The organism is Cupriavidus sp. CP313, assembly GCF_054072015.1.
On sequence record NZ_JBSVZB010000041.1, the window covers coordinates 1 to 57,671 of the forward strand.

General features: G+C 61.8%; 49 protein-coding genes and 4 pseudogenes (1 of these 53 running past the window's edge). 31 read left to right on the forward strand and 22 right to left on the reverse strand.

Annotated features, from left to right (window positions below):
* Both ACW4E8_RS35610 and ACW4E8_RS35615 read left to right on the forward strand, forming a co-directional pair.
* Positions 1–1,030: transposase (locus ACW4E8_RS35610; protein ID WP_456808795.1), on the forward strand; the 1,030-nt coding region annotated here is incomplete at its 5' end.
* A gap of 60 nt (positions 1,031–1,090) precedes the next feature.
* Positions 1,091–1,579: pseudogene (locus ACW4E8_RS35615) on the forward strand (DUF2855 family protein); the annotation flags it as partial.
* 135 nt (positions 1,580–1,714) lie between these two features.
* On the opposite strand, the gene dbpA reads toward ACW4E8_RS35615, so the two are convergent.
* The 3 genes from dbpA to ACW4E8_RS35630 all read right to left on the reverse strand — a co-directional run bounded on the left by dbpA (position 1,715) and on the right by ACW4E8_RS35630 (position 5,406).
* Entirely contained in the window at positions 1,715–3,124 is a 1,410-nt protein-coding gene (dbpA, locus tag ACW4E8_RS35620) for an ATP-dependent RNA helicase DbpA (protein ID WP_456808796.1), read from the reverse strand.
* A gap of 33 nt (positions 3,125–3,157) precedes the next feature.
* Positions 3,158–4,063, reverse strand: coding sequence for a DUF72 domain-containing protein (locus tag ACW4E8_RS35625; RefSeq protein WP_456808797.1), 906 nt, complete (start codon positions 4,061–4,063; stop codon positions 3,158–3,160).
* A 140-nt stretch (positions 4,064–4,203) separates the two neighbouring features.
* Positions 4,204–5,406, reverse strand: a complete 1,203-nt coding sequence (locus ACW4E8_RS35630) for a DUF4382 domain-containing protein (RefSeq protein WP_456808798.1) — start codon at positions 5,404–5,406, stop codon at positions 4,204–4,206.
* A 469-nt stretch (positions 5,407–5,875) separates the two neighbouring features.
* On the opposite strand from ACW4E8_RS35630, the pseudogene ACW4E8_RS35635 reads away from it, so the two are divergent.
* The 5 genes and pseudogenes from ACW4E8_RS35635 to ACW4E8_RS35655 all read left to right on the forward strand — a co-directional run.
* Positions 5,876–6,598: pseudogene (locus ACW4E8_RS35635) on the forward strand (PDC sensor domain-containing protein); the annotation flags it as partial.
* A gap of 329 nt (positions 6,599–6,927) precedes the next feature.
* A complete protein-coding gene (locus ACW4E8_RS35640) occupies positions 6,928–8,382 on the forward strand; it encodes a DUF3375 domain-containing protein (RefSeq protein WP_456808799.1) in 1,455 nt (484 codons plus the stop codon).
* Between the two features lie 2 nt (positions 8,383–8,384).
* The gene (locus ACW4E8_RS35645) at positions 8,385–9,080 is read left to right on the forward strand and encodes a DUF4194 domain-containing protein (RefSeq protein WP_202281472.1); all 696 of its coding nucleotides are present in this window, start codon (positions 8,385–8,387) and stop codon (positions 9,078–9,080) included.
* Positions 9,073–12,447 carry an ATP-binding protein gene (locus tag ACW4E8_RS35650; RefSeq protein ID WP_456808800.1) on the forward strand — a complete coding sequence of 1,125 codons (3,375 nt, stop codon included), beginning with the start codon at positions 9,073–9,075 and terminating at the stop codon, positions 12,445–12,447. Before ACW4E8_RS35645 ends, ACW4E8_RS35650 begins: the two co-directional genes overlap by 8 nt.
* A complete protein-coding gene (locus tag ACW4E8_RS35655) occupies positions 12,444–13,622 on the forward strand; it encodes a DUF3322 domain-containing protein (RefSeq protein ID WP_456808801.1) in 1,179 nt (392 codons plus the stop codon). The genes ACW4E8_RS35650 and ACW4E8_RS35655 overlap by 4 nt, the downstream gene beginning before the upstream one ends.
* Positions 13,623–13,673: 51 nt before the next feature.
* Here the strand turns inward: ACW4E8_RS35655 and ACW4E8_RS35660 are convergent, their stop codons facing one another.
* Both ACW4E8_RS35660 and ACW4E8_RS35665 read right to left on the reverse strand, forming a co-directional pair.
* Positions 13,674–14,792, reverse strand: coding sequence for a Fic family protein (locus tag ACW4E8_RS35660; protein WP_456808802.1), 1,119 nt, complete (start codon positions 14,790–14,792; stop codon positions 13,674–13,676).
* Positions 14,793–14,900: 108 nt separating this feature from the next.
* Complete coding sequence (locus ACW4E8_RS35665) at positions 14,901–15,344, reverse strand: helix-turn-helix domain-containing protein (protein WP_456808803.1); 444 nt, start codon at positions 15,342–15,344, stop codon at positions 14,901–14,903.
* 74 nt (positions 15,345–15,418) lie between these two features.
* Between ACW4E8_RS35665 and ACW4E8_RS35670 the strand changes: the two genes are divergently transcribed.
* The 3 genes from ACW4E8_RS35670 (at position 15,419) to ACW4E8_RS35680 (ending at position 17,893) form a co-directional block, all read left to right on the forward strand.
* On the forward strand, positions 15,419–16,309 hold the full coding sequence (locus tag ACW4E8_RS35670; protein ID WP_456808804.1) for a class I SAM-dependent methyltransferase: 891 nt from the start codon (positions 15,419–15,421) through the stop codon (positions 16,307–16,309).
* Positions 16,302–16,811, forward strand: a complete 510-nt coding sequence (locus ACW4E8_RS35675; RefSeq protein WP_456808805.1) for a DUF2938 domain-containing protein — start codon at positions 16,302–16,304, stop codon at positions 16,809–16,811. The genes ACW4E8_RS35670 and ACW4E8_RS35675 overlap by 8 nt, the downstream gene beginning before the upstream one ends.
* Positions 16,812–17,035: 224 nt before the next feature.
* Entirely contained in the window at positions 17,036–17,893 is an 858-nt protein-coding gene (locus ACW4E8_RS35680) for a hypothetical protein (protein ID WP_456808806.1), read from the forward strand.
* A gap of 22 nt (positions 17,894–17,915) precedes the next feature.
* On the opposite strand, the gene ACW4E8_RS35685 is transcribed toward ACW4E8_RS35680, so the two are convergent.
* Entirely contained in the window at positions 17,916–18,239 is a 324-nt protein-coding gene (locus ACW4E8_RS35685) for a nucleotide pyrophosphohydrolase (RefSeq protein WP_013955146.1), read from the reverse strand.
* Positions 18,240–18,384: 145 nt separating this feature from the next.
* Between ACW4E8_RS35685 and ACW4E8_RS35690 the strand changes: the two genes are divergently transcribed.
* The 6 genes from ACW4E8_RS35690 (at position 18,385) to hutG (ending at position 23,201) form a co-directional block, all read left to right on the forward strand.
* Positions 18,385–19,044, forward strand: coding sequence for a methyltransferase family protein (locus tag ACW4E8_RS35690; RefSeq protein WP_456808807.1), 660 nt, complete (start codon positions 18,385–18,387; stop codon positions 19,042–19,044).
* A gap of 134 nt (positions 19,045–19,178) precedes the next feature.
* Complete coding sequence (locus ACW4E8_RS35695) at positions 19,179–19,973, forward strand: IclR family transcriptional regulator (RefSeq protein WP_456808841.1); 795 nt, start codon at positions 19,179–19,181, stop codon at positions 19,971–19,973.
* An 80-nt stretch (positions 19,974–20,053) separates the two neighbouring features.
* On the forward strand, positions 20,054–20,809 hold the full coding sequence (locus tag ACW4E8_RS35700) for a glutamine ABC transporter substrate-binding protein (RefSeq protein ID WP_456808808.1): 756 nt from the start codon (positions 20,054–20,056) through the stop codon (positions 20,807–20,809).
* 18 nt (positions 20,810–20,827) lie between these two features.
* Positions 20,828–21,496: an amino acid ABC transporter permease gene (locus tag ACW4E8_RS35705; protein WP_456808809.1), complete on the forward strand. Its 669-nt coding sequence runs from the start codon at positions 20,828–20,830 to the stop codon at positions 21,494–21,496.
* Positions 21,493–22,254: an amino acid ABC transporter ATP-binding protein gene (locus ACW4E8_RS35710; RefSeq protein WP_456808810.1), complete on the forward strand. Its 762-nt coding sequence runs from the start codon at positions 21,493–21,495 to the stop codon at positions 22,252–22,254. Before ACW4E8_RS35705 ends, ACW4E8_RS35710 begins: the two co-directional genes overlap by 4 nt.
* 2 nt (positions 22,255–22,256) lie before the next feature.
* A complete protein-coding gene (gene hutG / locus ACW4E8_RS35715; protein ID WP_456808811.1) occupies positions 22,257–23,201 on the forward strand; it encodes a formimidoylglutamase in 945 nt (314 codons plus the stop codon).
* 355 nt (positions 23,202–23,556) lie between these two features.
* On the opposite strand, the gene ACW4E8_RS35720 is transcribed toward hutG, so the two are convergent.
* The 3 genes from ACW4E8_RS35720 to ACW4E8_RS35730 all read right to left on the reverse strand — a co-directional run bounded on the left by ACW4E8_RS35720 (position 23,557) and on the right by ACW4E8_RS35730 (position 26,247).
* The gene (locus ACW4E8_RS35720; protein WP_456808812.1) at positions 23,557–24,249 is read right to left on the reverse strand and encodes a helix-turn-helix domain-containing protein; all 693 of its coding nucleotides are present in this window, start codon (positions 24,247–24,249) and stop codon (positions 23,557–23,559) included.
* A 15-nt stretch (positions 24,250–24,264) separates the two neighbouring features.
* Entirely contained in the window at positions 24,265–25,611 is a 1,347-nt protein-coding gene (locus ACW4E8_RS35725) for an MFS transporter (RefSeq protein ID WP_456808813.1), read from the reverse strand.
* A gap of 285 nt (positions 25,612–25,896) precedes the next feature.
* Positions 25,897–26,247: a DUF2958 domain-containing protein gene (locus ACW4E8_RS35730; RefSeq protein WP_456808814.1), complete on the reverse strand. Its 351-nt coding sequence runs from the start codon at positions 26,245–26,247 to the stop codon at positions 25,897–25,899.
* Between the two features lie 83 nt (positions 26,248–26,330).
* Between ACW4E8_RS35730 and ACW4E8_RS35735 the strand changes: the two genes are divergently transcribed.
* Positions 26,331–26,759 (forward strand): helix-turn-helix domain-containing protein, encoded by a 429-nt coding sequence (locus ACW4E8_RS35735; protein WP_456808815.1) that lies wholly within the window; start codon positions 26,331–26,333, stop codon positions 26,757–26,759.
* A gap of 380 nt (positions 26,760–27,139) precedes the next feature.
* On the opposite strand, the gene ACW4E8_RS35740 is transcribed toward ACW4E8_RS35735, so the two are convergent.
* On the reverse strand, positions 27,140–27,922 hold the full coding sequence (locus ACW4E8_RS35740; protein WP_456808816.1) for a GntR family transcriptional regulator: 783 nt from the start codon (positions 27,920–27,922) through the stop codon (positions 27,140–27,142).
* A 96-nt stretch (positions 27,923–28,018) separates the two neighbouring features.
* Here ACW4E8_RS35740 and ACW4E8_RS35745 point away from each other — a divergent pair, with 96 nt between their 5' ends.
* The 7 genes from ACW4E8_RS35745 to ACW4E8_RS35775 all read left to right on the forward strand — a co-directional run bounded on the left by ACW4E8_RS35745 (position 28,019) and on the right by ACW4E8_RS35775 (position 37,448).
* Positions 28,019–28,801, forward strand: a complete 783-nt coding sequence (locus ACW4E8_RS35745) for an SDR family oxidoreductase (protein ID WP_011614306.1) — start codon at positions 28,019–28,021, stop codon at positions 28,799–28,801.
* A gap of 74 nt (positions 28,802–28,875) precedes the next feature.
* A complete protein-coding gene (locus ACW4E8_RS35750) occupies positions 28,876–29,808 on the forward strand; it encodes a 3-keto-5-aminohexanoate cleavage protein (protein WP_456808817.1) in 933 nt (310 codons plus the stop codon).
* Between the two features lie 123 nt (positions 29,809–29,931).
* Positions 29,932–31,239 (forward strand): MFS transporter, encoded by a 1,308-nt coding sequence (locus ACW4E8_RS35755; protein WP_456808818.1) that lies wholly within the window; start codon positions 29,932–29,934, stop codon positions 31,237–31,239.
* 193 nt (positions 31,240–31,432) lie between these two features.
* Complete coding sequence (locus tag ACW4E8_RS35760) at positions 31,433–32,449, forward strand: ABC transporter substrate-binding protein (RefSeq protein ID WP_456808819.1); 1,017 nt, start codon at positions 31,433–31,435, stop codon at positions 32,447–32,449.
* Between the two features lie 1,656 nt (positions 32,450–34,105).
* Positions 34,106–35,671 carry a recombinase family protein gene (locus ACW4E8_RS35765; protein ID WP_456808820.1) on the forward strand — a complete coding sequence of 522 codons (1,566 nt, stop codon included), beginning with the start codon at positions 34,106–34,108 and terminating at the stop codon, positions 35,669–35,671.
* On the forward strand, positions 35,668–36,570 hold the full coding sequence (locus ACW4E8_RS35770) for a ParB/RepB/Spo0J family partition protein (protein ID WP_456808821.1): 903 nt from the start codon (positions 35,668–35,670) through the stop codon (positions 36,568–36,570). Before ACW4E8_RS35765 ends, ACW4E8_RS35770 begins: the two co-directional genes overlap by 4 nt.
* Positions 36,567–37,448, forward strand: coding sequence for a plasmid partitioning protein RepB C-terminal domain-containing protein (locus ACW4E8_RS35775; RefSeq protein WP_456808822.1), 882 nt, complete (start codon positions 36,567–36,569; stop codon positions 37,446–37,448). The genes ACW4E8_RS35770 and ACW4E8_RS35775 overlap by 4 nt, the downstream gene beginning before the upstream one ends.
* 112 nt (positions 37,449–37,560) lie before the next feature.
* On the opposite strand, the gene ACW4E8_RS35780 is transcribed toward ACW4E8_RS35775, so the two are convergent.
* Both ACW4E8_RS35780 and ACW4E8_RS35785 read right to left on the reverse strand, forming a co-directional pair.
* Positions 37,561–38,112 carry a YdcF family protein gene (locus tag ACW4E8_RS35780; RefSeq protein WP_456808842.1) on the reverse strand — a complete coding sequence of 184 codons (552 nt, stop codon included), beginning with the start codon at positions 38,110–38,112 and terminating at the stop codon, positions 37,561–37,563.
* Complete coding sequence (locus tag ACW4E8_RS35785) at positions 38,025–38,297, reverse strand: hypothetical protein (protein ID WP_456808845.1); 273 nt, start codon at positions 38,295–38,297, stop codon at positions 38,025–38,027. The genes ACW4E8_RS35780 and ACW4E8_RS35785 overlap by 88 nt, the downstream gene beginning before the upstream one ends.
* Before the next feature lie 696 nt (positions 38,298–38,993).
* Here ACW4E8_RS35785 and ACW4E8_RS35790 point away from each other — a divergent pair.
* The 3 genes from ACW4E8_RS35790 (at position 38,994) to ACW4E8_RS35800 (ending at position 43,632) form a co-directional block, all read left to right on the forward strand.
* Positions 38,994–39,782, forward strand: coding sequence for a YdcF family protein (locus ACW4E8_RS35790; protein ID WP_456808823.1), 789 nt, complete (start codon positions 38,994–38,996; stop codon positions 39,780–39,782).
* A gap of 687 nt (positions 39,783–40,469) precedes the next feature.
* Positions 40,470–43,112 carry a bifunctional diguanylate cyclase/phosphodiesterase gene (locus ACW4E8_RS35795; RefSeq protein WP_456808824.1) on the forward strand — a complete coding sequence of 881 codons (2,643 nt, stop codon included), beginning with the start codon at positions 40,470–40,472 and terminating at the stop codon, positions 43,110–43,112.
* Positions 43,113–43,392: 280 nt separating this feature from the next.
* Complete coding sequence (locus ACW4E8_RS35800; protein WP_456808843.1) at positions 43,393–43,632, forward strand: DUF1484 family protein; 240 nt, start codon at positions 43,393–43,395, stop codon at positions 43,630–43,632.
* A gap of 600 nt (positions 43,633–44,232) precedes the next feature.
* On the opposite strand, the gene ACW4E8_RS35805 is transcribed toward ACW4E8_RS35800, so the two are convergent.
* Positions 44,233–45,150, reverse strand: coding sequence for a hypothetical protein (locus ACW4E8_RS35805; protein WP_456808825.1), 918 nt, complete (start codon positions 45,148–45,150; stop codon positions 44,233–44,235).
* Between the two features lie 204 nt (positions 45,151–45,354).
* Between ACW4E8_RS35805 and ACW4E8_RS35810 the strand changes: the two genes are divergently transcribed.
* Positions 45,355–45,702, forward strand: coding sequence for a helix-turn-helix domain-containing protein (locus tag ACW4E8_RS35810; protein ID WP_456808826.1), 348 nt, complete (start codon positions 45,355–45,357; stop codon positions 45,700–45,702).
* An 8-nt stretch (positions 45,703–45,710) separates the two neighbouring features.
* Positions 45,711–46,565: an ImmA/IrrE family metallo-endopeptidase gene (locus ACW4E8_RS35815; RefSeq protein ID WP_456808827.1), complete on the forward strand. Its 855-nt coding sequence runs from the start codon at positions 45,711–45,713 to the stop codon at positions 46,563–46,565.
* An 82-nt stretch (positions 46,566–46,647) separates the two neighbouring features.
* Here ACW4E8_RS35815 and ACW4E8_RS35820 read toward each other — a convergent pair whose 3' ends face one another.
* On the reverse strand, positions 46,648–47,535 hold the full coding sequence (locus ACW4E8_RS35820) for a UPF0489 family protein (protein WP_456808828.1): 888 nt from the start codon (positions 47,533–47,535) through the stop codon (positions 46,648–46,650).
* Between the two features lie 609 nt (positions 47,536–48,144).
* Here ACW4E8_RS35820 and ACW4E8_RS35825 point away from each other — a divergent pair.
* Both ACW4E8_RS35825 and ACW4E8_RS35830 read left to right on the forward strand, forming a co-directional pair.
* Positions 48,145–48,318, forward strand: coding sequence for a hypothetical protein (locus ACW4E8_RS35825; protein WP_456808829.1), 174 nt, complete (start codon positions 48,145–48,147; stop codon positions 48,316–48,318).
* Positions 48,319–49,000: 682 nt separating this feature from the next.
* A pseudogene (locus ACW4E8_RS35830) lies at positions 49,001–49,347 on the forward strand (aminotransferase class III-fold pyridoxal phosphate-dependent enzyme); the annotation flags it as partial.
* 91 nt (positions 49,348–49,438) lie between these two features.
* Here the strand turns inward: ACW4E8_RS35830 and ACW4E8_RS35835 are convergent.
* The 8 genes and pseudogenes from ACW4E8_RS35835 to ACW4E8_RS35870 all read right to left on the reverse strand — a co-directional run.
* Positions 49,439–50,239, reverse strand: coding sequence for a hypothetical protein (locus tag ACW4E8_RS35835; RefSeq protein WP_456808830.1), 801 nt, complete (start codon positions 50,237–50,239; stop codon positions 49,439–49,441).
* Positions 50,240–50,393: 154 nt separating this feature from the next.
* The gene (locus ACW4E8_RS35840; protein ID WP_456808831.1) at positions 50,394–51,329 is read right to left on the reverse strand and encodes a hypothetical protein; all 936 of its coding nucleotides are present in this window, start codon (positions 51,327–51,329) and stop codon (positions 50,394–50,396) included.
* A gap of 38 nt (positions 51,330–51,367) precedes the next feature.
* The gene (locus tag ACW4E8_RS35845) at positions 51,368–52,762 is read right to left on the reverse strand and encodes a hypothetical protein (RefSeq protein WP_456808846.1); all 1,395 of its coding nucleotides are present in this window, start codon (positions 52,760–52,762) and stop codon (positions 51,368–51,370) included.
* Between the two features lie 102 nt (positions 52,763–52,864).
* Positions 52,865–53,242: pseudogene (locus tag ACW4E8_RS35850) on the reverse strand (TniQ family protein); the annotation flags it as partial.
* Positions 53,218–54,216 (reverse strand): TniQ family protein, encoded by a 999-nt coding sequence (locus ACW4E8_RS35855; protein ID WP_456808832.1) that lies wholly within the window; start codon positions 54,214–54,216, stop codon positions 53,218–53,220. The pseudogene ACW4E8_RS35850 and the gene ACW4E8_RS35855, both read right to left, overlap by 25 nt.
* 65 nt (positions 54,217–54,281) lie before the next feature.
* Positions 54,282–55,214: a TniB family NTP-binding protein gene (locus ACW4E8_RS35860; protein WP_456808833.1), complete on the reverse strand. Its 933-nt coding sequence runs from the start codon at positions 55,212–55,214 to the stop codon at positions 54,282–54,284.
* Positions 55,211–57,178 carry an integrase gene (locus ACW4E8_RS35865; protein WP_456808834.1) on the reverse strand — a complete coding sequence of 656 codons (1,968 nt, stop codon included), beginning with the start codon at positions 57,176–57,178 and terminating at the stop codon, positions 55,211–55,213. The genes ACW4E8_RS35860 and ACW4E8_RS35865 overlap by 4 nt, the downstream gene beginning before the upstream one ends.
* Positions 57,159–57,671 carry the 3' portion of a TnsA endonuclease N-terminal domain-containing protein gene (locus tag ACW4E8_RS35870; RefSeq protein ID WP_456808835.1) on the reverse strand. It continues 30 nt past the right edge of the window, so only the last 513 of its 543 coding nucleotides appear in the window; its start codon lies off the right edge, out of view; the stop codon is at positions 57,159–57,161. Before ACW4E8_RS35870 ends, ACW4E8_RS35865 begins: the two co-directional genes overlap by 20 nt.

Genomic DNA, 57,671 nt, shown 5'->3' on the forward strand with positions numbered 1-57,671 from the left:
ATACCTGCACCGGATGATGCGCAAGTACTTTCGGCACGGCGTTTCGAGTTGCGACAATCAGTTCATCGTCCGCTCGGACAAGCATCAGAGCCGCGTCAGAGACGGGCACCTGGTCATCACCATACACATCGCCAGGCAATATGGCCCTCCGATCGAACTCCTGACGAACAGCAACGGCAAGAACGTGGACCTCACGGGTTGCAACCTGCGTGTGATCGTCAAGGGTGACGCGGTCGAAATCCACTACGCTACTGCGAAGGCCCACGGGCGCCCCTGCGGTTCGGGGGAAATTGGTGTCGACAAAGGCTACACCGAGGCCTTCGCCGATTCAGATGGCGAGCATCATGGGCAGACCTTCGGCGCCGTGCTGAGCGCTTTCAGCGACCAGGTTTCGAAGACCGGCAAAGCACGAAACCGGCTGCATGCCCTTGAAAAAGCCCATCGCAAAGCCGGTCGCATCGCCAAGGCCGAGCGCATCAGGAAGTGCAACCTCGGACGCGTGAAACTGCAGGCGCGCAGGGACCGCACGAAGCAGCGGTTGCGCACGATTGCCTACCAGTCCGCCCATACCATCGTGGACAAGGCGGCAATGGTCGGTTCGGAAGATCTGACGTCCCCCATCAAGGGGAAGAGTCAGTGGCGGAACTACAACCGCCGCATGAGCGCATGGGCCAAGGGTGTACTGGCTCAAGCGCTCGATGAAGTTTGCACGCAGCGTGGGGCGACGCACGTCGTCGTCAACGCCGCCTACACGTCGCAAATGGACTCGTTCTCGGGCTTGCTGGAAGGCAAGCGCGAGGGCGACAAATTTTACCGTGCCAACGGGGACGTTCTTCAGGCGGACACCAATGCTGCGCGGAACGTGCGGAACAGGATTCATGACCGGGAAATCACCCGGTACATGCCTCACCTCCAGGTGAAGCAGATTCTGCTCGCGCGCTCCTCCGGCGCAACTGAGCGTCAGGTGGCTTCAGTTGGGCGGCGCAAGCCGCGTCAACGAAGTGCGGATAAATCCAATGCTCAACTTTGAGCAGATTTTATGGAACAGCACTACCAGATGCTGTACCGGCCGCTGTTCATCACCTCGTTCATGCTGGCAAACTTCCTGGAAGACAACCGCTTCTTCGGCGCACGGCGGCTGGTGGTGTCCAGTGCCTCCAGCAAGACGGCCTATGGCACCGCCTTCTGCCTGCGCGACATCGACGGCATCGCGCTGACCGGGCTGACCTCGGCCCGCAATCGCGCCTTTGTCGAAGACCTTGGCTGCTACGACAGCACCGTCACCTATGACGAACTGGCATCGATGCCGGTGGACGAGCCCACGCTCTACGTCGACTTCTCCGGCGATGAATCGCTGCGCGCGCGCGTGCATGCGCATTTCGGCGACAGCCTGGTGTATGACTGCTTTGCCGGCTCGGCGCAGAACATCGGCTTCCTGCGCGACCTGAGCCTGCCCGGGCCCAAGCCCGAGTTCTATTTCGCGCCGGTGCAGATTCGCAAGCGCAATGCCGACTGGGGACCGCAGGAAATGAATCGGCGCTTCAACACCGCCCAGCGCCGCTTTATCGACCATGCGCGCGATCCGGCCAATGGCTGGCTGGCACTGGTGGAGGAACGGGGATTTGAAGCCGCGCAGGCGCGGCTGGCGGCGGGGAGCGGGGTGCCGCAGGGTCGTGGGGTAAAAGCAGAACGGGCCCCGCATGGGGCCCGTCTTTCACTCCGTCAGCATCCGCACCTTCACCTTCTTGCCCTTGACCTTGCCGGCATTGAGCCGCTTCACTGCCTCGCGCCCGATGCTGCGCTCCACCGCGATATAGGTCGACATCTCCAGCACATTGATCTTGCCGATCTGCTCCTTGGTGAAGCCCGCATCGCCGGTCAGCGCGCCCAGGATATCGCCGGGGCGGATCTTCTCCTTGCGCCCGCCCAGCATCTGCAGGGTCACCATCGGCGGCAGCAGCCGCTCCGTGCTGGCGGCCCGCAGTTCGGCCAGCGGTTGCCATTCGAACTCGCCGCCGTGGTGCTGTTCCAGGTTGCCCACGCGGCCCATCTCGTCCATGCTGACCAGACTGAAGGCCCAGCCTTCCTGATCGGCGCGGCCGGTGCGGCCGATCCGGTGCACGTGCACCTCGGGGTCGGGTGTGATCTCGACATTGATCACGGCCTCGAGCTGCGCGATATCCAGCCCGCGCGCGGCCACGTCGGTGGCCACCAGCACCGAGCAGCTGCGGTTGGCAAACTGCACCAGCACCTGGTCGCGCTCACGCTGCTCCAGCTCGCCGTGCAGCGCCAGGGCCTGGTAGCCCTGCGCGTGCAGCAGCTCCACCAGCTCGCGGCAGCGCGCCTTGGTATTGCAGAACGCCAGCGTGCTGACCGGCCGGAAGTGGTCCAGCAGGCGCCCCACCGCGTTCAGGCGCTCGCCTTCCTCGACCTCATAGAAGCGCTGGCGGATGGTGGTGTTGTCGTGCGTAGCCTCCAGCTTGACCGACTGCGGGTTGCGCAGGAAACGGTGGCTGAGCTTGTCGATGCCGGGCGGGTAGGTGGCGGAGAACAGCAGCGTCTGCCGTTCCTTCGGGCAGCGGCTGGCCACATAGACGATGTCGTCGAAGAAGCCCATGTCGAGCATGCGGTCGGCCTCGTCCAGCACCAGCGTGTTGATGCCGGACAGGTCCAGGCTGCCGCGGTCGATGTGATCCAGGATGCGGCCGGGCGTGCCCACCACGATATGTGCGCCATGGATCAGGCTGTCGACCTGCGGCCGCATCGGCGAGCCGCCGCACAGCGTCAGCACCTTGATGTTCTCTTCCGCGCGCGCCAGGCGGCGGATTTCCTGCGTGACCTGGTCGGCCAGTTCGCGCGTGGGGCACAGCACCATCGCCTGCACGTCGAAGCGGCGCGGATCGAGCCGGTGCAGCAGCGCCAGCCCGAAGGCGGCGGTCTTGCCGCTGCCGGTCTTGGCCTGCGCCACCAGGTCCTGGCCCGCCAATGTGATCGGCAGGCTGGCCGCCTGGATCGGCGTCATTTCGTCATAGCCAAGCTGCGCCAGCGTGGCGAGCATGGTGGGCGACAGCGGCAGGGCGGAAAAAGCGGTGCCGGCTTGCGGCTGGGCGGGGGTCGAGTTCATGCGCAATTATAGCGATCCAGGGATGTCGATCCGTCAGTCATCGGCCGGCGGCGTCCAGTCCAGCCGCTCCAGCAGCGCCTGCGCCGCGGCCGGCGCGCGTTCCTTGGCGCCGTTGATAAAGAAGACAAAGACTTCGCGCTTGCGCGCGGCGGGCTTGCGGTCTTCCACCGTCGGCAGGTCGTCTGGCTGGTGGCCCTGCGCCCACGTGCGCACCCGTTCAGCCCACGCATCCAGCTCCCTGGGCGCGTAGCCGGTCTTCAGCTTCTCGCTGCTGGCCATCAGCCGTGCATAGACAAAGTCTGCAGTGAGATCCGCCATCGACGGAAATTTTGGCGAATCGGTAAAGACCGTGGCGGCCTTGTACTTGCGCGCGAGCTTGAGGTAGTCCGGCGCCTGGAAGCTGTCGTGCCGCACCTCCAGCACGTGGCGCAGCTTCACGCCTTCCACCGAAGCCGGCAGCAGCTGCAGGAAGGCCTCGAAGTCTTCCGCATCGAACTGCTTGGTGGGCGCGAACTGCCACACCACCGGACCCAGCTTGCGGCCAAGCTCGGCAATGCCGCTGTCGATGAAGCGTTCGATCGATTCGCCGGACTCGGCCAGCACGCGCCGGTTGGTGGCAAAGCGCGAGGCCTTCACCGCGAACACAAAATCATCCGGCGTCTCGTCGCGCCATTTGGCGAACGAGGTGCGCTTCTGCGTGCCGTGGTAGGTGCTGTTGATTTCGATCGCGCTGAGGTGGCGGCTGGCGTAGGCCAGCTCACGTGCCTGTGCCAGGCCGGCGGGATAGAAGTTGTCGCGCCACGGGGCGAAATTCCAGCCACCGATGCCAACCCGCACCGGCTCGGCGGACGTGGAGGCCTCGCGTGACTTGGCCCTGGGTGTGGCCTCTGACGTTGCTGCAGGCCTGGATGCGGCCTTCGCCGCGGTGCGTGCTGCCATGGCGCGATCTCCCGAAACGCGAGACTGGCAGTCTAGCGGGAAACTGCGCCAGGCGGTGGCGGCGCAGCCAGGCCCCTGGCCAACAAAAAAACCGGAAGAGGGCCAGGCCCCCTTCCGGCTCCGTTCCCGGTCCCCCGGAATCAGAACGAGAAATTCACCACGGCGTCGGCGACGTTCACGTCCGCCGGCTGGGTCTGCACCGTACCCGTGGCGCTGGTGGCCTGCACGCTGTACTTGCCCGCGGCAGCGCCGTCCGGCTGCAGCGGAATCGGCAGCGCGGCCTGGTAGGTGCCGATCACCGGCGCGGCTACCGGCAGCGCCGGTTGGGCTGCAAACATGCTGTAGGCGCCGGTATCGCTGGCGGCAGCCGTCGCCGCAATCTCGAAATTGCCGCCATTGACCAGTTGCAGCGCGCGCAGGGTCGCTTCCGCCGAAGCCGGCGTGACCGTACCCGAAACCCGGCGATAGGTCGACGCCGGCAGCGACATCGGCGCCGCCGCGGTCGAGATCGCCGTGGGCGTGCCCACCACCACCGGCACACCGCGCACGATGCCCGTCGCCTTGCCATTGGCAGAACCCGGCACCACCACCACGTCAACCGGGCCGGCCGTGCTGCTCTGCTCGATCGGCGACAGCTTGAAGTTGCCGTTGGCGTCCGCCACCGTCGCCTTCACCACCACGCCGTTGCGCTCGGCATACACGCGCGCACCCGGCGCCCCGCTGACCACGCCGTTCACTTCACCGCTGACGATCGTCGGGATCGCCGTCACCACCGGCTTCAGGCCAAAGGTGCCATTGCCGCGCGTGACCACCGACTTGCAGGCGTCAAAGTCCAGCACCAAGTCGGTCAGCGTACCCTTTGCCACGGTGAACGGCCGGTTGATCTTGATGCCCGACTGCACCGCGCTGGGCGTGTCCAGCGCCTGCTCAGTGCCGCCGATGGGCACCACCGAGTTGGCCAACGCACCGGCGCCGCCGCCACGGTTGGCATCGAGCACCAGGCGCACCTGCTGGTAATTGCCGGCAGGCAGTGCGGTCTGGCCCAGTACCGTCAGCACGCCGTTGGTCAGCGACAGCAGGTCGATCTTGCGCGCGGGCACGACGTCGATATCGACCCAGCCCCCGGCGCTCGCCTCGGCGCTGGCGCTACTGTGCACGCGCACCTTGTTGACGGTCACGAAGACATTGTTGAAGCCACAGGCCGGCGCATCGGTCATCGAGACCTTGAGCGTGCCCTGCCCGCCGCCATCATCGCCGCCACCACCACCGCAGGCAGCCAGCGCCAGGGCACCGCTCACGGCAAGCACGCGCAGCGGCGCGGAAGTCAAAGAAAGGACTGACACGGTAGGCTCTCCGTTTGGTTTATTTGTGAGGTGATCGGAGGATATGTTGCCGATCGTATAACGGCTGTAAGTCTTTGTAATACGTTGTGAAAAAGTCGTTAGCCGTCTGCATGACTGATCAGCAAGGCTTGACGACAGATGTGCTCTAGCCCAAGCCGCCGTCGGATGCACTGCGGCAAGCGTTCTGCTGCGGCTGCCATCATGGCCATGAACGCCCGTATCGATATCACCGCTGCATTGCAACGCCGCTTGTATTGCAATGCATCCGATCTAGCGTTTGATCACGCCGAAACGCTCTCCCACCCGCTCCTGCGTGTGTTCGCGTTACGAATGGAGATTCACCAGCGCGCATTCCCGAGCCGCGCAAGCGCACTATCGTGCACCAAACTGGCGCGTTGTGTCGTCAACCTGATCACATTCGACCGGCTTTCGCCTGCCTGCCTCAAGTCGGGCGCAGCCGTTCCGTATATGGGTGGCCTCGCACAGCCAGATGATCCAGTCGCTGCAGGATACCGTGCTGCAGCCCGAACCCGATGCTGCGCTGAAGCAGGTGGCCGACGCTGGCCTCTTCACCAAGGTCTACGTCGGCTATGCCGACAAGACCTCCAAATTCTCCGACCCGAAAGGCGTCCCGCCCGGCTACGACCCGACCGCCCGACCCTGGTACAAGCAGGCCGCAGCAGCCGGCAAGCCGGTGGTTACGCCGCCCTATGTCGCTGCCAGCACCGGCAAGCTAGTGGTGACATTTGCCACGCCCGTGGTCCGCGATGGCGAGGTCAAGGCCGTGGTGTCCGGCGATGTGGCGATGGACACCGTGATCGCCAACGTCAAGGCGATTCACCCCACGCCGGCAAGCTTCGGCATGCTGGTGGCAAAGTCCGGCGAGATCGTCGCGCACACCGACGACAAGCTCACGCTCAAGCCCGTCACCGAACTCGTGCCGGCGCTCGGCACCGACAAACTCGCCGCGCTGATCGACGCCAAGTCGCCGATGGAAGTCGATGTCGCCGGCAGCGCCAAGCTGCTCGGCGCACGCCCGATCCCCGGCACCGACTGGATGGTAATCGTCGCACTGGACAAGAGCGAAGCCACCGCCGGCATGCGTTCGGTGCTGATCGCCTCGGTGATCGCGCTGGTCCTGATCGCCGGCATGAGCGAGATCGTCAGCAACGTCTCCAAGGTGACCGGCATTATTTCCGAGATCACTCACGCAGCCATGGAACAGACCCGCGGTATTCAACAGGTGAATATGGCAATGAGCCAGCTGGATCAGATGGTGCAGCAGAATGCGGCGCTGGTTGAGCAATCCACGGCTGCCGCGGCGGCGCTGCAGACGCAGGCCGGGAGCTTGGCGGGGGCGGTGAGGCAGTTCAGGTTGGGGTAACGCGGGTATAGAGGAAGCCCCTTCCCCATCCCTTTGCAAGTGCCCATAACATCACTTGCTGCGATCCGGGCTGGCGTACAATCTGGCATCCGCACCCAACACCGCAGCGCGGCATCCAGCACGCCCGCCGACCTCCCGTGAGCTTCGATTTCGAAACCCTCGAGCGCCTGCGCCAGGGCCATCCTGCCTGGCGGTTGCTGCGTTCCGACCACGCCAGCCTGGTTGCAGCCTTCCTTCAACGTGTCTTTGTTGAACCCAATCAGCGTTCGGTCGGGCAGGCCGACCTGGCTGAAGCCCTGGAAGACGAGCTTTTTGCCTTGCGCGAACGCCTCGGACAGGAAGCATTTCCCCGGCCCGCGCTCGACTACCTGAATGAGTGGGCAGCCAATGAGAAAGGTTGGCTGCGCAAGTTCTATCGCCAGGGATCCGACGAACCGCAATTCGACCTGACCCCTGCAACGGAGCGGGCCATTGCCTGGCTCGGCACTCTGGCCGAGCGTAGCTTCGTCGGCACGGAGTCACGCCTGCTGACGCTCTTCGACCTGCTCAAGCAAATGCACGAAGGCACGCAGACGGACCCGCAGGCGCGCATTGCCGAACTGCACCGGCGACGGGACGAGCTTGACGCCGAAATCGCACGCGTGGCTGGAGGCGACCTGGCGCTACTGGATGACACCGCGCTGAAGGACCGCTTCCAGCAGTTTGTTTCGCTGGCACGCGAGCTGCTGACCGACTTCCGCGAAGTGGAAGACAACTTCCGTGCACTGGATCGCCGCGTGCGCGAACGCATTGCATTGTGGGACGGCTCGAAGGGAGCGCTACTCGAAGAAGTCATGGGAGAGCGGGACGCCATCGCCGATTCGGATCAGGGCCGCAGCTTCCGTGCATTCTGGGACTTGCTGATGAGCAGCAGTCGACAGGAAGAGCTTTCCACGCTGCTCGAACATGTGCTGGCGCTGCCGCCGGTCTCCGCGCTCAATCCCGATACGCGCCTGCGCCGCGTGCACTACGACTGGCTGGAGGCCGGCGAGCATACGCAACGCACCGTGGCACAGCTGTCGCAGCAACTGCGCCGCTTTCTCGACGATAAGGCGTGGCTGGAGAACCGCCGCATCATGGATATCCTGCGCGGCATCGAGACCAGCGCACTTGCTGTGCGCGACTTGCCGCCACCAGGCTATGTGATGGCGGTGGACGATATCGCGGCCGAGATCGAATTGCCGATGGAACGGCCCTTGTTTGTACCGGCCCTCAAACCGCGCATTGCCGAGAGCAACATTGAAACCGGCGACGCCGATGTTGACGCCCACGCCCTGTTTACGCAGGTCGTGATCGACAAGGCCGAACTTGCCGCACATGTCCGGCAGGCACTGCAGAACCGCGCGCAGGTCACGCTGCAGGAGTTGTGCGACCTGCGGCCGCTGCAGCACGGCCTTGCCGAGCTGGTCGCCTACCTGCAGCTGGCGGGCGATACGTTCCGCACCGATGTGGATGAAAGCGCGACCGATTCCGTCAGCTGGACAGTGCAGGTGCCGGATGGCGGCACACTGGTAAGACAGGCCCGGCTGCCCCGGGTCATTTTCGTCCGATGAGCATGACCCAAGACCAAGACTTTGATGAAGCTTCGCCGCCGGCAAATGGCGCGCTTCCAGACCTCGCCTTGTCCGCGCTGGTCGTGCCCCTGCTGAAGGGCGTGCTCTACCGGGATGCCGATGCGCCCCTCTGGCACGCACTGCTCAACCTGCAGCCAACCGTACGCGACTATGTTGCCGTGCTGGGGCTGGAGTTGGTCCTCGATGACGCCGAAGGCTATGCCTTCCTGCGCTCGCTGCCGGAAAGCGAGGACGACAGCGCCGATCGGCCGCCACGCCTGATCGCGCGGCGCCAGCTTTCATTCCCGGTCAGCCTGACGCTGGCCTTGCTGCGCAAGAAGCTGGCCGAGTTCGACGCCACCGGCGGTGACACGCGGCTGGTGCTGACACTTGACGAGATCGCGGAGTTGCTGCGCGTGTTCCTGCCGGCCGGCACCAATGAGGCCAAGCTGATCGACCAGATCGAACTGCATGTGAACAAGATCGTCGAACTTGGCTTCCTGCGTCGACTCAGGCCGGATACCAGCGCCCGTGCGGGGGTCCAGTCCGGGTTCGAGGTGCGTCGCATCCTGAAGGCATTTGTGGATGCGCAATGGCTTGCGGAGTTCGATACCCGGCTTGCTGCCTACCAGATTCAATTGAGTGGGCAGCCAGGAAGACCTGCAGGCCTGGCGCACGGAGGGCCGGCCGATGCATGAAGCACAGAACCTGAGCCTTGACTTCACCGATGACGACACCCTGTCCGGGTTTCGCTTGTCCCGCCTGGAAGTCTTCAACTGGGGCACCTTCGACAAGCGTGTCTGGGTTATCCGGCCCGATGGCCGAAACGGCCTGTTGACCGGCGACATCGGCTCCGGCAAGTCGACGCTGGTTGATGCCGTGACCACGCTGCTCGTTCCTGCCCAACGCATCGCCTACAATAAGGCCGCCGGCGCAGAAAGCCGCGAGCGGACGTTGCGCAGCTATGTGCTGGGACACTACAAGTCCGAGCGCAACGAAGTCACCGGCTCGGCGCGGCCAGTCGCGCTGCGCGATCAGAACAGCTATTCCGTCATTCTTGGCGTCTTTCACAACGCCGGCTACGACCAGACCGTGACGCTGGCACAGGTGTTCTGGATGAAGGAATCACATGGCCAGCCCGCGCGCTTCTATGTCGGCGCGGAGCAGGACCTGTCGATTGCCACCGACTTTGCCCACTTCGGCACGGACATCGGCGCGCTGCGCAAGAAGCTGCGCGGCCTGAAGGCCGAAATGTTTGACGCATTCAACGCTTACGGTGCCTGGTTCCGCCGCCGCTTCGGCATTGAGAACGATCAGGCATTGGAACTCTTCCACCAGACTGTCTCGATGAAGTCAGTCGGTAACCTGACTGACTTTGTACGCAGCCACATGCTGGAGCCGTTCGACGTGGCGCCCCGCATCGCCGCGCTGCTCGGGCATTTTGATGACCTGGACCGCGCACATGAAGCGGTGCTGAAAGCCAAGCGCCAGGAGGAGATGCTGGTGCCACTGGTGGCCGATTGCGAGCGCCACGCCGAGCTGGTTGCCGCTTCGGAGCAGCTACGCGCGTGCCGCGAAGCGCTGCGCCCGTATTTTGCCGGGCTCAAGCTGGGCCTGCTCGATGAACGGATCGCGAGGCTTACCGAAGAGTGGGAGCGCGAGGACACCCATGTGCGCCGCCTGCAGGAGCGTCGTGACACGCTGCGCAACGACGAAGCTGAGCTGCGCCGGAGCATTGCCGAGAACGGCGGCGACCGTATCGGCCGGCTCACGGAAGAGATCCGCCTGCAAAACGAGGAGTCCGCCAAGCGCCGGCAGAGATCGGACCGGTACGCGGAGCTCGTGCGCGGTATCGGGGAATCTCCACCCGACGAGGAAGACGCCTTTGTCACGCTGAGATCGCGCTTTGCCGAGCTTGCTGAAAGCTCCACGTCGCGTGAGACCGACGTGGGCAACGCCTTGACCGAACACGGCGTCACGATGCACCAGGGCAAGGCCGAGCATGCCGCGCTCAGCGAGGAAATCCGCAGCCTGAAGGCACGACGCAGCAATATCCCGGCGGCGCAGATCGCCATGCGCAGCGCGATGTGCGAAGCGCTCTCGCTACATGAAGACGACATGCCCTTCGCCGGCGAACTGTTACAGGTCCGAGAGCATGAGCGCGACTGGGAAGGGGCTGCCGAGCGCTTGCTGCACAACTTTGGCTTGTCGCTTCTGGTCCCGGATTCGCTTTACTCACAGGTGACGGCGTGGGTGGACAGCACGCACTTGAAAGGCCGGCTGGTCTACTTCCGGGTACGCGAAGGCGCCAGGACGGACCTGCCGGCCCTGCATCGCGATTCGCTTGCACGCAAGCTGGCTGTCAAGCCCGATTCACCATTCTATGGCTGGCTCGAGCGCGAAGTCGCCGCGCGCTTTGACGTGGCATGTTGTGCGACACATGAACAATTCCGGCGCGAGACGCGCGCCGTCACCCGGGCCGGCCAGATCAAGATGCCGGGTGAGCGGCATGAGAAGGATGACCGCCACCGGCTCGACGACCGCAGCCGCTACGTGCTCGGCTGGAGCAATGCCGCCAAGATCGCGGCACTGGAAGGAGAGATGCGCGCGCTGGAAACCAGGCTAGCCGACCTGGGTAAGCTCGTGGCCGGCCTGATAACGGAGCGTGACGCACTCAGGCAAAGAATCACAACGCTGTCGCAGCTCGACATGTTCATCGATTTCGAGGAACTGGACTGGCAAACGCCGGCGCGGGAAGCAGCGCGCCTCGCCGAGGAAAAGCGTCAGCTCGAATCGGCCTCCGATGTGCTGCGGCAACTGACGGTCCGGCTCAGCGAAGTGGAAGCCGCACAGCAAGCGAATGAGAAGCAGCTGGAGGAACACCGCGACAAGCGCTCCAAGGCCGAGGGCAGGAAGAGCGATGCACTGGAACAGCGCGCCGACACCCAGGCGGCACTGGACGAATCCAGCAGCCTCGCCCACGCGGTGCCGGCCGAGACCATCGATGCATTGCGTGCCGAAATCCTGGGCCAGCATACGCTGACCGTCGAAGCGTGCAGTGGCCGGGAGACCGACATGCGCAATGCGCTACAGGCTCGCCTTGATGCCGAGACGAAGCGGCTGGGGCGGCTCAGCGAAAGCATCGTCAAGGCGATGTCTGCCTACAAGGAAGCCTTCAAGCTGGAGACCAGCGAAGTCGACGCCAGCGTCTCCGCAGGATTCGAGTACCGCAACATGCTGGAGAAGCTGCGTGCCGACGATTTGCCGCGCTTCGAGACACGCTTCAAGGAATTGCTCAACGTCAACACGATCAACGAGATCGCCAATTTCAACGCTCAGCTCGGCAAGGAGCAGCAGACGATCCGCGAACGCGTGGCGCGCATCAACGAATCACTGACGCAGATCGACTACAACACCGGCCGATATATCCGCCTGGAAGCACAGGTCACGCCTGACGCGGAGATCCGCGACTTCCAGTCCGAGTTGCGCGCGTGCACGGAGGGCGCATTGACTGGTTCGGAGGACAGCCAGTATTCCGAAGCCAAGTTCCTGCAGGTCAAGCACATCATCGAGCGCTTCCGCGGGCGCACCGGGCAGGCCGATCAGGACCGGCGCTGGACCGCCAAGGTCACCGACGTGCGCAACTGGTTCGTCTTCGGTGCCAGCGAGCGCTGGCGCGAGGATGACACGGAGTACGAGCACTACTCGGATTCCGGCGGCAAGTCGGGAGGACAGAAGGAGAAGCTGGCCTACACCATCCTGGCTGCCAGCCTGGCCTATCAGTTCGGGCTGGAATGGGGCGCGGTGCGCTCCCGTTCGTTCCGCTTCGTGGTAATTGACGAAGCCTTCGGACGCGGCTCCGATGAGTCGGCACAATACGGCCTGCAGCTGTTTGCCAAGCTCAACCTGCAACTGTTGATCGTCACGCCACTGCAGAAGATCCACATCATCGAGCCCTACGTATCCAGCGTTGCGTTCGTGCAGAACGACGACGGGCGTGCGTCCAAGGTGCGCAACCTGTCGATCGACGAGTACCGGGCCGAGAAGGCAAGGTTGATGGCATGAACTGGAGCCATCCCGCCGACCTGCGCGCGCAGGTACAGAGGCTTTGGGACCGCGGCGACATCCTCGGCGCGCTGGTCAGGGGCGATTCGCTATTCCCCAGGCGGCTCACGCTGCGCGTGCCCACCTCCGGCGAGCTCACGGAAAGCTTCGAGGCAGTTCGCAACTGGCTCGCTGAGTTAAGGCAGATGAGCCATTGCCGCCTGGAGATGCGCGAGTTCCGCCACCGCACCTTCGGCGCCAATATGCTGCCCTGCGCGGCCTGGATCGATACACTGGACGATGCCGCCGCACTGCTGAGCAAACGCCGCGAGGTCGAACGCTTTACAGCGCTGCTCGCCGGCACCCGGAATGCGCAGCCGCTGCTAGTCCCATGGCTGGGACAGCGTCCGCTGCGGGCGCTGGAGTTGTACGACTCCTGGCCCCGGCTGCTGGAAATCGTGGGCTGGCTCCAACGCCATCCGCGCCCAGGGGTCTATCTGCGGCAGGTGGATCTGCCTGGCGTGCACACCAAGTTCATCGAGGCCCACCGCGGCGTCCTTGCCGAGCTGCTGGACCTGGCGCTGGCGCCTGAAGCCATTGATCGACAGCATGCTGGCATGAGCCAGTTCGCCTCACGCTACGGCTTTCGCGACAAGCCCGAACGCATCCGTTTTCGGATGCTTGACCGCGCTAACCGCGCGCTGCCTGGCCAGGCCCCGACACACGACGTGACGCTCGATGCGGACAGTTTTGCCGCCCTGCGCCCGGGAGTCTCGCGTGTCTTCATGACAGAGAACGAAACCAACTTCCTTGCCTTTCCCGAGGCCGCTGACAGCCTGGTGATATTCGGGGCGGGCTATGGTTTCAGCTTGCTCGCAAAGGCGACATGGCTGTCGCAATGCAAACTGCATTACTGGGGCGACATCGACACACACGGGTTCGCGATTCTCGACCAGCTGCGCAGCCTGTTCGGGCATGCCGAGTCTTTGCTGACGGATCGCGCTACGCTGATGGCATTCGAGGCCCAATGGGGTGTCGAGGACAACCAGACGCTGCGCGACCTGTCGCGGTTGCGACCCGAAGAGCAAGCCGTCTATGACGATCTGCGGGACAACCGCATCCGCGCAAAGCTGCGGCTGGAACAGGAGCGCGTCGGATTCGAGTGGGTGCGAGAGGCAGTGGCGCGGTTGGGATAGACATAGGCGAACCGCGTCACATCGCGGTAGATGCTCGCTGATTGTCGGCCGCTACCCTTCGACCACCTCATATGACGTGCTACGCCCGCCAGCGCCAGACTTCCGCAGCACCCCCAGCGCCACCAACTCATTGATATCGCGCAGCGCCGTGTCCGGCGAGCACTTGGCAATCGCAGCCCACTTGCTGGACGTGAGCTTGCCATCGAAGCCATCGAGCAGCCGGTTCAGCAGCTTCGTCTGTCGCTCGTTCATTGGCGTCGCGCCCCAGCGCTGCCAGAAGCGCGCTTTCGCCAGGACCGCATCGAGCGTGTGCTGTGCATTCTGTACAGCCCGCAACAGTGCATCAAGGAACCAGGCGAGCCATTCGGTGACGTCCAGCGAGCCCTTCTGCGTACGCTCCAGGATGTCGTAGTAGTCCTTGCGTTCGCGTTGGATCTGCGCGGACAGGCTATAGAACCGCTGAGGGCTACCGTCTGCCCGGGACAACAGCAAGTCACCGATCGCCCGTGCGATACGGCCATTGCCGTCATCGAACGGATGCAGCGTGACGAACCACAGATGCGCCAGGCCGGCCTTCAGTACTGGCGCATCTGCCTGGTCCGTGTTGGCCCAATCGAGAAATCGCGTGACCTCCGGCTCAAGCCTGTCTGCCGGCGGCGCTTCAAAATGGACGCGCTGGCGCCCGTAGGGGCCGGACACGACCTGCATCGCCCCCTTGGCATCGTCGCGCCATGCAGCGACACGTAACTGCGACATGCCGCTATACCCGGTAGGGAATAGCGCCCCGTGCCAACCGAACAACCTTTCCTTGCTAAGTGGCTCGTTGCAGCGGCCGGTTGCATCCAGCACCATCTCCACGACGCCTTCCACATGCCGGTCCACCGGTGCCAGCGCGCCGATGTCCACGCCCAGCCGGCGCGCGAGCGAAGACCGAACTGAATCGGCATTGAGCCGTTCGCCCTCGATCTCGCTGGTCTTGACCACGTCCTCGGTCAGTGCGGTCAGGCTGGCCTCATCCCGCAAGGCCATGCCTACGTCGGCAAGGCGCCCAAGGAGCATGCCCTGGGCGCGTGTCACATCAGCCAGCGGCCGAGCCAACGCTGCCAGGTCGTAGTGGAATTGTGGCCAGTCAGGCGACTGCCAGATGTAGAGCCATTCTCCGCGTTTCATGCGGAGATTATGGCAGCTCTCTCCGCATGCGCCAATTATTCACCGCAATTTTTGCGGTGAATATCACTGCAATCTCCGCACTCGCCCACCAAGAGGATCTTTCGACACCTAATGGGGACCGCCAGGAGGCCCCGAGGCGTGATCCCGCCGCCCACCAATCGCCCCCGACGCCGCCGCCCGCAGAATCCGCTTGAACGTCGGGCACTCCATATGGCTTGGCGCCGGACAAACCGCCGCATGCCGCAGTCCGTCGCGCATCGCAGTCAGCTTGCGGATGGTCCGGTCCAGCTCATCCGCCTTGGCCGCCAGCACCTGCCGGTCGATTTTCGGCTGGCCCTGTGGCGAGAACATCTGCGCGATGTCATCCAGCGAGAAACCGGCGGCACGCCCCAGTGCGATCAGCGCCAGCCGCTCCAGCACGCCGGCATCGAACACGCGCCGCATCCCGCGCCGGCCGATGGACGCGATCAGCCCCTTTTCCTCGTAGTACCGCAGCGTCGAGGCCGGCACGCCAGCCTGCCGGGCCACTTCCGCAATATCCAGGCTTGTCACCGCTTGACCTCAAGTCGACTTGAACTGGCACAGTGTAGCTTCCATGCCAAGACGGCGTGCAAGGGGATACGACCATGGGTGAGCAACAACAGACCAGCAGCAACGGCGGCGACCAGGCCGCACTGTGGAACGGCCCGTCCGGCGATGCCTGGGTCGCGGAGCAGGCGGTGCTCGACGACATGCTCCGGCCGCTGGAAGGCCTGCTTGTCGATGCGGTCGGCAAGAGCTCTGCACAGCATGTGCTCGATGTCGGCTGCGGCACCGGCAGCTCTACGATCGCGCTGGCGCGTAAGCTCGGCACGCAGGGCAGGTGCACCGGCATCGATATTTCCGAGCCTATGCTCGCCGTTGCACGGGCACGCGCGCAGCAGGACGGCTCGACCGCCAGCTTTATTCGCGCCGACGCGCAGGACTACGCCTTCGCGCCAGCAAGCTTCGACAGCATCGTGTCGCGCCTGGGCGTGATGTTCTTCAGCGATCCGGTCCGGGCCTTTGCCAACCTGCGCCAGTCCGCAACACCGGATGCCACGCTCCACTGCATCGCCTGGCGCAGCGCCGCAGAGAATCCGTTCATGACCACCGCCGAGCGAGCGGCCGCACCGCTGCTGTCCAACCTGCCGCCGCGGCAGCCGGGTGCGCCGGGGCAGTTCGCCTTCGGCGACCGCCAGCGCGTGCATGCCATCCTGAAAGAGGGCGGCTGGACCGGGATCGATATCCAGCCGATCGACATCGCCTGCACACTGCCAGAGCCTGCGCTGGTGGACTACCTATCCCGCCTGGGTCCCGTCGGCCTGGCCCTGCGCGAGGCTGATGCAAGCACACGCGCCAGCGTCATCGAAACCGTCCGCGCAGCATTCGAGCCTTACGTTCATGGCGCAACTGTGCGCTACACCGCTGCTTGCTGGATGATCACCGCCAGGGCTTCGGCTTCATCACAGACGGCCGGGGGGACTGCCCATGCCTGATACAGCGATGGCGCTCCTGTTCAATGCAATCGTGATCGGCACCGGCGCAACGCTGGTGATGGACGCCTGGGCCATCCTCCGCAAGCGGTTCATGGGCGTCCCTGCGCTGGACTATGGACTGGCAGGCCGTTGGCTCGCGTGGCTGCCGCGAGGACGCCTTTGCCACCATCCCATCGCTGCATCGCCACCGGTGCGCGGCGAGCGCGGGATCGGCTGGATCGCGCATTACCTGACCGGCATCGTGTTCGCGGCCATCCTGCTGGGGCTATGGGGACTCGACTGGGCGCGTCATCCGACGCTGGCACCCGCGTTGATCGTCGGCATCGGCAGTGTGGCGGCACCGTTCCTGCTGATGCAGCCGGCGATGGGGGCCGGCATCGCTGCGAGCCGCACGCCACGGCCAAACGTGGCACGGGCGCATAGCCTGGTGACGCATGCGGTGTTCGGGCTGGGGCTCTATGTGGCTGGTTGGGTTGTGAGTCTGGTAGCAGGATCGATCTGACAAGCGGGTACAGCGGCAGGCAGCCGTTGTCCGATCCAAGGTAGAGAGGAATCTCCACGGCTTTCCGGATTTGTGGCCTCAGCCACGCATCCGAGACCGCCCACAAAGTTTGCTGCGCAGTTCTGTGGGATATCGAACCGTAGATTGCTGGCGCCGTACCAGAATAGAAGTCCATCGGCGCGCGCTTCAGCGCCGGACGATCCCCACTATCACGGGGAGACAGGATGACAAGGCTCTCGGGCCGTCTGGCCGCGTGCATCGCGTTCAGTCTTCTGCTGACTGCCAGTGCGCAGGCGTCGGATATCGCCTGCAAGACCACGCTGCGTCCTTCCCGCTGCGACGATCCGCTCGCCGCCGGCACGTCCTGCCTGCAGTCAGTGCCGCACGCCGCCGACCTGATCTGCGATCACGCGATGCTCCAGCGCGAACACGAGCGCATCCATGCGGACCAGCAGCGCCGGCTGCGCGCCGGCGCGATCCATAGGAGCGACATCGCCGCCTGGCGAGAGCGCCGGGACGCCTGCACGTCGGTGACATGCCTGGACAGGGTCTTTGCCAGCTGGCGCCGGCAGCCAGGCATGAAGCCACCCCCGCAGGCTGCCGCGCCGCAACCAACGCCGCCAGCGGCGCGGGCGCGGGAGGCGTCGAGGAACAAGCAAGCTGCGATCAGAATCGAGGCCTCGCGACCAGCCGTCGCGCCATCTCCAGCGGCTCAACCAGCAGCGGAGCAGCTTCCAGCTCCGCCACCGTCAGAGCCGTTGGCAGAACCGGGGATGCAAGTGCCCCCTGTAGTGATCCAAAGAGCCTCCGGCCCGACGCCCCAACAGGCTTCCATCCGTCCGACGCTGGCGCCGCAACCACGCGGCTGGGCATCGCTGGGCACGCTGGCGTGGCTGGGCATGTGCAGCGCGGGCATCGCCTGCTGGTCCCGGCGTACGCGCGGCGAGTGGCTGCCGGGGGTCACCCGCCTGCGCGAGCGGACACGGGATGCGCCGCCCATCGTGCTGTTGGTGAGCGGACTGCTCGCTTTGAACGGGGTGCTGCTGTTGTGCGTCCTGACGGGGAGCCGGCCATTGTCGTGAGCTCACTCCGTCGCCGGGCGGCTCATTCCGGCAGCGGGTACTTCCTGGCGTTCATCTCCATCTTGGCCCGGATCGCCGCATCCAGGTCCACGCCCAGCGCCGTCACCAGTTGCGCCAGGTAGATGGTGATATCGGCAAGCTCCTGCTCCACATGGTCGCGCTCGTCGGTGGACATGATGGCGCGCGATTCCGCGTCGGTCTGCCACTGGAAGATCTCGACCAGCTCAGACACCTCCACGCTCAGCGCCATCGCGAGGTTCTTGGGGCTGTGGTACTTGCCCCAGTTGCGGGCTTTGCCAAAGTCTTGGGCGGCTTGCTGGAGGTTCTTGATGTCGATCAGGGGCATGGTGGTGTGGCGAAAGCGGTTCACTGCGCCCCGGCATGCGCCGGCGCAAAACGCAGATTTAAGCACGACTCGGCCGCCCTCGACACCCGGGCCGCCTGAGGCTTACCCTTCGCTTGTGCATCCACCGTCTCAACGGAGGTTCCCCATGCGCCCGACTCCCGGCCTGGCGATTGCCACCCTGGCCGGCACGCTCGCCTACCTGGCCATCGCCATCGCAGGTTGGGGCGGCATCGCCCCCTTCTTCGCGCACCCCGCGCGCGTGGCCCTGACCCTGGTCCTGTTCGCCCTGTCCATCGCGGCACTCTTCTCCGGCGGCAACATCAGCAGCGGCATGCGCGAGGACCGCGGCAACCGCTGGGTGCTGGCAGTGTTTGGCGTGCTTGGGCTGCTGGCGGCGTACCTGCCGCCCTTTACCGACCGTATCGGCTTCTGGACCCTCGATGGCGACACCATGCGCTGGATCGGCGTGGCGCTGTTTGCCGGCGGCGGCGTGCTGCGGCTGTGGCCGGTGTTTGTGCTGGGGCGGCGCTTCAGCGGGCTGGTGGCGATCCAGCCGGGGCATACGCTGGTGACCACCGGGATCTATGGCGTGATCCGGCATCCGAGCTACCTCGGCTTCCTGGTCAGTTCGCTGGGATGGGTACTGGCGTTCCGCTCCGGCGTGGGCGTGGTGCTGACGCTGCTGATGGTGCCGGTGCTGCTGGCGCGCATCCAGGCGGAAGAAGCGCTGCTGCGCGACCAGTTTGGCGACGAGTACGCGTCGTACTGCGACCGGACCTGGCGGATGCTGCCGGGCATCTACTGATCGCGGCGCAGCGGCGCCCCACGCACTTGGCAGATCAAATTGCCAGTCATCAAGGGTTATCCCTAGTCATTCATTCCCATTTTCCGGGACTAGCGGTTTTGATTTATGGGAATCAGGTCCTATTCTTGGGCCCTATGTTGAATGCCGTCGACAACCCCACCGCCGTGAAGCCCGCGACACCCACGCCTGCCGAACCCGGCCAGCCCGCGGGCGGTGCCGATCGCGTGCTGTTCGTGCTGGCGGCGCTGGCGCAACACGGCGCGCCGATCACGGTGCGCGAGCTGGTTGCCAAGACCGGCCTGCCCAAGAGCACGCTCTACCGGCAACTGATGATGCTCAAGCGCTGGGGCTTTGTGCTGGAGTCCGACGGTGAATACGCGCCGGGCCCGATCAGCCTGCAACTGGCGCTCGGCTTTGACATGGCCTCGCACCTGGCGCGCGAAGCCTTGCCCGACATGCAGCTGCTGGCGCAACAGTCCGATGAAAGCGTAGGCCTGGTCGTCGCCGTCAAGGATCACGCGGTGTGCCTGGAGATGGTGGAGAGCCGCCAGTCGCTGCGCTGCTCGTTCGAGAAGGGCCGCGGTGTGCCGCTGCGCGCCGGTGCCTCGGCCAAGTCGCTGCTGGCGTTCATGCGCGATGAAGCGCGCGAGCGCCTGGTCCGGGCCCAGTGCGAGCCAAGCGAAGCCGAACGGCTGCTGGCCGAGCTCGCCGCCATTCGCGAGACCGGCTACGCCGTCAGCGAGGGCGAGGTGGATCCGGGCGTGTGGGGCGTGAGCGCGCCGCTCTTCTCGCGGCGCAGCAAGGCCGATGCGCTGGGTTCCATCACGCTGATGGTGCCGGCCACACGGCGGCAAGGGCGCGAAACCGCGCTGATCGACATGACCGTGGCAGCGGCGATGCGGATTTCCGCCCGGCTGCAGTCTTACTGAATACCAAGTAATTCATTACCGCCGCCGTCGGCAGAACCATGCGACGGCAGATCCCTCGTTCCCGAGAATAGGAGACTTCCATGAACCTTCGTCGCAAATGCCTGATGGCCGGCCTGGCAACCCTGACCACCCTGACCCTCGGCACCGCCGCGCACGCGCAGGACAATGCCGTGCTGCGCGTGGCCACCGACGCCACCTTCCCGCCGATGGAATTTATCGAGAACGGCAAGCGCACCGGCTTTGACGTGGAGCTGGTGGAGGCCATGGCCAAGACGATGGGCAAGCGGGTCGAATGGACCGACATCGACTTCAAGGGCCTGATCCCCGGGCTGGTCTCGCGCCGCTTCGACATGGCGGTGTCCGGCATCTACATCACCCCCGAGCGCCGCAAGGTGGTGGACTTCACCGAGCCGTACTACGTCGGCGGCCTGGTGGCGCTGGTCAAGAGCGGCAACACCACCGTCCACGCCCCGGCTGACCTGAACGGCAAGAAGGTCAGCGTGCAGGTGGGCACCAAGTCAGTCAGCTTCCTGCGCGACACGTATCCGCAGGTGCAGCGTGTGGAAGTGGAAAAGAACCAGGAAATGTTCAACCTCGTCGAGATCGGCCGCGCCGATGCCGCCGTGACCGGCAAGCCGGCCGCGATGCAGTACGTCAAGACCCGCGGCGGCCTGCGCATGGTGGAACAGCCGCTGACCACCGAGGAATACGGCATGGCCGTGCGCAAGGACACGCCCGAGCTGACCCGCGCCCTCAATGCGGCGCTCGCCAAAGTGAAGGCCGATGGCACCTACGCCAGGCTGACCCAGAAATGGTTCGGCACGGCCGCCAAGTAAGCCGCGCGGATCATCACCATGGAATTGGATTTTTCTCCTGTTTTTGCCGGCTGGCATGACATCGTCCACGGCGCCGTCATCACCGTGGAGGTGACGGCCTGCGCGCTGGTGCTGGGCTGCGTCATGGGCCTGCTGGTCGGCATCGGCCGGCTGGACCCGAATCGCCGCGTCATCTACGGCATCTGCACCACCTACGTGACCTTCATCCGCGGCACGCCGCTGCTGGTGCAGCTGTTCCTGCTGTTCTTCGGGCTGCCGCAGTTCAACATCCTGCTGCCGGCCTTTGTGTGTGGCGTGATCGGGCTGGGCATCTATTCCGGCGCGTATGTGTCGGAAATCGTGCGCGGCGCCATCCAGTCCGTGGACAAGGGCCAGATGGAAGCCGCCCGCTCGATCGGCATGTCTTCCGGCCAGGCCATGCGCGCGGTGATCCTGCCGCAAGCCATCGTGCGGATGATTCCGCCGCTGGGCAACGAGTTCATCGCCCTCATCAAGAACTCGGCGCTGGTGTCGCTGCTGACCATTGCCGACCTGATGCACGAGGGCCAGAAGATCATCAGCGTGTCGTACCGGTCGCTGGAAGTCTATCTGGCGATCGCGCTGGTTTATCTGATCCTGACGAGCGCGGCCGGGCTGATCCTGCGGCGCGCCGAACAACGGCTGCGCATGGGAGGCATGGTGCAATGAGCGATTCCGCAATCATCCGGATCCGGAACCTGGGCAAATCGTTCGGCGGCCATACGGTCTTGCGCGGCATCGACTTCGATGTGGAGCCGTCGCAGGTCGTGGTCGTGATCGGCCCCAGCGGCTCGGGCAAGAGCACCTTCCTGCGCTGCTGCAACGGCCTGGAACAACCCGAGGCCGGCACCGTCGACATCGTCGGCAAGCGCCTGGTGACCGACGGCCAGCCGATCGGCGAGCACGAGCTGAACCAGCTGCGCACGGAAGTGGGCATGGTGTTCCAGTCGTTCAACCTGTTCCCGCACCTGTCGGTGCTGCACAACGTCACGGTGGGTCCCCGCATGCTGCGCGGCGCCTCGCGCGAGGAAGCCGAGCGCAAGGCGACGGGCCTGCTTGAGAAAGTTGGCCTTGCGCACAAGGCCCACGCCATGCCCGCCAGCCTGTCGGGCGGCCAGAAGCAGCGCGTGGCCATTGCCCGCGCACTGGCCATGGAGCCGCGCGTGATGCTGTTCGACGAGCCGACCTCTGCACTGGACCCCGAGCTGGTGGGCGAAGTGCTGCAGGTGATGAAGGTGCTGGCCGCCGAAGGCATGACCATGGTCGTGGTCACCCATGAAATGGGCTTCGCCCGCGAAGTGGCCGATGTGGTGGTCGTCATGGATGGCGGCGGCATCATTGAGGCCGGGCCGCCGTCGGTCATCTTCTCGGCGCCGACGCAGGAACGCACGCGCGGCTTCCTGCAGGCCGTGCTGACGCGGGCGTGAGGATGGCTGTGACGCAGAATCCCTGGCAGGGCCGTGTCGACAACGGCGAGCGTGGCGACACCACGCGCCTGTTCCGCATCGTGCACGCGCTGCAAGCGGCAGACGCGACGCCCCTCGGCGGCGCGCCGGTATTGCTCGGCTTCCGTTGCGACGCCGGCGTGCTGCGCAACCAGGGCCGTCCCGGCGCCGCGCATGGCCCCGACGCCATCCGCCAGGCGCTGGCCAACGTGCCGGCGCACGGGCTGCCCGCGCTATACGACGCCGGCAATGTCAGCTGTGAGGACGGCGACCTGGAGTCAGCCCAGCTGGCGCTGGCGGGCACCGTGCGCGACGTGCTGGCGCGCGGCGGCCTGCCGCTGGTGCTGGGCGGCGGCCATGAAGTGGCCTGGGGCACGTGGCAAGGCCTGCGCGCGCACCTGGATGCGCAGGACGATGGCGGGCGCGTGCTCATCATCAATATCGACGCCCACTTCGACCTGCGCACCAGCCGGCCCGCCAGCTCCGGCACGCCGTTCGACCAGATCGCCAACGCCTGCGCCGAACGCGGGCAGCCGTTCGACTATGTCTGCCTGGGCGTCAGCCGCCTCAGCAACACGCCGGCGCTCTTCAGCCGCGCCGACGAATTGGGCGTCTGCTACGTGGAAGACGTGGACATGCAGGAGCGGCACCTGGCATCGCGCCTGGCCGAACTGTCGGCGCGCATCGATGCCACGGACCACCTGTACCTGACCATCGACCTCGACGCGCTGCCGGCAGCCGTGATGCCGGGCGTGTCGGCACCCGCCGCCTATGGCGTGCCGTTGCCGGTGGTGGAGGAAGTGTCCATGCTTGCCCGCCGCAGCGGCAAGCTGCGCGTGGCCGACCTGGCCGAGTACAACCCGCAGTACGACCGCGACCACCAGGGCGCGCGCGTGGCTGCGCGGCTGGCCTGGCGGCTGCTCGGCTGACCTTCAGGGCTGACCTTCAGATCACGCAGCCCGGCCGCCCCTTAGTTGGCAACCGCAGCGCCCGGCGATAGTATTGCCCTTCGCTAGATTTAGCGATTCTGATCAGAATTGATAAAGCGAGGCGAGGGCAGTCCTGCGCCGGCGCGGCCGTCTTGCCGCGCCCCCGGGCCGCCAGTCGCCACTTACCAACTGCGGGGCGGAAGGGTCTGCGTGATCGAACAAATCGTCATCGTCGGCTTTCGCCGGCAGGTGCGCCGTGCGCATCTGCCCTTCTTCATCATCTGCCATGCCAACCGCGTTTCGGTTTGTGGGCGCGAGAGCGGCCCTTGTGAGCGTGGAATCTTCAACCGTCAGCCTACAGGCGGATATCAACGGAAGTTGGCGTCGCGAATAGCTTGGGTTCCTTGCCGAGCGGAAACCCGATCACGTACAGGACGTTAGCTGGCATTGGCTTGTCCGGATCCGAGCCCCCCTCCAGCAGCACTTTGCGCTCGGCATAGCGTAGCGAAACGCCAAGGGTCTTGAGCACATCGATGTTGGCTTGCATCTTGTCAGCCGCCTCGCGCTTCTGCGCTTCGGTGTAGGCGTCCTGGCAATCCCGGTAGTTGCGGAAATTTTCCATCAGCGCGGCGAAGCGTTTATCCGCTTCGCCGCCCATCTCGAAGGCCAGCTGCGACATGTCCATCGTGCTGGTCTGCGCCAGCTCGACCAACTGCTTACCCGTGGTCAGCGGAATCGCCGTGAAGGTGATGTGCTCGCGGTCGAACTGTTCCTGCACAGCCTTGAGTTCGTCTTCGGGTGGAATCGCGAATGGCTTGTTGAGCGCGTCGATGTCCAGGAAATCGAATGCGCTGGCCAGCGCCCGGCAGGTGTCGGGGCCGGCGGGCCAGCCTAGCTCGACGCGCTGAACGGTTCGCACGTTGAGCCCGGCGATCACGGCCAACTGCTCTTGAGTCCATTGCCGGGCGTCGCGGAACACCTTGATGCAGACAGCCAGCTCGGCGGGAGTCAGTAGGCGTACTGGTGGCGTGTTTTCCGTCGCGTTCATTGCGTTGCTCCTCCGTCATCGACCGACGTGGCCAGCCGTGCTGGCCACGCCATTGCGCATGGCATGGCCGCACCTGGCGAGGGGCCGGAATGCAAGCAAGAATCCGACAGTGGCCAGCACTGCCACATAGTGAGCAGGCGCCATGGTGTCGTGCTGCAGCCACAGCGTGAGGATCATCGGCGTGAGGCCGCCAAAGACTGCGTAAGACATGTTGTAGGCAAACGAGAGACCGGTGAACCGCACTGGTGCCGGAAAGGCGCGCACGCCGGCAATCGGCACGGTGGCGATGGTGCCGACGAACAGACCCAGCAGTCCGTAGTGCCAGAACAGCGTGGCAGGCGTGCCGGGCAGGCTGCCGTAGAAGAGGTAAGCGGTTATGAACAGCCCGCTCCAGCCGATCAGCATGACGGCGCGGGTGCCGATGCGGTCGCACGCCCATCCAACGATCACGCAGCCGATGGTCAGCGTAAGGGTGGCGAACGCATTGGTCTCGAGAGCGAGCGCGGCGGGAATGTGATGGACCTTCTGCAGGTAGGCGGGCGTGTAAAGCACCACCACGACGATGGAGGTCGAAAGTACCCAGGTCAGCAGTGCCACGAACAGACTGGCCGAGCGGTGATCGCGCAGCACGGTGCGGATCGGGAGTTCGCGCGCCAGATTGCTGCGGTCAGCCAACTCGCGGAACACGGGGGTCTCATGCAGAAACCGGCGCAGGTAGACGGACACAAGTCCGAACACGCCGCCCAGGAGGAAGGGAATGCGCCAGGCGAAATCGCTCACCTGTTCAGGCGTGTAGTGTCGATTGATGGCGACCGCAACGAGCGAACCCAGCAGGATGCCGCCCGTGATGCCAGAGGTCAGCGTCCCGATGCCGAAACCGTAGTGCCGGCTCGGCACGTGTTCGCCGACAAACACCCAGGCACCGGGCATCTCGCCACCGATGGCCGCGCCCTGCAGCACCCGCATCGCCAGCAGCAACAGTGGCGCCGCGACGCCGATGCTGGCGTAGGTGGGCAGCAGGCCGATCATCAGCGTGGGCGCTGCCATCAGCAAGATCGACAGCGTGAACATGCGCTTGCGGCCAAGCCGGTCACCAAAGTGGGCGATCACGATGCCGCCAAGCGGGCGTGCCAGGTAGCCGGCGGCGAAAATGCCGAACGTCTGCAGTTGTCGCAGCCAGTCTGGCATGTTGGGCGGGAAGAATAGCGCGCCCAGCACCGTGACGAAGAAGACGTAGATGACGAAGTCATAGAATTCGAGCGTGCCGCCAAGGGCAGCCAGGGCCAAGATCTTGTAGTCGCGAGCAGCCAGCGTGCGTGCCGGAGCGGGTAAGACGCCGCCCAGTACGCTCAGGGGACTCACAGGTGGTTCCTGTTGTGGATTCACGGTCGGTCCTCGTCAGGTTGTGATCAATGGACTTCGGTCAGGGCTGGTCCTTTTGAGACCAAGACCCCATCGTTTGCGCGTGAGCGATGCCGCCCAGGCATGCGCCACGCTGCATGGAAGCACCCGGGCATCAAGTGGTGCCAACGCCATCGGTCATTCCATGTTGTTTGCGCTGAGCGAACAGCGGCAGCCCCCGCTGCAACTAATGAGGCGCCGTAGGGGCTGCCTGGGCAGCCATCAGGAATGGACCAACTGGATCGGTCAGTCGGGAATCGAGCCGTCGAGCTGGGCTAGCAGCGCATACGCCGATAGCGGTCGCGTTGGCTGGAAGTACAGGTCCCGGAGAATCGGCCTTTTGAGCGGTCCAACGATGGATGCGAGGTCAGACAGCCTTACGTGGCCCAATTCGGGCATGCCGATGCCCACGTCGCACAAACCGTAGGCGGTGTCACCATCCGTCGGATCCAGCGCGGCCAGTAGCCAGGCCGCATGCGCGTCAGGGGTAAACAGCCGCACTATGGGCAGAGGGTCGCTTCCGTGATCGGCTGCGTACGCGTGGCCGTTTGCGAGCAGTTGCTCGCGTTGTTCTGCAGTAATGAGCGTTGGAACCATGGGTTGCAGCCTCCTAGAACTCGAACGTGAAACCTCTTAGATCGCAATCAGCCTTCATACCTTGCAGTCATGAGACTTATACGTTGCATTTTGACGGCGCAAACATAGATAAATACGGAAGAAAGTCACCCTTCTCTATAATATTATACGAATTTGTTTATTATTTGCAAATCCTAGGCTGGACGGACAACTGCACCGCCGAAAAACTGCAAGCCTTCGGCAATGAAGTGCAGGATATGAAACTCGAGCAGGCGTTCGGCCAAGCGGTACGATTCCGACGCAAGGCTATCGGCCTAAATCAGGAAGCCTTGGCTGAACGGGCGGGCTTGCAGACTGCCGCCGTGAGTCGCGTGGAGAGAGGCGACGGATCCCCGAACTTGCGCACGATTGAGCGAATTGCAACAGCGCTGAACGTCCGTGTTTCGCAACTGCTTCTGCAGGCAGAGACGCTGCTACCTGTCATGGAAAGCGCCGCGCTATCTGGCAACGAGCCTGCAAGTAAGGCAAAGTAGACGGGCAACTTGTGGGAACCAACTGGATTATTGGCTTCACTGGTAAGCTGGCTACGCAGTAGAAGCAGCTTGATCGGCACAACAGAGGACCTAGGCACCTGTCTAAGCGAGCTTGATCACCACAGGGTGCCGGCCTTCTTGCTGACGCGGCCGGTGGATGAGCGGTTGGTGCGCGGGGGATTGGGCGAGCGTGGCTGATATCGCCGGTCGATCAACACCTGCACCCTTGCTGGCTAGATCGGTGCCCTGAGCTTTCATGGGGTACAGCGGCTTCGGGCCCGCAGCATTGCTGCCGGCCAGCCCTACCGCAGGTCGCGGCGCCGGCCACGGCCGGTACGCGCAAATCGCACGCGCAGAATGGCTAACGACCTCAGCACCGTTCAGCGCTTCACCCCCACACGCCCAACCTTTGCCGCCCGCTTCACCGGCACCAGCGTGGCCGCTGCTTCCTCAGCGTCATCCGCATTGACCAACACTCCCGCCGACACAATATAAGCCGCCGCGCTCTCAATATCCCCACGCAGCGCCGCACACGCTGCCGCGCTGTCATGCCTGCGCAGGGCTTCGACCAGGTTGTCGTGATGCTTCACCGCGACGCGCTCTTCCACGCGGCGTGATCCGGAGCGGAGGTCGTGGTTCAGGATCGGACCAATGCGCAGCCACTGCGACTCGATCATCTGCAGCAGGATCGGCATGCGCGCCGCCGCGTAGACGGCAAAGTGAAAGGCCTGGTTCGCGGCGATGACATCAGCGCCGTCGGGACTGCGCTTCGACATCTCGTCGGCAAACCGGCGGTGCAGTGCCTGTACCTGCTTCAGTTCCTCATCGGTGATGCGCTCCGCTGCAGTCGCGGTGGCGAGTCCCTCCAGTTCGATCCGGATCTTTGTGATTTCCTCGAACTGGCTGACGCTCATCCTCGGTACCCGCAGTGCACGGTTTGGCGTGAGCTCAAGTGCCTGCTCGGCAACGAGGCGATGCACCGCTTCGCGCACCGGCATGACGCTGACGTTCAGTGCGGCGGCAATGTTGCGCAGGGAAATCTGCTCGCCCGGCATCATCTGGCCGCTGATCAGCAGGTCTCGCAGCTGCGTGTAGACATCGCGGCTGAGCGTCTGGCGGACAAGAGGCGTCACAAGGTCATTCAGGGTCATGCCGCGAAGCATAGCACATAGGGTTATTCTCTATATTTGATCTGTGATCACAGTTTTAATCTTCGTCCGGAAGGCAGGCAGCCGCCTGTTCCCAAGAGGATTGGAATCATGTGGAAGGATGAATCGCTCGCCGGCAAACGCGTACTAGTGACCGCTGGCGCGGACGGCATTGGCCTGGAGATCACACGGGCCTTTGTGGAGGCGGGCGCCCGCGTTGCGGTTTGCGACGTGGCTGGCGGCAGTCTCGAACGTGTCTGTGCCGAGTTGCCCGGCGTGGTGGCAGTCAGGGCCGATGTGTCGAAGGAAAGCGACGTCGAGGCGCTGTTCCAGGCGGTGGATGGCGCCTTTGGCGGCCTGGATGTGCTCGTCAACAATGCCGGGGTTGCCGGCCCGACCGGCGGTGTCGAAACACTCTCCCTGGCCGACTGGGAGCGCACGCTTGCCGTCAACATCACCGGCCAGTTCCTGTGCGCGCGCGCCGCGGTGCCGCGCCTGCGGCAGGGGCGCTCGCCGTCGATCGTCAACCTGTCCTCCGCTGCCGGGCATCTCGGCATGCCGGGCCGTTCCGCCTACTCCGCGTCGAAATGGGCCGTGGTGGGCTTTACCAAATCGCTGGCGCTTGAACTGGGCGCGGATGGCATCCGTGTCAACACGGTGCTGCCCGGTGCGGTCGACGGCCCGCGTATCCGCGCCGTCATTGCCGCGAAGGCCGAGTCGCTCGGCAAGCCGCTTGAGGAAGTCACGCGCAACTACACGTCGCAGGCGGCACTGTGCCGCATGGTGACGATGCGCGACATCGCCAACATGGTGCGCTTCCTCTGCAGCGACCAGGCGGCCAATGTGCACGGCCAGGAAATGGTCGTGGACGGCCTGACCCAGGCGCTCAGCTAGCGCGCACAGCGCATTCCGTGGGCCGCCGGATATCCGCGGCCCGCAGCCAGACAACACCCGACCAAGGAATCACCATGGCCAAGCGAGCCAAAGCCATCATCACCTGCGCCCCGACCGGCGCCATCCACACGCCCAGCATGTCGCCCCACCTGCCGGTGACCGCCGACGAGATCGCAACCGCCGCCATCGACGCGGCGCGCGCAGGGGCCGCCATCCTGCACCTGCACGCCCGCGACCCGAAGGACGGACGCCCGTCGCAGGACCCGGCGCTGTTCCGGCCGTTCCTCGCCAGGATCAGCGCCGAGACCGACGCCGTGATCAATATCACCACCGGCGGCAGCCCGCACATGACGGTGGAAGAGCGCATGTTGCCGGCCACGACCTTCAAGCCGGAGCTGGCCTCCCTGAACATGGGCTCGATGAACTTCGGCCTGTTCCCGATGCTCGACCGCTTCAAGGAATTCCAGCACGACTGGGAGCGCGAACACCTGGAGAACAGCCGCAACCTGATCTTCAAGAACACCTACCAGGACATCGAGAACATCCTGCGCATCGGCAATGCCAACGGCACGCGATTCGAGTTCGAGTGCTATGACATCAGCCATCTGTACAACCTGCGGCACTTCCTTGACCGTGGCCTGGTCAGTGGCCCGGTGTTCATTCAATCCGTCTTCGGCATCCTGGGCGGCATTGGCCCCGATCCCGAGGACCTGATGCACATGCACCGCACCGCCCGACGCCTGTTCGGCGATCAGTTCCGCTGGTCGATCCTGGGCGCCGGCCGAGGCCAGCTTCCGCTGGCGACCATCGGCGCGGCAATGGGCGCCAACGTGCGCGTTGGCCTGGAGGACTCACTCTGGATCGGTCCGGGCCAGCTGGCGGCATCGAGCGCCGAGCAGGTCACGCGCATCCGGACCGTGCTCGAAGCCCTGAACATCGACGTGGCCACGCCGGACGAAGCCCGCGACATCCTCGACCTAAAGGGCGCGGCAGGCACCGCGTTCTGAACCGGCGGGGCCGCCACGGCCCAGCCCCGCCCAACCATCGAACACTGAAGACATCAACCAGGCAGAACGGGTGACGCGCGGCCCCAGGGCGTGGCGCCATATCCGCCGATGGAGACTACGCACATGCAGACCGTACCCGCCTCAGGCGCGCCGCCGCTGGCCGCGCCGACAGACCGCCCGCTGACCGCACTACTGTTCCGCAAGCTCATGCCCTTGCTGGTGCTGTCCTATGTGATCAGCTTTCTCGATCGCACCAACATTGCACTCGCCAAGACCCACATCGCTGTCGACCTGAACATCTCGGCCGCGGCCTACGGCCTGGGCGCGGGTCTGTTCTTCCTCAGCTATGCCTTGCTGGAAATCCCGAGCAACCTGATCATGCATCGGGTCGGGGCGCGCTTCTGGATCACACGCATCATGGTGACGTGGGGCCTGCTGTCCGCGGCGATGGCCTTTGCCCAGGGCGAGACCTCCTTCTACATCATGCGCGTGCTGCTCGGCGCGGCCGAGGCGGGGCTGTTTCCCGGTGTGATGCTCTATCTCACGTACTGGTTCGGCCGCGAGGATCGCGCGCGGGCGGTGGGCTACTTCCTGCTCGGCGTCTGCATCGCCAACATCGTCAGCGGCCCGCTGGGCGGCGCGCTGCTGGGCATGGATGGCATGTGGGGCTTCAAGGGATGGCAATGGATGTTCGTGCTGGAAGGCCTGCCTGCGGTTTTCCTTGCCGCGGTGGTCTGGAAGAAGCTGCCCGACGGTCCGGACAGCGCGCCATGGCTGACGCCAGCCCAGGCGCAGGAAGTCCGCAGCCGGCTGGCCGCGGAAGCCGCCGATGCCAGCGCCGGCAAAGGTGGCCACTCGTTCCTGGGCGCCATGCGTGATCCGCAGGTCTGGCTGGCGATCTTCATCTACTTCTGCCATCAGATCTCGATCTACACGGTGATCTTCTTCCTGCCGGGCATCATCGGCACGTACGGCAAGCTCACGCCCGTGGAAATCGGGCTGCTCAATTCCCTGCCCTGGATAGCCGCCGCCATCGGGGCCGCATGGCTGCCCCGACATGCCAACACCCCACGGCGCGGCCGCCGCCTGCTCTGCCTGGGGCTGGTCGTGATGGCAGGCGGCCTGCTCATTGCCGCCTTCGCAGGCCCGGTGATGGCGCTCGTCGGCTTCTCGCTGACCGCGCTGATGTTTTTCGTGGTGCAGTCGATCGTCTTCCTGTTCCCGTCGTCCCGCCTGAAGGGCGTGGCGCTGGCGGGTGGACTGGCCCTCATCAATACCTGCGGGCTGGTGGGCGGATTCATCGGACCGTCGGTGATGGGCATCATCGAACAGGCGACCGGCAGTACGCGTAACGGACTGGTCATCATGGCGGGCCTGTTGCTTGTCGCCTGCGCGGTGGCACCGTTTCTGCGGCAGGGGCAGGAACGCTGAAGGGCTTAAGCGTCACCGTACTGGCCGAGCTGCAAAGGCAGGGGCCGGTTCGCCCGTGCAAGTATGTTCGTGTCCGCACATATCCCTGCGTTGAGGCCGCGTATCAAGGGAATATTGGACAGGGACTGCCCGGCAGTCCCAAGCCTCCGGACTCGCCGGTGCGAAAATTGAAGAAGTACGTGGAGGGGATGCAATGGACAGGCGCACGATCCTCGCAGGAGCCGCAGCGTCAGCCGCAGTGTTGCTTGTCAGCCAGGGCGTGACTTACGCACAGCAACTTCGAAAGCCCTTTCGGGTTGGCGCGCTGATAAACGGGGCTGGCATCGTCGACGGAAAGCCCAATCCCGCCTTCGAAGGACTCCGCCATGGCCTGGCGCAACTCGGGTACGTCGAAGGCACCGATGTCATCTATGAGGGACGCTTTGCCGAAAACAGGCTTGAACGCCTACCCGAGCTCGCGATCGAACTGGTCAGCCAAGGCGTGGATGTCATAGCCACGTATGGCGGCCCCGCCACCAACGCGGCACGAAAGGCGACTACGACGATTCCGATCGTAGCCTCGATCGTTGCCGATCCGATCGCGATCGGGGTCGCAGCAACGCTGGAGAGACCCGGCGGCAATATCACCGGGGCGACGAACAATGACCCAGACCTTCCGTCCCGGCAACTCGACATCCTCAAGGCGCTCATCCCCAGACTTGAACGCGTTGCCGTTCTTAGCGACTCAGACATCCCTGGCGCCGACGCCAGCGGTTTGGCGCCCATAGAGCGCGCCAACGTCGCCGCTGCGCATGCGGCTGGCGTGACCCCTCAGGTACTGAAAGTACGGGGACCGAAGCCCGATCTGGAGGCTGCGTTCAATGCCATGGAAACCGGTCGCGCCCAGGCGCTGATAGTGCTCGAAGTTCCCGCGCCGCTTGCAGAGCGCAAGCGCATTGCAACATTGGCTACGAGTCGTCGGCTGCCGACCATGTTCTGGGGAGGCGCGCACGATTCGGGCGGCCTGCTTAGCTACGGCACAAGCGTTGCGAAAAACTTCCCCCGCTTGCCGGTCATCATTGATCGGATATTGAAGGGCGCAAAGCCTGCGGAAACCCCGTTCGAAGTCGTCTCGCGCCGCGAACTCGCTATCAATCTCAGGACTGCTCGCGAGTTGGGATTGACGATTCCTCCCGATTTGCTGAAGCGAGCTGACCGCGTCATTGAGTGACTGATGCTGGGACGGGGCTCGCGTCATCATGGCCCCTATTTGGGCCCCTCATTGAATGCCTTGAACTTCTTCACGTCTGCCACCTTGTAGAACAGCTTCAACGTAGCATTCTTCGACGGCGGGATTCGGCCCACGAAGGCAGACCTCACGAAAGCGGCTCTGCCGTTTCCATTGCTTTCCATCACACACACATATCGGCGCCCACGCTGGCGCAGCACCGCGAAAGCGCCAAGGCTCGGTTCCTCAACCCTTGTGGGCTGAAGCTTGCCCACAGCAACCGCTCGATTGATGAATCCGCGACGCGGCCCGACGAAGATGTAGTCGTTGCGTCCGTGCTTGCTGGTTGCATAGCCGAATGGATCTTCGATAAGTGCCCTGACCGCTAGCGAATCGGGCCTTAGGGACGGCGCGCGCAAGACATGGCCCGGGGGAATATGCTCCAGCACTGTGCGAACACGCGAAAATGAAACCGACCGAGACTCGTTGATTCCTAGGTGACCTGTGGTTGCGACTGAGAATTGAGCTGTGCCACAAAAAGGAGGCCAGCCACACTTAGCGCGAGCCTTTGCGAAGGCGCGGACCGAAATTGTGACTGCCACTTCTGCGATTCGGACGATTCGAACTTGCGCAGAATTTGCGTCCCAAGCATCACAAATTCTGGCGCGAGTAGCACGGTGGTGTCGCATCAAGAGAGGACGCAATGTCCGTCCCAGGCCGAGTCGTTTATTTGTGATTTTTCTCAACTATTTTGAGAACCTACATCGCGGCTGTCGGCCCACAAAATAGTCGGCAAGAGGGGTCTTACAAATCAAAGACCTAGCCACCTTTTCTGTGAATCAAATCTTCACTATTTTCAAAAAAGATGGAAATTTCCTACCGAAGTCACAAAATAGATGACATCACCCGTAGGAAGAGCTCCCGACGAACTCACTAGAGCGTTTCACCTCGACCACGTCTTCTACCGTTGCTGAATAGCTCACCGCCCACCAGCCGCATACTCGGTTCGTTGATTGGAGCGAGCCATGAAAGCAATGCGACGGTGCGCCGCCTGCGGCCAACCCTTCCTCCCACGTCCCCAGGTACCACGGCAGTGCTATTGCTCGGGTGCCGCCTGCCAGCGCGAACGCCGGCGCCGATGGCAAAAGCAGCGCCTTCATACCGATGCCGACTATCGCGACAACCAAGGGCGGGCGCGCTCAGCCTGGCTCATGCGTCACAGGGATTACTGGTCCCACTATCGGGCGGAGCATCCGGCATATGTCGAGCGCAATCGAGAACAGCAACGCACCAGAAACCACCGACGACGGCTGATTGCAAAGATGGACGTGTCATCCGTCCCGGCGCCAATCCCGTCGGGCATCTACACCCTCCAGCCCCAGGCGTGCGCTGGCGTTGCAAAGATGGACGTCTGGACGGTGGAAATCGTTGTATTACCGCCGGCCAGAGCCCCTTCTGTCCATGATTGCAAAGAGATGACGTGAGGCGTATCGCCAAACGGCCTGCTATTGTGGATCCGTGCGCTCTCCCCGGAACGGCGAAGGGCTTCCAGACGATCCCATTCGCATCCTCGTAAGAGTCCACTGGTATCGGGCATTGCACGAGCAACGGTGGATCCATGAGCGTGAGAGCGGGTTCGCACATTGGTTCGTGATCATCATGGCAGTCGATCAATCTACCGAGGCCGCACCATCAAAGAGCATGGCCCTGCGTGCTGTCGAATACGTTCGGATGTCCACGGAGCATCAGCAGTACTCCACGGAGAACCAGTGCGACAAGATTCGCGAGTACGCCTCCAAGCGGAGCCTCGAGATCGTCCGCACATACGCTGACCAAGGGAAAAGCGGGTTAAGAATCGACGGCCGAGAAGCCTTGCAGCGCCTCATCCACGACGTCACTAGTGGCATGGCCGACTTCCAGGTGATTCTGGTCTATGACGTTAGCCGCTGGGGCCGGTTTCAGGATGCTGATGAAAGCGCGTACTACGAGTACGTCTGCCGGCGCGCCGGGATCCAGGTCGAGTACTGTGCCGAACAGTTCGAGAACGATGGATCGCCGGTGTCAACCATCGTGAAGGGCGTAAAACGTGCAATGGCCGGCGAATACAGCCGCGAGCTCTCAGCCAAGGTGTTCGCGGGACAGTGCCGGTTGATCGAACTCGGATTTCGGCAAGGCGGCCCAGCCGGCTACGGTTTGCGGCGGGTCCTGCTTGACGAGCATGGTCTCATGAAGACCGAACTTCACCGTGGGGAACACAAGAGCCTCCAGACAGATCGCGTCATCCTGATGCCCGGACCAGACAATGAGATCCGGATCGTCAATCTGATCTACAACTGGTTCATCGATGAATCGCTAAATGAGTATGAAATCGCGGCCCGCCTGAACGGCATGCGGGTCCGCACGGATTTGGGCCGTGAGTGGACTCGTGCAACTGTCAGGGAGGTACTGACCAACGAAAAGTACATTGGAAATAACGTCTACAACCGCGTCTCGTTCAAACTCAAGAAGATCCGTGTCGTGAACTCATCAGACATGTGGATTCGCAAAGATGGCGCATTCAAGCCGATCGTACCACCGGATGTCTTCTACACCGCGCAAGGCATCATGCGTGCCCGGGCACGCCGGTATAGTTCAGAGGAACTGATCGAGCGGCTGAGGAATTTATATAGGAACCGCGGCTTCCTGTCAGGCCTGATCATCGATGAGACAGAGGGCATGCCATCATCTGCCGTGTATGCGTACCACTTCGGCAGCCTGATCCGCGCCTACCAAACTGTTGGCTTCACACCGGACCGAGACTATCGCTATCTTGAGATCAACCGGTTCCTGCGCCAGTTACATCCAACGATTATCACGCAGACAGAGCAGGCCATAGCCGATCTTGGCGGAACCGTCGTGCGCGATCCGGCGACCGACCTCCTGGACGTCAATCGTGAATTCACTGTTTCGCTCGTCTTGTCACGCTGCCAGCCACATGAAAACGGTCGGAACCACTGGAAGGTTCGGTTTGATACGAGCCTACTGCCGGACATCACGGTCGCGGTTCGATTGAATGGACAGAACGATGCACCGCTCGACTACTACCTACTACCTCGGCTAGATTTCGCGCAGCCTGGTATTCGCCTGGCGGAACGTAACTCCATAGAGTATGAGAGCTATCGCTTCGACACGCTGGACTACCTCTATCACATGGCAGAGCGCGCCAAACTGCGGAGGGCAGCATGAACGCGAAGCATCAGCCAGGCGAGATCCGCATGATTCCGATCGATCAGATCGAAGTGATCAATCCACGTGAGCGCAACAGTCGGGTCTTCGAGGAGATCGTGGGGAACATCAAGACAATCGGCCTCAAGAAGCCGATCACCGTAACACCCCGTGCCGGCACCAACGGCGCAGAAAGGTATCTTCTGGTGTGTGGCGAGGGCCGCCTGAAGGCATTTCGCTCGCTTGGTGAAACGACCATTCCGGCGATGGTGGTGCATGTCAGCGACGAGGACGCGTTCATCATGAGCCTCGCTGAAAACATCGCTCGCCGGCAATGCCGCCCGCTAGAGTTGCTCGCAGGCATTCGGCAACTGCAGGATCAAGGATACTCTCCCAAGATCATTGCTGAGAAGACTGGCCTGACACAAACGTACGTCCAGGGCATACTGCTACTGCTTCAGCATGGTGAAGAGCGCCTTCTGATAGCTGTTGAGAAGGGCAAGATCCCACTGACCGCGGCGCTGTCTATCGCTGGAGCCGGCGATGACGACAAGGCGATTCAAGCAGCCCTTCAAGAAGCGTACGAGTCAGGGAAACTCCGCGGCAAACAACTAATGACCGCACGGCGAATCATCGAACGTCGGCAGACATTAGGAAGGTCGGCCGCCAGATACATGACAGCCAAGAAAGCTGACGTCACAACGTCCAGCCTGGTTCGGACGTACGAGAGCGAGGTAGAACGTCAGAAGGCCATGGTTCGCAAGGCCGAGTTCACACAGCAGCGGTTGCTGTTCGTCGTCGGAGCTCTCCGTCAGTTGTTCGCCGATGAAAACTTTGTGAATCTCCTGCGTGCCGAGTCCCTGGCCACACTTCCTCAATACCTCGCAGAGCGAGTTTGGCCAGTCGGAGGGTCGCCATGACTGGCGTAACGCTCGGCTTCGTGCCGGAACCCCTCTCCGTACCAGTGATCTGCATCCTCCCTTCGCGCAAAATCCCGGCCGGGATCGCCAACACGCGCAAGTTCAAGCAGATCCGATCCTCCATTGAGGAAGTCGGTCTGATTGAGCCTCTATCTGTGACGGCAGTCGACCACCAGTCCGGCCACCATATGCTACTCGACGGCCACATTCGGCTAATGGCCATCCGAGAGCTCGGATTTGTGGACGCGCCGTGTCTCGTAGCAACTGACGACGAAGCGTATACATACAACAACCGTATCAATCGGCTTGCCACCATCCAGGAACACTACATGATTCGCCGCGCGATTGACCGAGGCGTCTCGCCAGAGAGACTGGCAAAGGCTCTTTCGGTCGACGTCAGCCTGATCATCAAGAAGGTCAACCTGCTTGATGGGATCTGTCCGGAAGCAATTGAATTGCTAAAAGATCGGCAGTTTTCGCTGGAGGTCACGAGGGCCATTCGGAAGATGAAACCCACCCGCCAGGTAGAGTGCGTGGACCTGATGGTGGCTGCTAACAATATCTCTGTCGCCTACGCGGAAGCTCTATTAGTTGCGACGCCCGCAACCCGACTCGTCGATGGCAAGAAGCTGAAGAAGCTAACGGGCATCACACAGGAACAGATGGCAAAGATGGAGCGCGAGATGGGCAACCTACAGGATCAGTATAAGGGCGTGGAACAGACCTATGGCCAAGATGTGCTGAACCTCGTTCTCGCTCGAGGATTCTTGACAAAACTGCTGGAAAACGAATCAGTTTTCAAGTACCTGAGTAATCGGCAGCCCGACCTTCTCCAGGAGTTCCGATCGATCTTGGAGATTACGTCGCTCGATCAATAGGTCATCATGATGCCGCCATCAGATGCGGTGGATCGGCATGATTCATCCGATAAGACGAACATCAGTCACGGATACCACTTGTGCATGTGCTAGCGTGGCGCCGATGTCGGGCTCAAAACTCCCCCAACACCCACCCACTAATCACCGCAAAATACTCCCTCAACCAAGCGTTGTACCGCAAATAAGCTGGCGTATCCGCCCCAACCCCTACCACCACCTCGAATCCCGCCTTCCGCGCAATCTCCTTAGCCCGCATTAGGTGAAAATCACTGGTCACCACGATCAGTGGGTCCGCGGCACTCACACCCTGCTGCTCCAGCAACCGGCGGCTGAAGCGCAGGTTCTCTTCCGTGCTGGTGCTATGGCTCTCCCGGATCAGCCGCGCCGGCGCCAAGCCGTGCGCGATCAGGTAGTCCGCCATGATGTCCGCCTCACGGCACGGCAGCCCGAAGCCCTGGCCGCCACTTACCACCACCCGCGCCGCAGGCCAATGTCGTGCCAGCCTCATGCCTTCATCCAACCGAGCCACCAGCGTTGGTGAGGCCGCGCAATGCGGGGTCCCGGAGCCAAGGATGATTATGGCCCTGGTTGCATTGCCTTCGGCGCAGCTTCGGCAATGGCTCGGCTGATGACGTGGAAGAACACCGCCACCGTTGCCAGCCATACCGCGAATGCAGTCCAGCCTGCCCGCCAGATCCATCGACGCCGCGCGCTGGCGGCACGCCATTGCGCCACGACTTCCCAGCGCCATGACAGCGCAAGGCACACCGCGCCGATCGCACCGGGGAGCACGACACCAAAGTTGAATAGCCCCATCAGCATCAGCGCGATGGCATCACCCAGCAGCAAGGCGCCCGCCAATGCCAGGCCGATGCGCCGCCGCGGGGGCGCGGGTCTTTATGTCAGCCCGAAAGGCTCCCCCGCCGCGGCCCGCCCCTTTTGGGGCGTACGTAGGCGAAAGACGAGAGGATACCGCTTCGCTGCTCGTCCGGTGTACGTGGGTCACTACGCACCTCCACTGGGGAGTAAGCCGTGTTGAGTGACAATAGGCCGATCCTGAATTTTGCTTGAAAGGATGTACATCGGAGAACATGACGGGCGCGGATTGGCATCGGTGCCGGCAGGCGGGATGGCGAATCTCCTGTTTTGGTTATCGAATGAGACGAACCTACACTGTCGCTGCGTTCTGGCTAGCGGGTGCGGCGACCACTTGGGCCGCCTGCTGGATCGGAAGTCGAGTGACCTTCCGACTCGGTCTCGGCTGGAGCTTTCAAGACTTGGGGGATTGCTGGGACGTGGGTGTTTGCACTGTGCCCGCCTGGTACACGCTCTTGCTCTACCTCTACGTTCTGGGGCCATCGATTGTGTTCGCAGTGGTGGGCTGGAGGGCTTGCGACGCTACGCCGAGGCGCCTCGTCCAACTGCTGGGCCTACTCGTTGTGGGCACGGCATCGCTCTACTGGTGACATATGCGATGAGGTGGTGTCCAATGCCGCTCGCTGTCGAACCTTTCTTACACTGAATCGAGCAATCGCAATGCAGGGAATGAAAACGAAGGCGTTCTGGCGCCGCATGGGCCTTGCGCTATGCGGCGCCGTGCTTCTTGTCGATGCCATCGCATTGACGACCCTTGGCCTCTTCAACTTCGGCATCGTCCTGCCAGGCTGCATCGGCGCGTCATTCCTGCTCCTTGCATGGCAGTGGCCCCGCGTAGCCCACTGGCGAGCAGCCAGCCATAGGCGCCAGCAACTATGGCAAGCAGCATGGATCGCGTTCGCACTGTGGCTGGCGACAGTGGCCGTCTTCTTCCACAGCATCCACCGCAGCACCGAAGCCGCCATCCCAGGAAGCTCGTCCGTGAAAGCCATTGTCATCCTCGGCTCCGGCACGCCGAACTGCGTCGCCTCGCCAACGCTGGTTGCGCGGCTTGATCAGGGCTTGAAGCAGGCTCGGCGGTGGCCGCAGGCGAAGGTCGCGGTCAGTGGCGGGCAGGATTACGGGCTGCAATGCCGAGAGGCGGACATCATGGCTGAGTATCTGATTGCCCGCGGTGTCGCAGCAGACAGGGTGCTCCGGGAAGGGCGTAGTACCAGCACGGAGGAGAACCTGGTGTTCAGCCGGCGCTTGCTTGAAGAGCAGGGCGTCGCCGCCACCGATCCCATTGTGGTGGTGACCAGCGATTTCCATGTACAGCGGGCAGTGCGGATTGCTCGGAAGGCAGGGTTCGCGGAGGTCGCCGGAGTCGGGGCTGGAACGCCGCTCTATCTTCGATATAACGCCTGGCTCCGTGAGTACTTCGCGGCGATCAGCGGATGGATGCTGAGGGAGTATTGAGGCTTCTGAATCCGTTATGTCGCCGCACCTCCATTACTAATTGCGACAATCAGAGTCTCGCGAATCTGGCGGGACTCCATTCTTCCGTCAACGCGTAGTAATGGGCGGGTCGAACGAATAACCTTCGGCCGTCCAACCGATCAGGTTGCCACACCTGAGCCAGCGTCTTTGTGCGGATTCCACTGCCGTGAAAGACGCCTGATGTCCCTCTGCGCGGGCAGGACAGCGGCGCCCAAATGTCTGTGGCGAAAATGCCTTAGCCCCCTTTTGGGGGGCGTCAATCAGGCCGGAATGGCACATAGTTGCCATATTGCATTGCCAACGAGGCTGGCAGCAGTACGCACTATCTGGTGTTGGCCTATGTCTTGCATTGGCCGGTGGACGGGCGCGGTTGCCTTGCACCAGCGTGGGGCGTATCGCTGGTTGGCGCCGGAGGCGGTGCTGGCGGATGCGGGCGTGCACGCCTATACGAAGGCGTACTTCGCATGAGGCGGGCCATGTCCGGTATCGAGGCCCACGTGCCCACGAGTCGAGCGGGACATGATCACGACGTGACGCCTTCGGCATGCGTCGGCCCGGCTCCACGCGGTGAGCACGGGGCTAGAGTGCGTGCTGCTTGTCGGGTTCGCTGACCTCGACTAGCCTGCTATCGATGTCGATTCTTCGCTGCGCTGCGATACCCATTTGATGCCGGAACGCTCGACCACCCGATATGGCAAGGCGCTGCAGCGCCTGCACCAGGTCTTTTCCCCGTTGAACCTGGCGGCGGCGGCGTGGCTGATTGCAACATGGGCGTTCGCGGCGTTTCAGCTCGTGAGCGAGCGGGACCGCTTGCTGCACGACGCCGCGGAGCGTACCCAGGCGCAGGCCCAGGCGTTCGGCGCGTACTCGAAATCCAGCATCCTGCGGCTGTCAGAGTTCCTCCTCGACCTGCGGGCCAGTTGGCTGGTCGGCCAGCCGGGATTCATCGACATGGTGCGTGAGCGGGAGAACCTGGTGGTGGACCTGTCGTTCCAGGTGTCGGTGATCGACAAGCATGGCCTGCTCATCTACTCGTCCATCGCCCCGCCCGCTCCCGGCCAGAAGGTCGACCTGAGCGAGCGCGAGCATTTCCGGGTCCATCAGAACGCGGGCGGGCGCGACATGCTGTTCATCAGCGACCCGGTGAAGGGCAAGGTCTCGCGCAAATGGTCGATCCAGTTCACGCGCCCCATCCTGCGCGCGGGCAGCTTCGACGGGGTCATCGTGGTCTCGGTCAGTCCGGAGCAGTTCGCCAGCTTTGCGCAGACGTTCACTAACCACGATGGCGAAGTGGCGTCGGTCATCAAGACTTCCGGCCAGGTCATTGCGCGCGTGCCGGCCCTGGAGGGCACGCTGGCCAGGGCGGTCAGCAACAGGCCCTACCTCGCCAGCGGGTCGCCCCAGTCTGGTAGTTATCGGGCGGTGTCGGGCTCCGAAGGCGTGGAGCGGGTCTTCGGCTATTACCGTATGCCGGAGTTCGGGCTCAATTTCGTGGTGGGCGAGTCCGTCGACCTGGTGCTGGCGCCCTACGAGGTCTATCGCCGCGTTGCCCTGGCCGGTGCCATTGCTTCCACGCTGCTGCTTGGCCTGTTGTACTACAGCCTGCGCCGCTCCATGGGGGAGCGACGGCGCCATATGGAGGAGATGCGGCTGGCTTCGCTGGTCTATTCATCCAGCAGCGAGGCCATGGTAGTGACGTCGCTCGATGGCACCATCATCGACGTGAATCCGGCCTTTGCCGCCGCCACCGGCTATACAGCCAAGGAGGTCAAGGGCCGCCCGGGCTATATCGTCAGCGGGGCAGGCAATGCGGCAGGGCTGGTCGAGCGCCTGCGGGCCACCGTGGCAGCCAAGGGCAGATGGAGCGGCGAATTCTCGATCCGCCGCAAGGACGGCAGCGAGTTTCCCGCCTACCTGACCGTGGATACCTACCTGGCCCACGCGTATGGCGAGCGCCGCCGCGTTGCGCTGATCCATGACATGACCGAGAAACGCCAGGCGGAGGAAGTCATCCGGCACCAAGCGAATTTCGATGCGCTCACGGATCTGCCCAACCGCCGCCTGTTCTTCGACCGGCTGAGGCAGGAGATCGAGCGTTCGCGCGGCACGCAGGATGTGCTGGCGCTGCTGTTCATCGACCTGGATCGCTTCAAGGAGGTGAACGATACCCTCGGCCACGACCAGGGCGACCTGTTGCTGCTGGAGGCGGCGCGGCGCATTGCGGCATCGGTACGCGCGTCGGATACCGTGGCGCGGCTGGCCGGCGACGAATTCACCGTGATCCTGCCCGCGGTGGGCGATGCCGGCGTTGCCGGGGGCATTGCCGAGGCCATCCTGGAGCGGATTGCCGCGCCTTACCGCCTTGCCGGCGAGCTGGTGGTGGTGTCGGCCAGCATCGGCGTGGCGACCTACCCCAAGGACGCGGACAACGCCGAGGACCTGCTGGTGTGCGCCGACCAGGCGATGTTTGCCGCCAAGGAGGAGGGCCGCAATCGCTGGAAGGTATTCACCCAGGCGCTGCTGCAGGCGGAGAGGGAGCGCCTGCGCATCACGCAGGACCTGCGCACGGCGCTGGCGTCCGGGCAGTTCGCGCTGCACTACCAGCCCATTGTCGATCTGCAAACGGGCAAGGTCTGCAAGGCCGAGGCCCTGATCCGCTGGGACCATCCGGTGCGCGGGCCGATCCACCCGGCCGATTTCATTGCCGTTGCGGAGGAATCCGGCCTTATCATCGACATCGGCCGCTGGGTGCTGACCGAAGCGCTGGACCAGCTTGCGCGCTGGCAGGTGGTGCTGGGCAAGGGCTTCCAGATCTCGGTCAACAAATCACCAGTGGAGTTCTGCGCGCCTGCGAGCGGGCCCGAGTCCTGGTCCAGCATGATCGAGCGCAGGAACGTGCCGGTGGGCAGCCTCGTCATCGAGATCACCGAAGGCTCGCTGATGGAGCAGAACGCCGATGTCATGGACCAGCTCTCCCGCTTCCAGGCGGCCGGCATCGAGATCGCGCTCGACGACTTCGGCACCGGCTACTCGTCCTTGTCGTACCTGCGGCGCCTGGACATTGACTACATCAAGATCGACCAGTCCTTCGTCCGCTCGCTGACGCGGGGGCCGGACGACGTGGCCTTGTGCCGCGCCATCATCAGCATGGCGCATGCGCTGCGCATCCGCGTGATTGCCGAGGGCGTCGAGACCGAGTCGCAGCGCGACATTCTGCTGGCTGCCGGCTGCGACTACGGGCAAGGCCACTTCTTCTGTCCGCCGGTGGAGGCAAGCGCGTTCGAGGCCTACGTGAGCGCCGTGACTTGAGGCGAGCGGCGTCCTTCGGTGCCTTGGTCGGGGGCTCGTCTGGGCCTCGTCCGTGCGCTTGGTTTCGGGGCATTCCCTGCCTTGCCGCTTGCACTGCCAATGCTGCAGGCACAGCGGGCGCGCACACCAACCTGGACGAGGGCTTAGAGCCAGCCCTTGCAAGGTGATATGGAACAAGAGGCAACGAAGCTTCGAAAACTCTGTGTGGGCCCTCCTTCGTGCTCGCCCATCCGAATGACAAGGACGGCGGGCCTTTCTCACCGATGCAAGGAGGTTCGTAATACAACCCACCACCCCCGCTCCGCAGCATTTCGCCCTCGCTCAAAAACAAGCCCAATTAACCCAAAACCTAGCCGTAGCCGACCGCGCCCTCGCCCGTCGCCTCGCCAGAACCACCTTGCCCCCCGTCGTCACCCTCGAAGACCACATCCTCGAAACCAGCGCTGGCCTCCGCCCCAACCTCTCAGCGCCCACAGGCCGAGCCAATAAGAACCCCTGCCCCCGATCACACCGAGGATGAGAAGTTTAGGCGGACTATTCGGTCTGCGCCGTTGGAGGTTGTGTTGCCGGAGTTGATTTTCGAGTCGTAGGTCGGGGCAACGACCCTCCAGCATGGGCCCGAACTTCCAGCTTCAGGGATAGCGGCCGTCACTGCGAAATCTGAGAGCAAGGAAGCAGAAAAGACAAGGGGCGCCGAAGCGCCCCGAATGCAGGAACGGCGGGCTTGTCATCGCCTGTTGCCGTCCTGGCTCCCTCAACGCCGTGGCGGAGGGAGACTCAGAATCCCTTACGGGAACCACTAAATATTAGCAAAACGCTTGCAGAAGTGAATAGTCCCATGCTTTGAGCTTCAGCAATAGCAGCCGTCACCCCTTCGTAAGGGGTGGCAGCGCTTTAGTTCTCCTGCAGCCATGAGGCCGCAGGAGAACTAAAGCGCCATCCTGCGGTGCCTTGTGCCCCGAGCACGTCAATGATCGGCTCGATACCTCAAACACTGGCAGATCGCGCACCTGCCGCTCAACGCGGTCACGCACCGCGCGGATGTTCCGGCCACAGTCGCTCCAGCACTTGCGCCGAAGCTTTCGGCTCAAGTCACCAACACACCGTTGCGGGTTTTCTGTCAGCCATCGCTCAAGCTATAGCCTTCCAGCAGCCAAGCTGGGCGTACATCGCGATTTCGCAAGAAGGTCATAAGGGACATGGGTGGTTTCCGCAGTCCGCCACGCATACCTCGGGTAAAGAGCAGCGCCTCCTGAATTTGGTTGCGTGCAAGATCCGCATCGCGGCAACATTTTCCATAGAGCTGAGATGTGCCACATCCGCAATATTCGTCCGCGCGCATTTCCAGTATGCGCTCATAAGGATGACGTACTGCTTGGTGCCCTGGCCAGCGACCGAAAGCCCTCAGATGAAGGTGTCTGACCGCCCACAATGTATATAGGTCTAGCAACTCCACAAGCGGGTCCCAGACCGTCCAAGTACCATCCGCCGGCTCAAACGCACATATTGACCCATCGGGGAAATTGGTATGGCGAGGCCCAATCCATTCGTATCCGATAGCCCCAGTCCCCCAGAACCCCCAACCTCGAACCAAAGCATCGGCAAGCCGGATTCCGACGACAAAGATTGCTTGCTGAGAAAGCCCCGGCAGCAGCGAACTCTCGACGATGAGCCACATGCAATCGTCATCAAGCCAGTGCTGCGTACCGGGGTAAGCCTGCTGTACCGCGGTTAGCTCTTCTGCGAACTTGCCGCGAAGCTCTGAGACGACGAGCGGTGCGGCGGAACGGGGCGTCCCGGATCCGGCGTGTGGCCATGTCCGGGATGATGTCCGTGGTCGGTCGGATTCCCGTGCCCATGGTCGTGCTTCGGTTCTTGCTTTTCCTGGTTTGACATGATTCGACTCCGCGCCCAGGGTTCGAGGAGAAATGACGGGATTGCTGGGCACGACAATCCCGCCATTTTTAACGACGGGAAACAGCGAAGCATCCAGCTGCTCCCCGATTCGACACAACTCAATCTGCACATCGTCCCGCATGAAGCTTCTCCTTGGCCGGGGTCTGCGACCGCACCGGCACTGAGCGTCGCTGGCTGGGGTCTTCTCCCGAGTGACCGGCAGCGCGAAAGGGCTTCGCCCTCTCAGAACTGCTGTGCTACACTGAACTTGTCGACTTTGACAAGTTCGACTTTACTGTAGCGCGTGTTGTCGCTTATGTCAACACAGACTTTACGTTTTCGACAAATGCAAGATTCCAGCCGCAAGCTGTTCGCGCAGCGTTTGCGCCACGTACGAGAGGAAGTTCGCAAGCTCACCCAGGCAGACCTCGGCCGCTTGTGCAATTTGCCTGCAACTTCGATTTCCCACTTCGAGAAGGAAGATGGGACGCGAAAGCCGTCATTCGACAATCTGCGAGCCTTGGCCAAAGCGCTCGACGTCACGACCGACTACCTGCTAGGCAGAACCGAGGACATGCATGGAAATACGGCTCTTGACGAAAAGCTGTATCGTGACGTGAAATCTCTGAGCGAAGCCGATAGACAGATCGCTGAGAACCTAATCAAACAACTGGCAGCACACAAACGCTCATAGGAGCCGACGTGATAGAGCGAAAGCTACGGGATGCCGAACAGGTTGCTGAAAAAATTGTGCGCGACGAAGGCCTTACTCTGCCGATCGATGTGCTTTCACTTGCGGCAGCGCGAGACATCCACGTGGTTGCCAAGCCAACTAGCGCGCAAGGCGTATCGGGCATGCTCATTCGATCCGGAGAGCGATTCGCCATTGCATATGCCACTCACATTAGAAGCGAGGGATTCCAGCGTTTTAGTATTGCGCACGAGCTTGGTCACTACTTTCTCGATGGACACCCCGACGCCGTGTTCCGAGGCGGAGATGTCCATGAGTCCAAGGCTGGATTCGCCTCGTCCGACCAGTATGAGCTGGAGGCGGACCACTTTGCAGCCGGCCTGCTGATGCCGAGCCATCTATTCGATGCCGCAGCAAGCCGATACTCTGACGGCCTCGAGGCAGTCAAGGGCTTAGCCGGCGACTGTAAGACATCGCTGACCGCATCTGCCATCCGATACGCGCAGCTAACCGATGCTGCAGTCGCGATCATCGTAAGCCACGTGTCGACAGTCGATTACTGTTTTACGTCGAAAAGCATGCGCCGGACGAAGGGGTATCGTCACTTAAATAAGGGCGCCGTTTTGCCTCGGCAGTCGTTGACACGCGGCTTCAACCAAAATCCGAAGAACATAGAATCCGCAAGTGAAGACGACGACAGCACAGAATTGAATCTTTGGTTCCATACAGACGATGAAATTTCCGCGACTGAGGAAGTAATCGGGTTGGGGGATTACGGTAAGACGCTGACGGTTATCACAGCGGATACTCCCGACGACGATGAAGACACTGAGCGCGACTGGCAAGCGCCGCGCTTTAAGTACTGACGTACCCAGCACTTTATAAAAGCAGGGACTCTTAGAACAGATCCGCACTGATCTCCTCCGAGGCTCATGCCTTGCTCGGAGTTCATTTCATAGCAGCGGCGATATGTTGCTTGAGCCGCTCAAGGAGTAAATGGGCGTCGATATGAGAGCCCTCGCAACGTAGCTCTTTGACGCACTCTGGCTCGAGTGCAACAGTAATTGCCAACGAGTTGCGCATGAGACGGTAAATGGTCGCCGCGTCATCCGGGTTGATCGCTTTCTCTGAGTGGAAGTAGTCGAGATCGATGTCAAGTATATACGGTCCAGAATCGGCTGCACCCAGTCCCATCGCGCTTGCCATCCGATTAGCCGTCGCGAGTTCGCGGTCCAAGTAGTTCGATTCGAGTACTTGATTGGCGCGAGCGATGACACAGTCATCGTCGTGAGGCATCTTTTCACAGCCGATGGCGCACTCGGCACAGATGGTAAACATCCCGTCTCCTCTCGGAGCGTAGGTATAGGGCGGCGTTGGACGATTCGGACTCGGCCCTGGGTCGCGTCCTTGCATCAATAGATCGAAGCTACGCGAGACTTCTTCGTGGAATGCATCCTCCTCAATCGAAGGCACCTGATCGAACAGGTTGATCGCAAACGCGCAGGAAATGATGCCGGACAAAAATGCTGTATGAATGTGCTCATCGTGTCGCAGTTTACTGACGGCTCTGAGTAGCGACTGTTCGTCTTTCCAGTCGATGTCCGCGATCAGTTCCGGCAGCATCTTCTCGGCCTCATCCCAATCGCCTTTCGTTGCGATGCTTCGATGTGCGCGGAATGCGCCCATCGTATCAGTGTGATGATCGAGCGTTATAAGCGTTGGAGCATTTTCGACACCGCGCCTAATTTTCGCCCACGGCAGCAAGACGAAGTGATGGGCATTGACGATGTAAACGTCCTTGCCGCCAATGCTGAACTCGTCGTAGATCTGGTTCATGGAAAGTTCCCCGGCCTATTTGTCGAAAACGTGCTAACGGCTCCAACTCTGGCCGTCAGTCAGATCGTCGATCAACCAGTCATACTGACTACTCGAATGCCTGCGAGAAGAACTCTCAAAGCAGATCGGCACTAGTTTGCTTCAATCGTACCGGATTGTCTTCGGCGTATTGTACCTTCATGGCAATCGACGCATGACGTCTTCAGCTTCGAGACCGCTTTGATGTCTACGCCCCTCAACGTCATCAGGACATCCTGTATGCCACATCCCGATTTCAATCCGCCAGGCGAGCCGCCGAAGCCGACTAGTCGCCGATCCACTCTAACCGGACTGTTCTACACCGCACTCACGCCTTACCTTGAACCCACCGCGGAAGAAGTAGACGAGGTACTACGTATTCTTGGCATGAAGCGCGGGGCGTGCGTATGTGCCTACTGTGGATGCGTATTTCGGACGAACGTGACCGGTCGTTTCGGGATCGTGACCGGCGATTTCGGCAACGTGACCGGTCGTTTCGGGAACGTGACCGAGCGAACCGGAAGGCAGGATCGGCGTTGCGCATGACATCAACCACGCGGGCTATGCTCGCCGGCTTTGGCCGGAGAAAGCATGCCCGCGCACCGGATGAACATGCGCATGATCAAGGACGTTTTACGACTTAAATTCGACGGCGGCTTCTCGCACGATCGGATCGCCGCGCCGCTGGGCATTTCCAATGGGCGTGGTCACGAAGTACGTCGGCCTGGCCGGCGCCGCTGGGCTGGACTGGGCGAGCGCCTGTGACATGGATGAAGCCGAACACGAACGACGGCTACTCGGCAAGCCCACGGGACCAGCAGCGTACGCCCAGCCTGACTACGGGCGAATTCTCCAGGAGCTGCGCCGCAATGGCATGACGCTCACGCTCCTGTGGGAGGAGTATCAGGCGGAGTTCGCGGATCGGCAGACCTACCGCTATACGCAGTTCTGCGAGCACTACAAGGCATTCACCAAACGCCTGAAGCGCTCGATGCGTCAGATCCACCGCGCCGCGCGAAGGAGCTCCGCCTTCTTGCGAAGTCCTTTGTGCAAAACCACAGGGTCTCGGCTAACAGCCTACGCGACAGCGACGTTTCAGAAGCGTCGACGGGCCGACCAGTCGAGATCACCAGTAGTACCTCAACTTGAAACACGGTCGACAAATGTGAGCATCGGGAATATCATGCTGGCTCGACCAACAAATGTTGGTTCACCATCTACGCGGGGCGCGACCCGAGCGGAAGTTTAGCTGTTCAATTCCAATCGGCTCAAGCCCCCAATTCTTCGAGGCCCTGCGTTTGCGGGGCTTTTTTCTTTGTGCAATGGCGGCCAATTGACTAGCCGTTGTTCTGCGCCACTCGCTCTTGGCTGCCGTCTCCAGCGCCGCTGCCTGATTGGCCTAATACGCCGTCGGAGCCACCTTCCAATGCTCTCGCTTGTCTTTTGCCTCGACTTTGGTCCCTTTCCGGCCAAGGTCTTCCATGCTCCTTGTCCGTGTGCACTCCATGGTGTATCGGTGTGTGATGCACTCAAGGCGCTGGAGACCATATTTAAGGCAGACATGGACCCGCAACGTGTGCGGCCATCATCTTCGAGCCGGTGCATTGCGAGGGGGCTTCAACGTGTGGCGTTCCGCTAGCGTTTGTCGAAGCGCTACGCAAGGTCTCCGACAGGCATGGGATTCTGCTGATCGCTGATGAGGTGCAGTCCGGATTTTTCCGCACTGGCAAGCTGTTCGCGATAAAACACTATCAGGTGGCCGTCGTTACTCTTGTTGCTTCTGCGAGAGCCCTTGTTTCAAACTGCCATATAGGGTAAGGCAGCTGGAGATGCGGTTCGTTTCGGTTGAGGCAATTGCTGCGAGAGCTAGCGGACCTGCCGTCGTTCAAACAACCTCGATCTTGAGCACCTGCCCTGGCGGCACCGCGGTGTTCCCCCCGTCAAAGCACCACACGGCACCGTGCCCCGGGACGCCTTCCAGAACACAGGATTGCAGGTAACGCAAAGCCACCCGCACCGCAAATTCAGCAGAGTTGCCCGCTGGCGCTACGAACTTCACGATGGCAGGTCTCAAACCTTCCTGGAAGACTGGCAGCAGCTCAAGGCCGCTGGCAAGCTTCACTTCCTCGCACAAGTCTTCGATGATTTCTGGCATTGCCAGATAGTCATGTTGCCCGAGGTCGCTTGCATAAGATGCAACCTCGCGTACCAAGATAGCATACGGCCCCCAGTGCAGCGAGTTCCTAAGCTTGTTGCCGAAGTGGAAGTCGAAGCCTGCCTCGCGAGCAAAAGCGTGATCAACTTCGCGTTTCGCCGCGGGGTCCTCAAGCAAGCCCAGAAGCGTTTCTTTGAGCAGGGAAATCACCTGCCCCAATGGAAGGATGCCAGCGTCGAATGTCGTGCCCGCGGGAACTCTGGTGCAGTGGAACCAGCAAAGCTTGGTTGGCAGTAGAGGGGTACCGAGCATCTCGCAGGCGCGCTCATATAAAAATCGGTCATATTCGGGCAGGGACCTCCAGTGCTCGTTGAAGTACGCCTCATGACGGGGATCGGCCAGAAAGTGCTGGAGGTCCGGCGAAGAGCAGCCGAATGTTTTGAGTAGCGAAGCTTCGGCCGACAGGCGAGTCTCGCAATCGAGATGAAGGTTTGTCACTTCGTCAAAGGCTAGTCCGAATCGTCGACTCATCTCAGTCGCCATAGTTGAAAGATACCGCCCCGACTCGAAGCATCAAAAGCCCGCGTTGACCAGATCGGTCCCCATGGGAACCCCCACCAGCCTGGACGGCGCGTACGAAAGGGTCAACGCCGAATCGATCACGCTTTGGTCCTCGATCGGTCGGTCAGCGCTGGCTTGTAGAAACTGCGAGCGACTCGTCCAGCGCCTCTTTGAACAATCCCCGAATCGCCTCTCGTTGGTACATCGGTAGGCCCGTCGCCATGTATCCGTCTTCCTCCAGCATTTGCCAAAGCTCCAAGGCGGACGTGATTCCAAAGTTATCTCGCTCGGGGTCGATTCCAGCGAGAAAGACGGCAGGTCTTAGCGCCATGTCCTCAGGATATAGAGCTCCCCTCCGACTGGGCGTGCTGTCGGCGTTGCGACCGCCCAGGAGGACTTCACCGTATGCAACCTGCTTGATTTCCTTCGCCGGCGAGTAGATACCTCGAATATGGATTCCATGTTTCCAAGCAATCGCAACACAGGCGGTCAAGTAGGCCCGTGACTTCCAGTACTCGTATAGCCAGTTGTTGAGCAGATGGTGCCGGTATATGGCTTTGTCCCCGATCCACCCGGCTACTTCGCTCAGAATAATTAGTGCATCACCCTTTTGTTCTTCTGGGGCTATCAATACGCCTTCGAGATGACCGTCTGGATTGTTTGCCTTCAGTGCTTCGAGAAAGGGCGCGACAGATGCGGGGTGCTTATAGAAATCGTGACAGGGATAGACCTCGGATTCCGCACCTTCTAGCCATTCACGGCGTACACCGAAAAGCTTGGAAGCTGCCTCAAGCATCGGCTCATCCAACTTATCTAGGAGCGATATCTCGTCCTGTACATCCCTCAAGGTCAGCCCGTGATCAAAGAATCGAGGTATCTGGTTGCGATGAACGTCGTGACTTTCGAAAAGACGGATGAAGCGCCCGGCTACGGTTTCTGAGGGGCGAGATTTCGTTTTACGAAGCCAAGCAACAAACTTCCCCATCGCCTCGATGAGCTTCACTATACTGAGGGCTTCACCAATCATGTTCTTAGAGCGGACGAAAATCGGTGCTGGCATTGTAACCAAACCTGTCCTGCCGTATATCCTCATCGATATCACGTCTCGGCCACAGCGGCAGAGAGAACGCCTGGAGTTCGCTGCCAAACATACTGCCGGCAAGACGTTCGCGCAGAGTCGGGCCCAGCGATAGGCTGAATTCCGCATGCCTTCAACCGCTGGGCCACCTGTTTCGGGCTCGTTCTCGCCAGGGCTGCCAACTCAGTACCCAGAATATATCGCTCCCGGAACTCACTCAGTGCACGGATATCTACCCATTGGGCAACACGCCGACCGGCGCTGTCAGTAGTGGCTGGCAAGAGCCTAGCTCGGACCAGCGCGTAGGCGACCTCCGGTTTCACGCCGAGCTGCACAGCTACGTCGCTGACTGAAAGCTTCGATGCTCCAACTTTTTCCGCAACAGGTCGCCATTTCACGAAGTCGTCCTTACTGAGACGCCATTTTCCCATTTCTTGCTTGGAACCTGGAGGTACCCAGACTGACAACTCCCCAGTCTGAATCGCACCAATCAGCGACACAAAACCCTCAGCATTTGCGATGCTGCATTTCGCAAGCTGCGTCACTGAGACAGAGTTTTTCGGCTCGGTTGCCATTTGCCGCCCAGAATGCGCACATCGGTCCAAGGATATCGGATCAATCCACCATCGTTGCCCCGCCCTGGGAGTACCGCCGAGCACAGTCAGCAGACCCGCCTCAAGAAGCTGCCGCACGCGTTTGCGACTGATTCCGAGATGTGCCGCAGTTTGCTCAGCGGTCATCATCTGTTGTACTCGACCGGCATAGTTGCGCACCGTTGCAAGGTTCACGATTCGAGCACATCTACCGCTTTTGCGTGTTTGCTCACGCGTCGGTATCTCCCGCCCCTTTGCCATACGCTTGAGCAGCGCTGGCTCTACACCACTTCTCTTGGCTGCTTCGCATACGGGTACCCAAGTGTGGCTTCGAACGAGTGGTAGCCCGATGTTTCTATTGCGACATGCTAGCGGTGCCTCCCAATGATCGCGGATGTATGACTCGAAAGCCGTGCGTACGAAATCAAAGCGTCGATCTTTGAGATAGTGATAGATATCCCAATAAATCGGCCCCATGGCTTCGCGAATCTTCCAGCTGGAAGCGTTGCGTCGCTGCTCGCGTATTGCACCGAGCATGTCCTCGAACCCATACGGCCAATTCATCAGCGCCTTGCCGGCCCCCTCTGCAATGGGTATTGCAACCGTCAGTGCGCCGGCCTCCTTCAATTTGAGGGGCTTGTTGGTGTTGACAATGCTCCCGCGGACGCCAACTCTCAGAGCGAGTTCGTGGAACTCGGATAACGTCAAGTCATCGGTAATGTGGTCACTACGCTCACCTGACCGAGCAACCCGAAGGGTGAGTTGCTGCGCGATCCACAGCGCTTCCCGACCAGCCGGCTGGACGGCTGAGTGAGCGTCCACAAGCGACTTACCGCAGACGTCACAGCGGAAGCATCGCATTGCCTCAATGCTAAGCGTGGTGCCACAACGGCAGCAACGCTCTTGAAGCCATATGCTATGGCGAGGGCAGCAGGTCGCAAGCATCAAACACCAACTCGCTCGCCAGTATCCTGCCTCAATCATGCATTGGGGACAAAACTTGCGGTTCCGATGACTCCAGGCCCTTGCTGGGCGGGTGCTCGGATGCAGGAGTTCTTCGAATTGGTTATCCCAAATCAACGGATGCTCCACTTCGCGAACCCAGGTCCTCATACCAGTCTGAGAGGTTGATCGGAACGCTTTTACAAGCTCGGTCACGGTAAGCGCGTTGGAGTTCGCGCACCTGGCGAGGAAGCCGAGCAAGTCTTCGTCTTCGAAAGGCATTGGGACTACAGGAAAATCCAGCATGCTCGGCCTTGCTAAAGAGCGCTCGCTATCTATGAGCGCTGAAGAGTCAGCCATCGATACACCAATGGCGGTAGATACCGCTCCGCCCTAGCCCGGAACAACGTGAACCTGTCATCCGATTTCGCTCGTGACGCGTAGCCGGTGGCGTTAGCAATACGAAAGGCCGATGCGAAACCACCTCGCCAGTTTGAAAGAATGTAGGCCGCGTTCTCAAACAGAACAGTAACCCGGTCCAAGCGATACACCGCTTGACTGAGGTGACGGCTAAGCTCTCTAGGCCCACGCACAAGGTTGCCAAGGCATATCATCAAGTCGAGAAAATCGCCGAAATGCGCGTTTTCTGGCCACGTGGTCAATATCGGGAACACACTGTCCAACTGTTCGTCCGGTTCCTGCCGAAATCGTCGCCGCACCTCCTTGGCAAGTTTGCATGCGGCAGAGCTTGCAGGAAGCACAGCGGCGTTGCGAAGGTCAGCCCCACATCCACATGTGAAGTAGCTGTGGCGAAACATGTTCAGAGACCCTCTCGGATTGCAAGCGCAGCGGTCAACGAGGTAGATACCGTGCTCGGCGCAGACAGCATATGGAGCAAGGCCCCATTCCAGTGCGCCATAACCGCGCTCTGAGACACACATCGGGCAAAAACGACTGGCGTAACGAACAATGTGGCGGTCACGCAGAAGTTGGTGCCCCAGGATGTGAAGGTCCCCATCAACTGCTGTGGGTAGCATCGCCGCCAACGAGGCAGGTTCAATATTGAGTAACGGACTAAGATGCTTATAGCAATAGCGCGACGGTCTCTGACAATGTGCGCCAAGCGCTTGGAGCGCGACTCTAGCAGAGCCCAACGCGTTGTACTCAGCCACCCTGAACATGAGGCTCTCAAAGCTCTCGTAGGGATAGGGAGAGACTTGAACGGGTGGGGCTACAGATGGTGTCGACCACTGACGAACGTCGCGCCGCCCCGATAGTGTTGCTTCGGGCTGCGGAACCTGAGGTGTCCCCTTCGCTCTGATCAGGCAAAACATAAGATGAATTGCTCCACATGGAATGTATGCAGATACGGCCCATCGCCTACACCGGGCCACGCGGGCTAGCGCAAAGCGATATCGAAGTTCTCGAAGGGCTCGTGAATTCCGATCAACGGGGTGAAAGTAAACTCTTCGGCAAACGGGTTCCTATTCGACGGTACGTCGGCCCAAACCTCGTCGCGAAACGCACGTGCCAGAACTGCGCGATCGATACCTCTTGCCTGGCCGTTCCGAACAGTCCATACAGCGCGATCCAGACTCTTAATCAGGTAGTCCATTAGACCAAAGCTGGCGTGATAAAGACGGTGCAACATATCACCCTCTGTGAGGTCAACGGTTGGCACGGGCAATATCCTCCCGATGCTGCCTACCAAGGTTGCAAATCGCCGTTGGTCCTCACTCGTTGACCAACCGAATCGCTCAAGTTCGACGATGGCAGAGAACCTTCTTCGCAACTGCTCGTTAGTCCAAAGCAGTTGACGGGCACGCTTCAGCCCAACAAGAACGACCGTGATTTCAGAGCTATTCATCAAATTCTTGAGCCAATCGGCAGCGTCGTAGGCGCTGCTTCGCCTGTAGTCAACCAGATGCTGCGCCTCGTCGAGAACTAAAACTTCGGTGCGCAAATTCCGAAGAAGCGTCGCGACGCGGGCCATCTTCAGTTCTGCGGGGTGCCTCTGGGCTGTTGCGAAAGGATCGCCAAGGCCAACCAAGATCGATGTTGCGAGAGATTTCTGTGTCGGCGAAGCCGGAATCTCAACGTGCACCGCTCGACATAATTTTCCGGGTACACACACCTGCGGAAATGCCGCGTTTAGGTACTCCTTAACGGTTGTGGTTTTTCCGGCCCCGCTCGGCCCCAACACCATAAGCCCTCGACTGCTTCGTGATCGAAGGACATCCTGATGCACCTCACTCAATCGATCGAAAGCCTTTGATACTTGAGACGTCTTGATGAACTGATGGCGGAGAGAAAATTCACTCGATGCATTCACGATTGATCTCCAGGAATGGCGGGAAGTGTTCGAGGCCGGATTTCGAGCGTCGGCGGCGGTGGCTCGAAGTCGAAAAGGGTGGACTGAGCAGCAGGCAGTGACTCGTTTGCGGCCGGTCTGAACTGGCGTTGATTCCCCTCTTTGTCGAGCTCCATCTGTGCGGCGTAGCGTCGTTTGCGCAGTTTGTTGGACCTCTTCGCCACCTCAACATCTGCCATGATTTGACGATAGGCCTCAAAGACAGCATCAGGGTTGCTGGAATTGCCGCTGAGTTCCCTGACTCGCTGCCGAGCGGCGCTGTATATGTCTCGGCTCATCCCGACCATCCTCGAATCCTTGTTGGGCACCTGCAGAAAAAGCTTGCGGCCAGGATCACGCACCCATACATGACCCAATTCATCACGAAAACGAACGTCAACTCGCGCTTCTTTCCTTAAACGCAAACGCAGTTCGGAAAGCTCGGCTGAGTGGTACTGCTGTCGATCGACCTCGACTCCATAGTGATGAAGGCGTACGTCTGCCCGATGAGAAAGAACGCACTCAAGCTCATCCAGATCTAGGGGCAAAAGTGGGGAACGCTCGACCTCACCTTGCTCCCAGGCCTTCGCAGGCGTGAGACCGCCCAATCCGCGATGAGGCTTCTGGAGATAACGATCGACTACCCACTTCACGACCGCTGACTCGAGATCAGAGAGAGTGAGGCAAGCCAATTTCTCTGACGGGTAATCACCGCGCTCTCGCGTGTTGGAGAAGGTAGTTCCCGGCAAACGGTGAATCAGATCCTCCGCCATGGTGCGAAAGAATCGCTCAACCGCGCCCTTCATCTCTGGGCCTCTCGAACGGGGAAACAGAACCTCGATACCGAGTTCGTTGAACGCTAAGATCAGCCCATTCGCATGAAACTCGGCGGCGTTGTCAGGAACGATGTAGCGAGGCAGCCCACGAGCACGCCACTCATTGACGACCATCGGATAGTTGGCGAGCCATGCATGTTTTGGGCGGATAGCTCGCTCGATGGTTCTGAGAACACTTTCCGTGTTCGGCGCGGACAAGTGAATAAAGAACGCCATGATCATACGGCTATGGCGATCAAGTATGACCGTGATGTACGGACGACCAATGACCTCACCACTTTTCGGGTCGACGATAAGCACGTCCAGCAACGTGTGATCGATCTCCCAGCGCTCAAGGATTTTGTCGACCTTCAATTGGCCCGTTGCGTTGCGGTGCTTCTTGTCTGCCGCATGTTTTCCGAGTCGCTCACAGTCGACCTGATATTGATCCAGTCGATCGATATAGCGTCTAAGCGTCATTTCAGACGGTAGTCTCAACTGCTGAGATGGCAAACGCCCTCTATTTACGCCATCCACGCGCGACCGAAGATCCTCATACACTTGCCTGATGGTTGGCCGCTCGGGCTTGAGGTATGACTCCTCGAGGCATATCTGGAGCAGATCTTCTAGATCGCCTCGGATGACTGCGGCGCGGCCCTTCTTGCAGTGCTGAGGAACAAGCTGAACGACACACATTGTGCGATAGCGACGTGCCCAGCGCCGCACGGTTAGCGGTGAGGGCGGCTGCTTGGCATCGTGGATCACCGCATGGATTGCCGTTAAGCGCTTGCGAAGCTCATGGTCGTTGGGCAGCCTTGAACCATCTGGCTGGAAGAGCGCCTCGAGGTAAGACCGTCGGCGCAGCGCCTCATCTGCGTGCGCTTTGGGAAAACAGGTCAGATCTGGCGGCGCGTTCCTGATCAGGGGAATGGTGTCGATATAAGGCTGCGCCGGATCGAGAGCCAGTTCCCGCTGCTCATACAGTCGATAGAACTCGGCTTCAGTGAGAACGACCGGCTCGCCAAAGTCATCCTTGAACGCGAGCCGCCTGTCCATCAGCCGATTTGCGAGTACCAATCGTCTGCCATTAAGAAGAACACTCAGTCGCGCTCTAAGCGAAAAGGTCTGCATGACGATGCCCTCCTTCAAGATAGATAGCAGCGTCCGGAACGATTGGCTGATCGAGATCAACTCCCACGATGCCCAGCCCCAGCAGACGCCAAGCATCACAAAGGCCAACCAACGAAGCGAAATCCGACATCGTCTGGGGAGACTCGCTCCTAAGCTTGTGGCGAAAGCGCTCGAGCTCGACGCTGGTGAGGGGCGCTCGGCGTTGGTACATCACTTCCAGCACGTTTGAGGCGCGAGGCTCCGTATCCAACTGCTTGTCTGTGACTACACGGAACCGTCGACCAGATTGAGCAAAGTGGACTGCCGCAGCTGCCAGACGTCGCGCCACCCGCTCTGATTTGAGTCGGATGTCAGGTTTCACTTCGAACCACCCTTCCGTACCGTCTACGAAGCGAATACGCACATCCGGAACATATCGCTCGGGACTGCCCCCAACAGAGATCGCCTCGAATGAAGGCTGAACTTCGTAGCTGCGCACCAGGGGAGACAACTC

Coding starts and splice junctions, on each gene's coding strand:
- dbpA (WP_456808796.1), bottom strand. CDS start 3,124: ATGAACTCGACCCCCGCCCAGCCGCAAGCCGGCACCGCTTTTTCCGCC.
- ACW4E8_RS35625 (WP_456808797.1), bottom strand. CDS start 4,063: ATGGCAGCACGCACCGCGGCGAAGGCCGCATCCAGGCCTGCAGCAACG.
- ACW4E8_RS35645 (WP_202281472.1), top strand. CDS start 8,385: ATGACCCAAGACCAAGACTTTGATGAAGCTTCGCCGCCGGCAAATGGC.
- ACW4E8_RS35650 (WP_456808800.1), top strand. CDS start 9,073: ATGCATGAAGCACAGAACCTGAGCCTTGACTTCACCGATGACGACACC.
- ACW4E8_RS35655 (WP_456808801.1), top strand. CDS start 12,444: ATGAACTGGAGCCATCCCGCCGACCTGCGCGCGCAGGTACAGAGGCTT.
- ACW4E8_RS35660 (WP_456808802.1), bottom strand. CDS start 14,792: ATGAAACGCGGAGAATGGCTCTACATCTGGCAGTCGCCTGACTGGCCA.
- ACW4E8_RS35670 (WP_456808804.1), top strand. CDS start 15,419: ATGGGTGAGCAACAACAGACCAGCAGCAACGGCGGCGACCAGGCCGCA.
- ACW4E8_RS35675 (WP_456808805.1), top strand. CDS start 16,302: ATGCCTGATACAGCGATGGCGCTCCTGTTCAATGCAATCGTGATCGGC.
- ACW4E8_RS35680 (WP_456808806.1), top strand. CDS start 17,036: ATGACAAGGCTCTCGGGCCGTCTGGCCGCGTGCATCGCGTTCAGTCTT.
- ACW4E8_RS35685 (WP_013955146.1), bottom strand. CDS start 18,239: ATGCCCCTGATCGACATCAAGAACCTCCAGCAAGCCGCCCAAGACTTT.
- ACW4E8_RS35690 (WP_456808807.1), top strand. CDS start 18,385: ATGCGCCCGACTCCCGGCCTGGCGATTGCCACCCTGGCCGGCACGCTC.
- ACW4E8_RS35695 (WP_456808841.1), top strand. CDS start 19,179: ATGTTGAATGCCGTCGACAACCCCACCGCCGTGAAGCCCGCGACACCC.
- ACW4E8_RS35700 (WP_456808808.1), top strand. CDS start 20,054: ATGAACCTTCGTCGCAAATGCCTGATGGCCGGCCTGGCAACCCTGACC.
- ACW4E8_RS35705 (WP_456808809.1), top strand. CDS start 20,828: ATGGAATTGGATTTTTCTCCTGTTTTTGCCGGCTGGCATGACATCGTC.
- ACW4E8_RS35710 (WP_456808810.1), top strand. CDS start 21,493: ATGAGCGATTCCGCAATCATCCGGATCCGGAACCTGGGCAAATCGTTC.
- hutG (WP_456808811.1), top strand. CDS start 22,257: ATGGCTGTGACGCAGAATCCCTGGCAGGGCCGTGTCGACAACGGCGAG.
- ACW4E8_RS35720 (WP_456808812.1), bottom strand. CDS start 24,249: ATGAACGCGACGGAAAACACGCCACCAGTACGCCTACTGACTCCCGCC.
- ACW4E8_RS35730 (WP_456808814.1), bottom strand. CDS start 26,247: ATGGTTCCAACGCTCATTACTGCAGAACAACGCGAGCAACTGCTCGCA.
- ACW4E8_RS35740 (WP_456808816.1), bottom strand. CDS start 27,922: ATGCTTCGCGGCATGACCCTGAATGACCTTGTGACGCCTCTTGTCCGC.
- ACW4E8_RS35745 (WP_011614306.1), top strand. CDS start 28,019: ATGTGGAAGGATGAATCGCTCGCCGGCAAACGCGTACTAGTGACCGCT.
- ACW4E8_RS35750 (WP_456808817.1), top strand. CDS start 28,876: ATGGCCAAGCGAGCCAAAGCCATCATCACCTGCGCCCCGACCGGCGCC.
- ACW4E8_RS35755 (WP_456808818.1), top strand. CDS start 29,932: ATGCAGACCGTACCCGCCTCAGGCGCGCCGCCGCTGGCCGCGCCGACA.
- ACW4E8_RS35760 (WP_456808819.1), top strand. CDS start 31,433: ATGGACAGGCGCACGATCCTCGCAGGAGCCGCAGCGTCAGCCGCAGTG.
- ACW4E8_RS35765 (WP_456808820.1), top strand. CDS start 34,106: ATGGCAGTCGATCAATCTACCGAGGCCGCACCATCAAAGAGCATGGCC.
- ACW4E8_RS35770 (WP_456808821.1), top strand. CDS start 35,668: ATGAACGCGAAGCATCAGCCAGGCGAGATCCGCATGATTCCGATCGAT.
- ACW4E8_RS35775 (WP_456808822.1), top strand. CDS start 36,567: ATGACTGGCGTAACGCTCGGCTTCGTGCCGGAACCCCTCTCCGTACCA.
- ACW4E8_RS35780 (WP_456808842.1), bottom strand. CDS start 38,112: ATGGCTGGCAACGGTGGCGGTGTTCTTCCACGTCATCAGCCGAGCCAT.
- ACW4E8_RS35790 (WP_456808823.1), top strand. CDS start 38,994: ATGAAAACGAAGGCGTTCTGGCGCCGCATGGGCCTTGCGCTATGCGGC.
- ACW4E8_RS35795 (WP_456808824.1), top strand. CDS start 40,470: ATGCCGGAACGCTCGACCACCCGATATGGCAAGGCGCTGCAGCGCCTG.
- ACW4E8_RS35805 (WP_456808825.1), bottom strand. CDS start 45,150: ATGCGGGACGATGTGCAGATTGAGTTGTGTCGAATCGGGGAGCAGCTG.
- ACW4E8_RS35810 (WP_456808826.1), top strand. CDS start 45,355: ATGCAAGATTCCAGCCGCAAGCTGTTCGCGCAGCGTTTGCGCCACGTA.
- ACW4E8_RS35820 (WP_456808828.1), bottom strand. CDS start 47,535: ATGAACCAGATCTACGACGAGTTCAGCATTGGCGGCAAGGACGTTTAC.
- ACW4E8_RS35825 (WP_456808829.1), top strand. CDS start 48,145: ATGCCCGCGCACCGGATGAACATGCGCATGATCAAGGACGTTTTACGA.
- ACW4E8_RS35835 (WP_456808830.1), bottom strand. CDS start 50,239: ATGAGTCGACGATTCGGACTAGCCTTTGACGAAGTGACAAACCTTCAT.
- ACW4E8_RS35840 (WP_456808831.1), bottom strand. CDS start 51,329: ATGCCAGCACCGATTTTCGTCCGCTCTAAGAACATGATTGGTGAAGCC.
- ACW4E8_RS35855 (WP_456808832.1), bottom strand. CDS start 54,216: ATGTTTTGCCTGATCAGAGCGAAGGGGACACCTCAGGTTCCGCAGCCC.
- ACW4E8_RS35865 (WP_456808834.1), bottom strand. CDS start 57,178: ATGCAGACCTTTTCGCTTAGAGCGCGACTGAGTGTTCTTCTTAATGGC.